Below are 56,155 nucleotides of genomic sequence, written 5' to 3'. Positions count from 1 at the left end.
GCCGCTGCCGCTGCCCAGCAGGAATACCGATACCCCATGCAGCCCCAGCCCCAGCCCCCAGCCCAGCAGCGGGTAGACCGACCAGGGCCGCGTACCGAACGCATAGCGTGACATGGCAAAGAGCGCCGCGTTGACCAGCACGAACGCCACGGCGTGCACGTACCAGCCCAGCTTGGCACTGGCGCGCCGGCGGGCCAGCGCTTCGATCTCTTCGGGGCTCAGGGGTGAGGACATGGCAGTGGCGGGGGGTAGGGTTGGAAGCTGGGTGGCGCTGCAGGGATTCTAGGGGCGGGCTACGCAGGGCAGGCGTGGCGCGCCACCGTGGCCACAGCCTGGGCGTCCAGCGTCAGCCCGATGTGGTTGACGCCAGGCACGAGGGTGACGGGCACGGGCTTGCCGGCCTGGGCAAACACATCGGCAAAGCGGTCGGCGTAAAAAAGCTCATCGTCCTGCCCGGCCACGATGCAGACGGTGCCCCGGGCATTGCGGATGTCAGCCTGGTAGTCATTGTGGGGGCGGAAGTTGGTGGCTACCGTATATGAATAGCGGGGCGTGAGCAGCTCGCGTGCTGCATCGTTGAGGGCATAGCTCAGCACGGGCAGGTGGTTCCATCGGGTGATACCGATCTGGTTGAGCATCGTGATGGCAACCATGCGGGGCAGGCCTACCGACGCCCAGCCGCCGCTGTCAGGCCGCGATGTGGGTGCGTTGTGGTGCAAAAAAGGCGACAGCAGCACATAGCGGCCAAACAGGTCCTGCCGCGCGCTGCCTGCGAAACGCAGCGCAAACCCGCCGCCTGCCGAAAACCCCATCAGCGTTTGCGGGCCAGCGTGCGGCACGGCGCGCAGAAAGTCTTCGATGTCGTCTTCCAGCTGGCCCACATAGGCGGCCTGGCCCCGAGGGCCGGATGCGCCGTGCCCCCGTATGTCCAGGGTCGCCACGGCATGCCCCTCGGTCGCCAGTGCCTGCGCCAGCACATGCATGGACTGTCCGCGCGCGGAAGACCCATGCACCAGCACCACTCGGTGTTTTGGGGCGTCTGCCGTTGCCTGGGGGGGACTGTAGCTGTGCCATGCCAGCGATGTGCCATCGCGCGCTGTGTAACGCTGGGCCGGAGGAACGCGGCTGTAGTCCACGCCCTTGAACGGGTCGTTGACGCTGGTCAGTGGCGGGATGTTTTTGGGGCCGCCCCAGGCAATGGCGGCGGCAAGGCCTGCGAGGCCTGCGGCCAGGAGGATGGCTGTGATGAGCATGGGGTACCGGCGGCGGGGCCGCAGTGTGGCGGACGGCGTCATGGTGGCTAGCAGGCCGAGTGTGGCGGCAGAGAGGAGCAGCATGATGGGAGGGGCGAGTGGATTGTTGAGGCCCGGTCAGTGCGCCGCCTGCAGCGGTGGCGGCGCTTGCAGTGGCTGCAGGTGCTGCGCAAAGAAAGCCACGATCCGTGCATCCACTTCGGGCAGCACCTTGCGGTCAAAACCGGGGGGATCGCCCAGCAGCGCGGTTTGCACATCGTTGAGCAGGTGCAGCGGCGGCATGGGCGAGAGCATGGCGCCGTGGCTGGCGCCCGGCAGGTGGGCCACATGGGTGCAGCGGTCCTGGCAGGCAGAGAGCACAGCGCTGCTGTGAAAGCGCGGAATCTGGTTGACATCCATGCCAGCGGTCACCAGCCCCAGTGCGATGCGCGGGGTGGCGAGGGTAGCCATGTCAAAGTCTGCCGCAAAGGGCACGCTGGCCACGGCCGCCTGCACGCGCGGGTCCTGGTGCGTGTAGGCGGTTTCATCGCCAAAACGGTGGCGTATCACGGCCAGTGCAAACCATTTCTTCAGGCCGTCCAGCAAGTTGCCGTGCAGCCGGGTGATAAACCCGACGCAGGAGGAAAAATCCTCGGCGATGTGGGCCTCGCAGTGCTGGCGGAAGCGTGCGGGCGACCATGCGCCGCCTGCCAAGCTCAGGGCAGTGTGGCCACCGGCGGAACCGCCGAAGACCCCCACTTTGTCCAGGGCCAGCAGCGGGGCCAGGCGGGTGTCCTGGGCCACGGTGTCGATGGCGCGGGAGACCTCTGCGGGGCGGCGCTTCCAGCTCTCGGGGCCGGGGGTGGACGGGTCCCTGGAGCTGTCTCCCGCATGTTCGGGCAATGCCACGACAAAACCTGCGGCCACCATTGCGCGCGCGAGATCGGTGTGTACCCACGGGTTGCCGCCCGACCCGTGCGTGATGACGATCAGGCGGCCGTTGCCCCGCACGGGGGTGCCTTGCCAGGCCAGCTGCAGCTGGAAGGGGCCGCGTTGCACGGGTTCGTCGGCGCTGCTGCTGGGGTAGAACACCGTGACGGGGCCATCCCCCGGCAAGCCCGGCAGTTCCGCCAGGCCGGTGCCCGCCTGGCATGCGGCGGCAGCGCCCAGGGCCAGCAGGGCGAGGGTCAGGCGTCGAAGCATCTTCATGGGATTTCTTTCGTGCGGATGGAGGGTGTTGGCGGGTTCAAGGACGTGGGCCCTGCTGTGCCAGTCGGTCTCGCTCGGCCTGCACCATGCGCTCGTGCAGCCCACCGCCCGCGACCAGGAACACCACCGCCCCATGCACCGCCAGGCCGATGCCCCATCCCAGTGCGGGGTACACCGCCCAGTGCCGGCCACTGGCGGCCGACAGGGTGATCAGCAGCAGGTTGACCAGCAGATAGACCCCGGCGTGCATGTACCAGCCCAGCTTGGCCCCGGCGCGCTTGCGGGCCAGGCGTTCGATGGGGTCTTGGGTGAGGTGTGCGTAGCGCATGGTGATGTCTCCAGGCAAGGTGAGGCAGTTCGATGGAAGTGGAGGGTTCGGGCGGGGCTCAGGTGCCCACGGGGGCTGCGCCGTAGACCACGCTTTGCTGTGCCAAGCGCCACATCCGCAGTGCACGGGCGGCGAACAGCCCATTGAACACGCCATACAGGGCCGAGATCTGCAGGGCAAAGGCGCCATCCCGCGCCAGGGAGGGCTGCATGGCCAACTCGACCCCCACGAAATACTTGGTGAGAAAGATGCCGACGATCAGTGCGAGCGGCATGGCGCTGCCTGGCACGTAGAAGCTGCGCGACGAGGATGCGTAGAGCGTGCCGGTGGGGGCCGTGGGCTGGAACCACAGGGCCAGTGCGGTGATTGCGGCCGCGGCAGCCAGCCAGGCGCCTACGGCCTGTGCGGCCATGGGCGCCGAACTGCCGAATGCCGACAGGACGCCGGCGACCGAAAAGACGGCCATGCCCAGGGGCATGAGCTGGGTCCGGCGCAGGCTGGCGGTGCGGTCGTACAGCTGGCTGGCTCCCAGCCCCACCAAGGCAGCCAGCAGGCCCCAGACCCAGTAGGGGGTGTGGGTGACGACCTGGATCAGCGCCTGAGGCTGGTGAACAATCATATTGAGCAGCATGGTGTGGCTCCTGGGTAGGGATGGATAGGGGGGTGGAGGAAAGAGTCAGATCACGCCCAGTGCAGACCAGAGCGAGTGCCCCAGAAAGCGTCCGGGAAGAAGGGTGAAGCCACCGGCCACCACGCAGGCGCCGATGTAGACCTTTTGCATGGTCTGGCGGTGGCCTTCGATGTTGCGGCGGGCCAGGAAGACAAAGGACAGCACCAGCAGGCCCAGCGTGACCGGAATCAGCAGGTGGATGGGCCCGAAGCTCCCCCAGCGGGGACCATGGCCTCCATTGATGAAAATGGCAGAGACAGCCGCGGCCACCATCAGGGTCACCCAGGCGTACCCGGCGGCGCGGTGCAGGCGGGGGCGTTGGGTAGCGCCCTTGCGGGCCCACAGGGCGATGGGGCCGATGGCGGTGGCTGCCAGCGCAGCGGCGAGGTGGATGGCGATGACGGGGGTGAGTTGCATGGCGGTGCTCCGGGCTCGTTCTTCAATGGAGCGGACTTTGCCGCCACCGCCGGAGTGATTCCAGCGGCTTGCGACGAAATGCGGATCGACTGCCGCGAAATGCAGGAGCGCGGCGCGACCTGTGGGTGCTTCCGGGGGCGGTCGCTGGGGCATGGGTCTCCCTGCTCCCATGGCTTTGACCCCAAGGTTTACTTTTCTTCGCACAGCGTTCAAGGCAGAGCGCGAAATGAGCCTCTACGATCCGGTACGGTTGGACCCCGGCCCAGCCTGCACCCGAGAACACGAATCAGGACCGCCATGAATCCCCAAGAAGTCAACGCGCCCCCGCCATCGGCGATTCCTCCCGCCCCCTCTGGCAAACCGCCACGACGTTCCCGCTGGGTAGGGAGTCTTCTGGCCCTGGTACTGGTGGCGCTGGTGGGGGGTGCCGCGTGGTATCTCATCGAGCGGGCCAATGGCGAATCCAGCGGCGGCCCGGGCAATCCAGGGGGTGGACGCCCCATGGTGACGGTGGGGGACGCCCTGGTGCGCAAGGCGGATTTGCCGGTGGTCGTCGACGCACTGGGTACGGTGATCCCGGCCACCACGGTCACGCTGCGGCCCCAGGTGTCGGGCATGCTGACCCAGGTGCTGTTCACCGAGGGCCAGATGGTCAAGAAGGGGCAGTTGCTGGCGCAGATCGACCCCCGTCCCTTCGAGCAGGCACTGATGCAGGCCCAGGGCACCCGCCAGCGCGACGAGGCGCAGCTGGAGAACGCCCGCCTGACCCTGGAGCGTTACCGCACCCTGTTGTCGCAAGACTCCATCGCGCGCCAGGATGTGGACACCCAGGCCGCGCTGGTCAAGCAGCTGGAGGGCACGGTGGTGACCGACAAGGCCCAGGAGGGCACGGCACGGCTGAACCTGGACTACACGCGCATCACATCGCCAGCCACAGGGCGGATCGGCTTGCGCGCCGTGGATGCAGGCAACTACGTGACCTCGGGCGACACGGCAGGCCTGGCCACCATCACCCAGGTGGCCCCGATCGATGTGCAGTTTTCGGTGCCGCAGGACCGTGTGGCAGACATCCAGGCCGCCCAGGCCACTCATGGCGGCGCGGATGCATTGGCCGTGACGGCACTGGACCGCACCCGCAAGGCCGAGCTCGACAAAGGCCGGTTTTCTACGCTGGACAACCAGGTCGATACCACCACAGGCACCGTCAAGGCCAAGGCGCGGTTCGAGAATGCGGCGGGCGCGCTGTTTCCCAATCAGTTCGTGAACGTGCAGCTGCTGCTGCGCAATGTGCCTGCGCTGGTGGTGCCCGTGACTGCCGTGCGCACGGGGGCCAATGGCGACTATGTCTATGTCATCAACGAAGACCGCACGGTGTCGCTGCGCAAGGTCAAGCGCGGCCAGGCCACGGTGGGGCTGATGGCGATCACCGAGGGCCTGAAGGAGGGCGAGCGTGTGGTGACCGAGGGCGGGGACCGTTTGCAGGATGGCATGGCCGTGCAGCTGCCGGGTGCGCAGGCCGCACGCCCACCCCGCGCGGGGGCCAGCAGCCCGCGCAGCGGCGCTTCGGGTGAAGGTCGCCAGCGCCGTCAGCGCCCTGCGCAAAACCCCTGAGCGCGGATGCCAGCATGAGCCCATCGCGTCCGTTCATTGAAAGGCCCGTGGCCACTGCGCTGCTGATGATTGCCATCGTGCTGGCAGGGTTGCTGGGTTTCCGTTTCCTTCCGCTGTCGGCACTGCCCGAGGTGGACTACCCCACCATCCAGGTTCAGACCTTGTACCCTGGGGCCAGCCCCGAGGTGATGAGCCGCACCGTGAGTGCTCCGCTGGAGCGGCAGTTTGGCCAGATGCCGGGGCTGGAGCGCATGGCTTCCACCAGCGCCTCGGGGGTGTCCATCATCACGCTGCAGTTTGGCCTGGGGCTGGCGCTGGATGTGGCCGAGCAAGAGGTGCAGGCCGCCATCAATGCCGGCAACTCGCTGCTGCCAGCGGACCTGCCCGCGCCGCCGGTGTACGCCAAGGTCAATCCGGCGGATGCACCGGTGCTGACGTTGGCCATCAGCTCTGACACGTTGCCGCTCACCGAGGTGCAGAACCTGGTGAACACGCGCCTGGCGCAGAAGATCAGCCAAGTATCAGGCGTGGGGCTGGTGTCGCTGGCGGGCGGGCAGCGGCCTGCGGTGCGCATCCAGGCCGACACCAAGGCGCTTGCGTCGTATGGTATTGGCCTCGACACCCTGCGCACGGCCATCACGTCGGCCAATGCCAACAGTGCCAAGGGCAGCTTTGATGGCCCGCAGCGCTCCTACACCATCAACGCCAACGACCAGTTGTTGACGGTGGACGACTACAAGAACCTCATCGTGTCGTGGCGCAACGGTGCGCCGGTGCGCATGCTGGAGGTGGCGCGGGTGGTGGACAGCGCCGAGAACAACCGCCTGGGCGCCTGGGCGGGCGAGACTCCGGCGATCATCCTCAACGTGCAGCGCCAGCCGGGCGCCAACGTGATCGCCACGGTGGACAACATCAAGAAGCTGCTGCCCGAGCTGCAGGCGGGCCTGCCCGCGTCGCTCAAGGTGCAGGTGTTGTCTGACCGCACCACGGGCATCCGGGCCTCGGTGCACCATGTGGAGCTGGAACTGGTTCTGGCCGTGCTCATGGTGGTGTTGGTGATCTTCTTCTTTCTGCACAGCCTGCGCGCCACGGTGATTGCCAGCCTGGCCGTGCCCATTTCGCTCATCGGCACCTGTGGCGTGATGTACCTGCTGGGCTACAGCCTCAACAACCTGAGCCTGATGGCGCTGACGATTGCCACAGGCTTCGTGGTGGACGATGCCATCGTGATGATCGAGAACATTGCGCGCTACCTGGAGGAGGGGGAGTCGCCGTTCCAGGCGGCGCTCAAGGGGGCCACGCAGATCGGTTTCACCATCATCTCGCTGACCGTGTCGCTGATCGCGGTGCTCATCCCGCTGCTCTTCATGAGTGATGTGGTGGGCCGGCTCTTTCGCGAGTTTGCGGTCACGCTGGCCATCACCATCCTGATCTCCGGCGTGGTGTCGCTCACGCTCGTGCCCATGATGGCGGCGCGCTGGCTGCGCCCGGAGCCCGTGGGAGGCCCGCAGGGCGTCGCAGGGCGCATCAACCGGGGGTTCGAGCGGGTGATCGGGGGCTACGACCGCTGGCTGCAATGGGTGCTGCGCCACCAGGGCGCAACCATGGTCGTGGCTGTGATGACGCTGGCACTCACGGCACTGCTGTATGTGGTGATTCCCAAGGGCTTGTTCCCCACGCAGGACACCGGGCAACTTCAGGCGCGCATCGAGGCATCGCAAGATGTCTCATATGCCCGCATGACCGAACTGCAGCAAGCGGCCGTGCGCGCCATCCTGCAGGACCCGGATGTGTTGTCGCTCAGCTCGTTTGTGGGTGTCGATGCGGCCAACAACACCATGCTCAACGCCGGGCGCATGCTGATCAACTTGAAGCCGCAGCGGGATGCGCAGGAAGCCATCATGCAGCGGCTGCGTGAGCATGTGCGGTCTGTGGCGGGTGTCACGCTGTACCTGCAGCCCACGCAGGATCTGACCATCGATGCGGAAACCGGGCCCACCGAGTACCGCGTGTCGATTGGCGGAGTGGACGCTGAGCAGGTCAATGGCTGGACCCGCAAACTCGCCCTGCGGCTGCAGAGCGAGCCCAAGGTGCGCAACGCCACGACCGACGCGGGTGCGCAAGGGCTTTCGGCCTTCGTGGACATTGACCGCAACACGGCATCGCGCCTGTCGATCACGGCCAGCTCGGTGGACGACACGCTCTACAGCGCTTTTGGCCAGCGCATCGTGTCCACCATCTTTACCGAGACCAACCAGTACCGGGTGATTCTGGAGGCGCAGCAGGAAGGCATGAACACGCCAGAGGCCCTGGGCACCTTGCAGTTGCGCACGGGCTCTGGCACACCCACGCCCCTGGCGGCCGTGGCCACCATCCGTGAGCAACTGGCACCGCTGCAGGTCACGCGCGTGGCCCAGTACCCGGCGGCGACGCTGGGGTTTGACAAGGCCGAGGGCGTATCTTTGGGCAGCGCGGTGGACGCCATCCGCGCTGCCGCCAAGGAGATCGGCATGCCACAGGGCCTCTCGATGGAGTTTCTGGGGGCTGCCGGGGCTTACGAAAAATCGCTGTCCAGCCAGTTGTGGCTCATCCTGGCGGCCATGGTCTGCGTGTACATCGTGCTCGGGGTGCTGTACGAGAGCTACATCCATCCGGTGACGATCCTCTCAACCCTGCCTTCCGCCGGGGTGGGGGCCCTGCTGGCGCTCATGGTGTCGGGCAATGATCTCGGGGTGATCGGCATCATCGGGATCATCCTGCTGATCGGCATCGTCAAGAAAAACGCGATCATGATGATCGACTTCGCCATCGACGCGGAGCGCCACCAGGGCATGGGGCCGCAGCAAGCCATCCACCAGGCTGCATTGCTGCGCTTTCGCCCCATCCTCATGACCACGCTGGCGGCGCTGTTTGCGGCGCTGCCGCTGATGCTGGGCTGGGGTGAAGGGGCCGAGCTGCGCCGGCCCCTGGGGCTGGCCATTTTTGGGGGGCTGATCCTGAGCCAGATGCTCACGCTGTTCACCACCCCGGTGATCTATCTGGCGTTTGACCGGTTGGGTCGTCGATGGTCAGGCCGGGGCACGGCGGCGGCGCCGGTTCAGGCTGGAGAGGCTCCATGAACCTGTCGCGCCCCTTTGTGGAGCGGCCCGTAGCCACCGTGCTGTTGACCATTGGCCTGGCCTTGGCGGGAATTGCCGCTTTTTTTGTGCTGCCTGTATCGCCTTTGCCGCAGGTGGACTATCCGGCCATTTCGGTCTCGGCAAGCCTCGCGGGGGCGAGTCCCGAAACCATGGCCACCAGCGTGGCCACGCCTCTGGAGCGGCGGTTGGGGGTGATTGCCGGGGTCAACGAAATGACCTCGACCAGCTCCAACGGATCGGCCCGTGTGAGCCTGCAGTTTGATCTGAACCGCAACATCGACGCGGCAGCGCGCGAGGTGCAGGCCGCCATCAACGCGGCGCGGGCCGATCTGCCCGCCACGCTGCGCAGCAACCCCACCTACCGCAAGCGCAACTCGGCGGCGTCCCCGGTCATCATCCTGGCGCTCACCTCCAAGACGCGCACGCCGGGCGAGATCTACGACGCCGTCTCCAATGTGGTGAGCCAGCGCCTTTCGCAGGTCGATGGTGTGGGCGAGGTGGAGATCGGGGGCGGGTCGCTGCCCGCCGTGCGCGTTGAGTTGCTGCCCTTCGCGCTCAATCGCTATGGCATCAGCACCGAAGATGTGCGCGCAGCCATCCAGGCCTCCAACGCCAACCGGCCCAAGGGCGCCATCGAAGGGGATGGCCGCCGGTTGCAGATCTACACGCCATCCCCAGCGCGCAAAGCGGCAGAGTACGAGTCGCTCGTGATTGCCTGGCGCAACAACGCCGCCGTGCGGCTGGGGGATGTGGCGCGCGTGGTGGACGGTGTGGAAAACCGCCGCACGGTGGGTCTGTTCAATGGCGACCCCGCCATCATCGTGCTGGTCACGCGCCAGCCGGGGGCCAACATCATCGAGACCGTGGATGCCGTGCGTGCCCTGTTGCCCGATTTGCAGGCCCAGCTACCGCAGGACATCCAGGTGGCCGTGGCGTCCGACAGCACCAACTCTATTCGTTCGTCCCTGCATGAGATCGAGCTGACACTCATGGTGTCCATTGCCCTCGTGGTGCTGGTGGTGGGCCTCTTCTTGCGCAAGGCGCGCGCCACGGTGATCCCGGCTGTGGCCACAGTGGTGTCGTTGCTGGGCACCTTCGGGGTGATGTACTTCCTGGGGTTCAGCCTGAACAACCTGAGCCTGATGGCACTGACCGTGGCCACAGGTTTTGTGGTGGATGACGCCATCGTGGTGCTGGAGAACACCATGCGGCACATCGAGGCCGGGATGGACCGCATGGAGGCAGCGCTGCAAGGTGCGCGTGAGGTGGGCTTCACCGTGCTGTCCATCAGCCTGTCGCTGGTGGCGGTGTTCATCCCGCTGCTGTTCATGGACGGGCAGGTGGGCCGGCTGTTCCGCGAGTTTGCGGTCACGCTGTCGGCGGCGGTGATGATCTCGCTGGTGATCTCGCTCACGACCACGCCCATGATGTGCGCGTGGCTGCTGCGGGCGCACGACCCGGCCAGCGACAAGCCCCCATCGCGCCTGGCACGCTGGGCCGAGCGGGGCTACCAGGGCGTGCTGCGTGGGTACGAACACAGCCTGGACTGGGCCCTGGCCAGCAAGGGTCTTGTGGTGCTCATCCTGCTGGCGGTGATCGGGCTCAACGTGTACCTGTTCGCCAAGATCCCCAAGGGGTACTTTCCCGAGCAGGACAATGGGCAGCTCAATGCCGGCCTGCGGGCCGACCAGAGCATCTCGTCCGATGCCCTGGCGCGCAAGTTGCGCGAGGCGGTGGAGATCATCCGCAAGGACCCGGCTGTGGATACGGTGGTGGGCTTCTCGGGCGGCAGCCGGGCGGGTGGCGGCTTCATGTTCGTCAACTTGAAGCCGCTCAAGCAGCGTACCGACAGTACGCCTGCCGTCATCGCCCGTCTGCGGCCACAGCTCAACCAGATCACCGGCCTCAGGGTGTTCCTGAATCCCGTGCAGGACCTTCGCATGGGCGGCCGGTCCAGCAACTCCACCTACCAGTACACGCTCAAGAGCGACAACATGGCGGACCTCAAGCAGTGGGCGGGCAAGCTGGCCGATCGGATCAAGGACGAGCCCTTGCTCAAGGACGTGGACACCGACCAGGCCGAGAACGGCGTGGAGACCTATGTGGAGGTGGACCGCGCGAGTGCGTCGCGCCTGGGCGTGAGCGCATCGGCCATCGACAACGCGCTGTACAACGCGTTTGGCCAGCGCTCGGTGGCCACGATCTATGGTGAACTCAACCAGTACGCCGTCATCATGGAATGGGGGCCTGAATATACGCGGGGGCCGCCCGCCCTCAAGGACATTTACGTGGCGGCGAACCCCAGCGGCGCCACGGGTACGGCGGCCAACCCCGGCCAGCGCGGCGCGTCCACGGGCAACGTCATCAGCACCATGCCGTCCACCATGGTGCCGCTCAGCGCAGTGGCGCGCGTGGTGGAGCGGGCGTCTCCCACCTCCATCAGCCATCAGGATGGCGAACTGGCCACCACCATCTCGTTCAACATCGACCCGGGGACCTCGCTTGCGCAGGCGCGCCAGGTCATTGGGCAGGCCGAGGCTGACATTGCCATGCCCACCAACGTGCGCGGCAGTTTTCAGGGCACGGCGCTCAGTGCTCAGCAGTCGCAGGGGCAGCAAGCGTTCCTGATCATCACGGCCATCGTGGTGATCTACATCGTGCTGGGCGTTCTGTATGAAAGCCTCATCCACCCGATCACGGTGCTCACCACGCTTCCGTCCGCGGGCGTGGGGGCGGTGCTGGCGCTGCTGCTGTTCAACATGCAGTTCACCATCATTGCGCTCATCGGGGTGTTTCTTCTGATCGGCATCGTGAAGAAGAACGCCATCATGATCATCGACTTCGCACTGGACGCCGAGCGCGCGCGCGGGCTCACGGCCCTGGAAGCCGTGCGCGAGGCCTGCCTGTTGCGGTTTCGGCCCATCCTCATGACCACCATGGCGGCGGCGCTGGGCGCCTTGCCACTGGCCATCGGTTTTGGCCAGGGCTCTGAACTGCGCCAGCCCCTGGGGGTGGCGATCATCGGTGGCCTGATTGCCAGCCAGTTGCTCACCTTGCTGACAACACCGGTGGTCTATGTGCTGCTCGACAAGCTGCGCAAGCCCGCACCCAATGAACAACAACTGAGCCGTGCCGGAGCCCCCGGTGCCGCTGTCTGATTGCGCACCATGAATTTTCCCTTCATCCCACTTACCTCGGGCGCACATGCCGCCCGGCTGGCCAGCCTGGGGCTTGCGCTGACGCTGCTTTCGGCCTGCTCTGTCACACCGCCCTATCAGCGCCCCGAAATGCCGGTGCCTGCGGCGTTCAAGGAGGCGGGCGCCACCTGGGCGCCTGCCGTGCCAGCCGATGCGCTGGACCGTGGACCCTGGTGGGCGCTGTTCGGCGACGCCGAGCTGAACCGACTGGCAGAGCAGGTGCAGCTTTCCAACCAGAACATCGCTGCGGCAGTGGCCGCCTATGCCCAGGCGCAGGCCGTGGTGCGGCAGCAGCGCGCCGGGCTGCTGCCTTCCGTCAGTCTGTCGGGCGGAGCCACGCGCTCGGGCGGCGAGGGGGCCACCCGATCCGGCACCACCACGCAAGCCTCGTTGGGGGTGGACTGGGCCCCGGACCTGTGGGGGCGGCTCGAAAGCGGCGTCAACAATGCCCAGGCGAGTGCACAGGCCAGCGAGGCCGACCTTGCGTCGGCCCGCCTATCCGCTGTGGGCAGCCTGGCATCGGCCTATTTCCAGCTGCGCGAGGCCGATGCTGAAATCGGGCTGCTGGAGGCCACGGTGGAGGGTTACGAGCGCAGCCTGCAGATCGCAAAAAACCGCTACGCAGCCGGAGTGGTGGCGCAGACCGATGTGCTGCAGGCGCAGACCCAGCTGGCCAACGCCCGGGCCGACCTGGCCACCGTGCGCCAGAACCGGTCGAGGTTCGAGCATGCCCTGGCGGTGCTGACGGGGCGGGCTCCCGCTGACTTTGCACTGCCCCGCGCACCGTGGGTGGCCGAAGTGCCCGAGGTACCGTCAGGCGTCCCTTCGACCTTGCTGCAGCGCCGCCCCGACATCGCGTCGGCGGAGCGGGCTGTGGCCGCCGCCAATGCGCAGATCGGCATCCAGCGCGCGGCGTATTTTCCCAGCCTGAGCCTGGGCGCCACACTCGGCAGCGGTGGCAGCAGCGTGGCGGATCTTTTCAAAGCGTCGGGCACCGTGTGGTCGCTGGGGCTTTCCATTGCACAGACCTTGTTTGATGCCGGTGCCACGGCTGCCCGCGTGGAGGAGGCGCAGGCTGCACGCGAGGCCCGTGTGGCCGTCTACCGGCAGACGGTACTGACGGCCTTCCAGAGCGTGGAAGACCAGCTCACCGTGCTGCGCACCCTGCGAGAACAGGAGCCTTTGCGGCGCGAGGCCGTGTCGGCCGCCGAACGCACGGCGCAGCAACTGCTCAACCGCTACCGCGAAGGGCAGGTGAGCTACACCGAGGTCGTGACAGCGCAAGTGTCTGCACTGTCCGCCCAACGCGCGCTGCTGCAGCTGCAGGTCAACCGCCAGCTGGCGGTGGTGACGCTGGTGCAGGCGCTGGGTGGCGGGTGGCAGTCACCATGGCAACCTCCTGCCTGAAGGCCGCGCCAGGTTGTTGGGCATATACTCCTGTTTTGATAGCTGCTAGCGCTTGATGGATAAGCGGTAGAGCCTAATTTGATTCAAATTTATCTCAAGGAGTGTGCGTGGACGTTGTATTGCTGGTCAAGGCCGCCATCATGGGCGTGGTCGAAGGCCTGACCGAGTTCCTGCCCATTTCCTCCACGGGGCACCTGATCCTGGCGGGCTCCCTGCTGGGGTTTGATGATGCCAAGGCCAAGGTGTTTGACATCGCCATCCAGACCGGTGCGATCTTTGCGGTGATCCTGGTGTACTGGCAGAAGATCCACGCCACGCTGGTGGCCTTGCCCACGCAGCGGCAGGCGCAGCGGCTTGTGCTCAATGTGGTCATCGGTTTTTTGCCTGCCGTGGTGCTGGGCCTGCTGTTTGGCAAGGCCATCAAGGCCCATCTGTTCACCCCTGTGGTGGTGGCCAGCACTTTCATCATTGGTGGCTTCATCATTTTGTGGGCAGAGCGCCGATCGCCTGCCGCCACCCGCATCCAGTCGGTGGATGACATGACGCCGCTGGACGCCCTCAAGGTGGGCCTGGTGCAGTGTCTTGCCATGGTGCCGGGCACGAGCCGCAGCGGCTCCACCATCATCGGAGGCATGCTGCTGGGTTTGTCGCGCAAGGCTGCCACCGACTTTTCGTTCTTTCTGGCCATTCCCACGCTCATTGGCGCCGGGGTGTACAGCCTGTACAAGGAACGCGCGCTGCTTTCGGTGGCCGATCTGCCCATGTTCGTCACCGGGCTGGTCTTTTCCTTCCTGAGTGCCTGGCTGTGTGTGCGCTGGTTGTTGCGCTACATCAGTACCCACAGCTTTGTACCGTTTGCGTACTACCGCATCGTGTTTGGCATCGTTGTTTTGGTGACCGCATGGACTGGATGGGTGCATTGGGCGGATTGATAATTCACGGATGAGCCATCCTGCACCGCTGGTTTCTCTCGTTTCATGCGCCGCGATATTTGCGGGCCTTTGTGCTGGGCCCTTGGCGCATGCTCAGGATGTGCCTGCTCCCGAAGCGCCGCCCAAGCCTCTGTTCAACTATGCGCTGGGCGCCATTGTTGGCTCCAGCCCGGACTATGCGGGCGGTGACGGGCGCAAGAACAGTCTGCGGCCTGCATGGGCTGTTGAATACGGACGCTTCAGGCTGAGTACATCGCGTGGCAGTGCCTTCATGGGGCATGGGCTGGGCCCGCGCGAATCGGGTGCCAGTGCGACATTGGCGCAGGGAGATCAATTCCACCTGAGCGCATCGCTGCGCATCGACAAAGGCCGGGACGGCTCGGATGCCCCGATCCTGGTGGGACTGCCATCTGTCCGGTCCACATTGCGCGCGAGGGTGAGTGCAGGCTATGCATTGACACCACGCTGGTCGGTGGGAGCGGGCCTCTCGCAAGACATTCTGGGGCGCGACGGCGGCGCGCAGCTGTCCACCAGCGTAGGCTATACATGGCCCGTGACGGAGCAAACCAAGGTGGTCTTCGGGATCGGTGCCAGCTTCGCGGATCACACCTACCTCCGGGGCCATTTTGGTGTGCCTGCAGGCGGTGCAGGTGCTTTGCCGGCCTTTGATCCGGGCGCGGGCCTCTACAGCGTGGACGCCGGCATGGAGGTTATGTCTGCCATCAATCGCCACTGGGTGGTGCTGGGGGCGGCGCGTGTATCGCAACTGAAGGGTGATGCACGCCGCAGCCCGCTCACGGTGGAACCCACCGGGTATTCCGTGTCCGTGGGTCTGGCGTACCGCTGCTGCCGCTAGAGCCGTTCTGCGGTGGGTGCCTGCGGCTTGCGTGGGCAACGGTTTGGCCGAAAGTGATAAGCTGGCGTTGACACCCTGTTACCTGTAGCAAGGCAATGCGAAGCGGCCACCGCCAAGGAGGGCGGCGTTGGATTGCCTCCTCTGTTGATGATCATTTCCCCGCCGGGGCTTTCGCCGCATGATGCAAGACGAGCCTGAGTTGTCGCAGCCCCCCAACGCCGCCGCCAAGGATTCCTGGTCCAAGGCGGATTTGCTGGATCTGATCACACGCAGCGCCGGTGCAACCATGGCCGTGGTCGATCGCAGTCTGACCATGATCTATGTCAACGATGAATACGCCCGATGGTTCGGCACGGTGCCCCAGCAGCTGATTGGGAAATCTCTTGTCGATGTGTATGGCGAGAGCGATTGCGCCCGTTTCATGCCCTTTGTCGAGCGTGTTCTGCAGGGCGAGCGGGTGCAGTACCAGCGCCTTTTGCGCACCCCCTATGGCATTGATGAATGGCGCACCATCTGCCTGACCCCTTGGCACAACCGGCATGGGCTTGTGGATGGTTTCCTGACCACGGCGCTCGACGTCCACGAGTTGCAGGTCACCATGAATGCGCTGCGCGCCGCCAACCAGCGGCTGTCCTCCCACATGGAAAACAGCCCGCTTGCGGTGCTGGAGATGGACCACAACCTCAGGCTCCTGCACTGTTCGCAGCGCGCCGTGCAGCTCATGGGCTGGCTGCATGTCGCGGGGCTGGAGGGGCGGTTGCTGACAGAACTTGTGAACCTATCATCCCAGGACGAAGGGCTTCAAAGTGCTTTGCAGCGCTTGCAGTCCGGGCAGGAGTCCCAGAACCGTGCGGATACCTGCTTTGTGCGGGACGACGGGAGCGAGGTGCATTGCGAGTGGTTCAACTCCGCGCTGACCGATGCGCAGGGGCAGGTCACATCGATCATGGCGCTGGTCCAGGATGTCTCGGCAAAGATCCAGATTGCGCGCCATCAGCATTACCTGGCCAACCACGATTCGCTGACGGGACTGTTCAATCGCGCGGCTTTTCAGAACCGCCTGGAACAGTCTTTGACCCAGGCTCGGCGCAATGCCGGGTCTGTTGCATTGCTGTTCATCGACCTGGATGGGTTCAAGGGCGTGAATGACGCCGAAGGCCACCGCGCAGGGGACGAGGTGCTGCGCATTGTTGCCCAACGCATTGCCAGCACCGTGCGTACGGGTGACACCATGGCGCGGCTGGGGGGCGACGAATTCCTGGTCATGCTGGACCGGGATGTCACCCGCGATGTGACGGACACCATCGGCCACCGCATCATCGAAGCCCTGCACCAGCCCATGGCCGTGGAGGGGCGTGATTTGTTTGTCGGTGCGAGCATCGGTGTCGCGGTACATCCCCCGCTGGAGGGTGACATTGATGCCCTGATGAACCGGGCCGACCAGGCGATGTATTCCGCCAAGCGCGCGGGCAAGGGCCGGCTCCACTACGCTGAAATTACTGGTTCTTGAGCTCAAGGGCTCCTGGCCCCTGTCGCCCGGTTCCTGCCGCCCTGTTTCTACTTCGTGGGCAGCCGGATACTCTGCTGAAAGTGGAAAAAATTCTCGGGATCGTACTGGGCCTTGATCTGTTGCAGCTGCGGGTACGCGGGGCCCCAGTAGGCCTGGGCAAAGTCCTGCAGTCCTGCGTCGGGGTAGTTCTGGTACACGTGCCCGTTCAGGAAGGGCTTGACCAGGTTCATGAATCCATCGAGCCAAGCCTCCATCTGGGCCCGCTCGGTGGCATTGGTCCAGAACACGTCCACCACCAGATCCGCATCCACATGGCGGTGGACGAACGCGCTGTCTGCCACGGGATAGCGGTTGATTGCGCCACCATAGGGCTCCAGATAAGCCAGTGACCATGGGTTTGGCGAGGTCTTGAAGTAATCGATGATGCGTTGCCAGTCCGACGTTGACAGCGGTGTGCTGATGTAGCCGCAGGCCTTGGTTTCCGCCACGCCGTCCGGCAGGTTGTCTGGCAAGGTGTAGGGGTGGTCTTCCAGCCAGATATTCATGTCGGGGTAGGTGCCCGTCTTGTCCACCAGCAGCTGTGCGCTTGGTATCGCCATCAGCCGCGCAATGGCCTTCATGCCCTCATCGCGTGTGCCGCAGAACATGCCTTGCACCATGTAAACCGGTGTGCTGTTCTGGTAGCCAAGATTCATCATGTAGCCCAGGGCATCGGGTGCGCCGGTTTTCATGTAATGGGCTTGCATCGTCGTGAGAACCTCAGCCGCATGCGTGGCATCCCAGCTGATGGCCCAGGCCCACACCTGGTCAAGCCGGTGCATGCGGTAGGTAACCTGCAGCAGGACGCCGAAATTGCCCCCCGTGCCACCCCGCATGGCCCAGTAGAGGCCCGGGTTCTCTTGGGCACTGGCGGTGACGATGGTGCCATTGGCAAGCGCCACCCGGAACGACTCCACCACATCGCTCTGGATGCCGAAGGCCCGCGATGTGTAGCCGTAGCCGCCACCCTGCACGAAGCCTCCCACGCACACGCTGCCACACGCTCCCGTGGGCACATGCCAACCGGTATGGTTCATGGCACCGTTGAAATGGTCGAAGTCGGTGCCTGGCAGCACGTGCACGCGGGCGCGGGGTGGGTCCAGCACCACGCCACTCATATCGCTCAGGTCCACCACCATGCCACTGTTGACAGAGTAGCCCGCCGTGCTGTGCCCACCGCAGCGCACGGCCACCCATACCTGGTAGGTGCGGGCCACGGCAAGGCATTCGAGCACGTCGTGCTCGCACGCGCAGTACACGATGATTTCGGGATAGGCCTGAAACGCGGGGTTGGATTCTTGCCGCGCAGCGTTGTAGTCGGGGCTGGACGGCAACACGATGCGGCCCACCAGCTTGGCCTCCAGTGCCGCCACGGCATCCCAGGTCAGGGTTGCACCGGGCGCATTCTTTGTGGCCTGGCTGGCTGCCAGCGACTGGAAATGCGCAATGCGGGTGTCTTTGGCAATGCGGGCGGGGCTTTTGCGATGGGCCATGGTGAACAATCCTTGGTGAGAACGCGAAGTCCCGTGTTTAACGGAAGCCAAGCCGTTTGACCAGTTCGGAATGGCCCTTGTTGCTCAGACACTGAGCATCCGTTGTGTGCTCAAGCCGAAGACAGCGCCAGGTCGCCCGTATTGCGCCGAAGGCAGAATTTGCCGCCTTGCTTGCCGCTGTACATCGCTGCATCCGCCAGCTTCAGCAGGCCCTGGGCGTCGTTGCTGTCGTCCGGGGCGATCGCGTAGCCGATGGTCAAGCCCACTTCCACCTGTACATCCCCCAGCGTGAAGGGCGTGCGAAAGGCGTCCAGCAGTTTGTGGCCCAGTTCCTGGGCTTGCTGTGCACTGCCCAGGTGGCCCGTCATCACCACGAATTCATCGCCTCCCAGGCGCGCCACCACGTCGCTCTGGCGGACATGGCCCTGCAGGCGCCGGGTCACCGCGACCAGCAGCTCATCGCCCACGTCATGGCCATGCTGGTCGTTCACGGGTTTGAAACCATCGAGGTCCATCACATACACGGCCAGAAGTTTGTCGGGCCCGCACCGAGGCAGGGCCGAGGCCAGTGCGATGTTCAGGCCGCGCCGGTTGGGCAGGCCGGTCAAGGGGTCGGTGTGTGCCAGGGATCGCATGGCGTCGCGTTCGCGGTTGGCGTCCACGGCTGCCATGCGCAGGGCCTTGGTGCGCAGACCCAGCACACGCATGAAGAGCAGCATGTCGAGGGTTGCCCCAAACTGGAAGGAATGCAAGGTCCAGAAGTTGACTGGCACCCACCCCCTGATCACGCCGATGACGGTGGCGGTGGCCAGGAAATACAGCAACCAGGCCAGCAGCAGGGTCGTGCCGACGGGGTCTCCCCTGCGGGCGCGGCGCACAGAGCCTGGAATCCCCATGAGCGCCGGCACCAGCCCCAGAATGCTGACGATCCCGGTGACCGCACGGGTGCTCAGCACGTCCAGCGCATACAGAACGGCGAGTGCCACGCACACCACGGCGCCGCCGCGCATGCAGCGCCGCAGCCAGCTCTCTGGGCGCTCGCCCGCCAAGGCCTGGCTGATGAAGAGGAAGGAGCCGCAGGTGGCGGCCAGTGCTGCAAGGCTGGCGGCATGCACCTCCATCCAGGGCATGTCGCGCCACAGATACTGCGCGCCCAGGCCGAACAGGTGCAGTGAAAACAGAAGGCTGCCGGTGATGAGCAGCGCATACTGGATAAACAGCACGTCCCGCAGATTGAGCCATTGCGCCAGGCTGTAGATGATCAGGCACAGCGCCAGGCCGGTCAGGATGCCTTGCAGCATTTGCTCGTTAAGGGCCTTGCTGTGCCATTCGGTGGGTTTGCTCAGGGTGATGGGAAGCACCATGGCGCCCCGGGTTTCAACGCGCAGCAGCACGTCGTAGGCGTGCCCCGGCAGCATGTTCAGCGCCAGTGCGTGAGAGCGGCTGCGCAGGGGCCGCTGGGTGTAGGGCTGCAGGCTGCCCAGTGTGGCCTGCTGGGTCACATGGCCGTCGATGGTGAGGTATATCTCAATGCGCTGGAGTACCGGGTAGTCGATGTCCAGCACCCAGATTCCGCTGGAGCTGGGCGACACCATCACGGGGATGTGCAACCACACGGGCTCGGTGCGCACGCCCAACGTGCCGCTGGTGCCCGGCGGTGGTTCGAAGCGCGAGAGCGACGCCAGGATGTCCTCCACCAGCAGGGTGCCCGAGGGATCGGCCAGCACCGACACAGCGGGCCATGCCTCCATGGAAGGCCTGTCGTCGCGCAGTTCCAGTGGGGTTGCCGCTGTTGCACCTGTTGGGCCTGCAAGCGTCAACGCCATGACCAACAGCAGCCATGGCAGGCACCAGCCCAGACCACGAAACAAGCCCGGAGCCCGGCGCTGCAACAAGGGCAGAACCCGCCAGGGGCGTTGGGTGTGCGCCTGCATCATGACGACAGTGCCAGGTCGCCCTGGTTGCGAAGAATGGAATGCTTGCCGCTCTGTTTACCAGCGTACATGGCCGCGTCTGCGAGGCGGATCAGCTGCTGCGGATCATCACTGTCCACCGGCGCGATGGCATATCCGATGGTCAGTCCCACCTTCAGCGCGAGGTGACTCAGCACGAATGGCTGCTCAAAGGCTTGCAGCAAGGACCGGCCCAGCTCCTCCGCCTGTTCGGGCCTTGCCAGATCGCGGGCCATGACGATGAACTCGTCCCCCCCGAGCCGGGCGACCAGATCGGTTTGGTGGCGTACGCTGGCCTGCAGGCGGTGACCCACGGCGACCAGCAAGTCGTCGCCCACATCGTGCCCATAGGCATCGTTGACCGGTTTGAACCCATCCAGGTCCATCAAGTACACGGCGACCAGCTGATCGGGACCGCACGTGGCGAGTGCCGACTGCAAGGCCAGTTGCATGCCTCTGCGGTTGGGCAAGCCCGTGAGTGAGTCGGTGTAGGCCAGGGAGCGCATGGCGTCGCGTTCCCGCAGTGCATCGGATGCGGCGGCACGCAAGGCGGCCGAGCGCTGCCCCAGTACCCGCAGGAACAGCAGCATGTCGGCGGCTGCTCCGAGCTGAAAGGAGTGCAGCGTCCAGAAATTGACCGGCAGCAGGCCCTGGACCAGGCACACCATGACCACGGCCGCAACAAAGTAAGCGACCCATGCAGCCAGCAGCGTGGAACTGACGGAGTCTCCCTTGCGCAGGCGCGCCACTGCAATGGGCAGGCTGATGAATGAAGGCAAGGGCCCTAGAACGCTGATGATGGCGGTAGTGGTGCGGGTACCGATCAAGTCCAACAGGAAAGCTGCGAGCAGGACCAGGCTGACCACGCCGCCGATCTTCATGACCTGAAGGAAGCGGCTGCGTGGCTGGTGGCCCATCAGCGCATGGCCCATGAAGAAGAACGATCCCGCGATCGCCAGCAGCCCTGATGCGCCCGCCGCGTGGACTTCGATCCAGAGGTTGTCACTCCACAGAAACTGCGTGCCTATGCCAAAGAACTGCAGTGAAAAACCAGCGCTGCCGACCACCAGCACGCCGTAGTAGAAGAACAGCTTTTCGCGCTGGCTGAGCCATTGTGCAAGGCTGTACACCACCAGGCACACCGCCAGTCCGGCGAGGATGCCCTGAAACATCTGTTCCCGCAGCGAGCGGTGCACCAGATAGGGCGCCTTGCTCAGTGTGATGGGCAGCAGCATGGCGCCCGAGGTCTGCACCCGGATCAGCAGCTCATACGGCGCATCCGCTGCCAAGTCGAGCGTCATCGCCGGTGTGCGGCCACGCAGAGGGCGCTTGCTATAAGGTCGCAAGTTGCCCAGGGCCGCGTGTTGCACGACCCGGCCCTGGGTGGTCAGGTAGATATCGACCTCGTTGAGCACGGCGAAGTCGATGTTGACGATCCATTCATTGCCCGAGTCCACTGGCGACACCAGCGGCACCCGCAGCCAGATGGCTTCCTTGCGCACGCCCAGGCTGCCGCCGCGGCTGGGAGGCTCCGCAAAGTCCGGCAAACGCCCCAGCACGTCCTGCACGCCCCATCGCAACGATGGGTCTGCCAGCAACGTGGCCACCGACCAGGCGTTAAGCGGGCGGGCGTCGTCCGGCAGCACGAGGGGGCGTTGGTCAGCCGCCTGTGCTGCGGGCGTTGCCAGCATCAGCATCACCACCATCAGTGTCAGAAGCCAGAGCACGAGGCGCCACCACAAGCGGGACGGGGGGACGTGTCTGCGCGGCGCAGCCACTTGCCAACGCGGGCGCGCGGCGCAGCCCATGTGCAGCGGGGGCCAGGAGGGCAAGGGACTGCGGTGCACCATCATCACGCCAGCGCCGGTGTCGGGGTGATGCGCCGCACCGAGTGCTTGCCGCCTTGTTTGCCCGCGTACATCGCCGCGTCTGCGTGCCGCAGCAGGCCCTGGGGGTCGTCACTGTCGAGGGGAGCCAGTGCGTACCCGATGGTCAGCCCCACCTGGATGCAAAGGTGGTTCAGCGTGAAAGGTTGCTCGAAGGCCCGCAATAGCGAGCGGCCCAGCTCTTCGGCCTGCTCGGGCGTGGTCAGATCGCGGGCCATGATGATGAATTCATCGCCCCCCAGCCGGGCCACCAGGTCGGTCTGGTGCCGCACGTTGGCCTGGAGGCGCATGCCCACGGCCACAAGCAAATCGTCGCCCACATCGTGGCCGTGCGCGTCGTTCACGGGCTTGAACCCATCCAGATCCATGAGGTACACCGCCACCAGCCGCTGCGGCGAACACTGGGCCAGCGCGGCATGCAGGGCATGCTGCAGGCCGCGCCGGTTGCTCAGACCCGTGAGGGGATCGGTGTGGGCCAGCGAGTGCATCAGGTCGCGTTCGCGCATGGCCTCCTGGGCCTGTGTCTTGGCGGCCTGGGCGCGCAGGCCCAGCACGCGAAAGAACAGCAGCATGTCAATCGTGGCGCCGAACTGGAACGAGTGCAGCGTCCAGAAGTTCGCGGGCACCCAGCCCTGGACCAGGCACACCATCACGCCGGCGGCCACTCCAAAGGCGATCCAGGCTGCCAGCAGGGTGGTGCCAATGGGGTCTTTTTGGCGCACCCGCGCAATGGCCGCAGGCAGGCTGATGAGGGAAGGCAGGGGCCCCGCCAGGCTCATGAACGCGATGGCAATGGGCACGCTCAACCCGCCGAGCATGAGGGCTGCGCAGACTGCGGCCGTGATCACCGCGCCCGCGCGCATGGTTCGCGCGTACCGGCTGCTTTGCGTGTTGTCGGCCAGGGTGTGGCCCAGGAAGAGAAACGAGCCCGCCAGGGCGGTCAGCCCCGCTGCAGGACCTGAATAGCGGTCCATCCACGGATTGCCCGGCCACAGATACTGCGGACCGATGCCGAAGAACTGCAACGAAAAGCCCGCGCTGCCCAGCACCACCAGCGCATAAAAGCCGAACATGCGGTCGCGCTGCGTGACCCACTGGATCAGGCTGTAGGCCAACAGGCAGAACGCCAGCCCGTTGAGCAGACCCTGCAGCATCTGCTCGCCCAGCGCGTGGCGCATGTGATGGGGCATTTCGCTGACTGTGATGGGCAGGATCAGCGGCCCGGCAGCCTGCGCCCGTATCAACAGGTCGTAACGCTGTCCGGCCCGCAGGTCGAACGCCATCGCGGGCGTGCGGCTGGACGGCTGCGCCTGCTCAGAGGGGCCTGTGCGGACCTGCTGTAGAACCTGGCCACCGCTGGTCAGGTACATCTCGGTTCGCAGCGAGCTGTAGCCGATATTGACCACCCACGGGGTGCGCGGCGCCTCGGGCGCAATGATGGGGATGTGCAGCCACATTGCCGCCTTGTGCAGGCCCAGCGAGCCGCCACGTTGGGTGGGCGCCTCGAATTCGTCCAGACGGCCCAGCATGTCTTGCACCGAGAGCTGGTACGTGGGGTCTGCCTTGAGCGTGATGGCCTCCCAGGCATTCACTTGTGGCCTTTCCTGCGTCAGCACCAGGGGCTCGCCCGCCCGCGCGCCCAGGGGCAGGGCCATGGAAACGAGCAGCCACAGCAGCGTGGTTGCCACGGCGCAATGCGCGCGCCAAAGCCGGGTCAGCATCAGGAGGGTGCAGAGCTGCGGGTGCATCGGCTTGGAAACAACGGCTACGTGGGTTGCTGGGCCTGGTCAGCCTGCGCGGCCTGTGCTTGGCGGGCCAGCCCCGGGCTCCAACTGCCGTGTGTCGTCAACCGGTCTTCAATCCGGTTGATCCAGCGGGGGGCGTGGGGGTCATCGCTCCACCCGTGTACCACCTCGTCCACTTGGTTGAGCAGCTCGGTGGGTAGCTGAAGGGGCCGGGTCTGGCTCATCAGCACGCGGCTCATGAAGTGGTAGCCGAGGATGCGGGTGAGCGCACGCACGATGGAAAAGCGCGGCAACACCATTCGCGCCACCACGTCGATGGCCCGCGCCACCAGCAGCACCCCCCAGAACAGCAGCGCCGACGGCCAGGGCACGGGCTGGGTCAGGCCCAGGTCGCTGGCCGTGTCGCGCCCACACAGGTAGCGGGTCATGAGTTCTGGGAAAGGTTTCACAATGCTCCAGGGCAGCGAGTTCTCCATGGTCTGCATCAAGGCCCGGCCCAAGGCAGGACGGGGATCGGGCGTGACGGGCTCTGCGCGGCCCCGGGCCTGCATACGCGCCATCAGGGCCTTGCCTTCGTCCATGGTATCCACCATCAGCGAGCGCTCAATGCCGAGGATGTGGCCCACCACGTTCCAGGCATGCAGATACGCCTCTTCGTCGGCCGTACGCAAACCAATGCCCAGGCGGCGCAGGCTGCGCAGAAACACATAGCCAAACGTGAGCAAGGTGTAGGCCAGCTCTTCCTGGTTGCAGGGCAGGCCGTCACCTTTCAGGTTCCAGCCGCGCGCATACAGTGTCTGAAACATGGCCTGGCGCCCGCCTTTTGTCAGCAAAGCCTGCGGCGCTATATGCCCGGGACCGCCTGCAAGCAACTGCGCAACCGCGCTTTGGGGGCTACCGTGCAGGATCAGGTTGCGAATGGTGGCGTGGATCAGCCGCACCTTGAGCACCTGCGCCACGCCCGCGCCACGCTGGCTGAGGCCACCGTGCATCATTACCGGGAAAATCATCGCGGCAGTGGATCGGATGCGGTACTCGGCGTTCTGCTCCAGCTGGCCCGAGGTGTGCAGCACGCTCGACAGGTCGGGAATCACATAACACTCGGGCAGGCTGGCGCAGAACAGCAGGATGCATGACAGTGCTCCGTGCTCCATGAACAGCTTCTCGGCGCGCTCGATCTTGTGGGCATCGGCCCAGGGCGGCAGCACCTGGGCGGTCTGCACATAGTGGTTCAACGCCTTCGACATGGCCGCATCCACCCCTTCGCCCTCAGCGGCCCAGCCCACCAGGCTCGCGTTGTCTACCCACTGGCTGAACAGGCGGTTCACGGTGTCGATGCGTGCCCATTGCGGTGCGTCCATCGCTACGTCCCCTTCGGGCCAGTCGCCCAGGATGTCGGCGATGGTCTGGTCGGCCAGCGGGTCGGCGTGGTGCTGCATGGCTGCCAATTCAGAATCAGGCAGTGGCGGGTGTGGGAGTGTGTTGCCGTGGTTCATGCTGCGGCCTCCGCCATCGCGCGCCAGCGTTGAAAGCCGGCCAGGGCGCACAGCAAAGGGATGCCCATGGCAAACGGGGCAATCGAGCGGATTTCCACCGGATTGCCCAGGAGCATCTGAAACACCATGCCCGATGCATAGATGGCCAGTGGCACCAACGCATGGCGGCGTAGAAATGGGCTGGTGGGGCGAAGCGCCAGTTTGCGGACAGACATGCGGAAACTGAAGATGATCACAAAGGCCACGAACACCCAGCCAAAGAAGCCTTGCACCGTTTCACCAAACCAGGCGCCATCGGTCTTGGCCATGATCCAGGCTTTGAGGGTGTAGACGAAGTAGGGGTCAGCGCCCAGGTCGAACGCGGTGACGATCATCGCTGCCAGAAACGACAGCATGGCGGCATTGCCAAGTCCTGGTGCCCCGTCCACCGGCGACTGCCAGACGATGAGATTGCTGATCACATAGCCCGAATAGGTCAGTGCGAACCACATCATGGGAATGACGATGGGCACACCCACCAGCCGCGGGCCCAGCACATCGGTGTAGGTGTAGTGGCCAAAAAACCAGCCGTGTGTGCTGCCCATCTGTTCGGCAAACCAGCCAAAGCTGACGGCGATCAGGATGAGGTGCAGTGCGGGCCGCGCACCCAGCAGGTGCGTGGCGCTGGCCCAACAACACGCAAACATGAGGATGGACGCCGTGACGATGGCGATGGTGGTGTCGTTGTGGGTGCGTACGGCGGTTGCCACCAGAAAGGCGGCCAGCAGGGCAAAGCTCAGCGCCGGAAGGCGCGCAGCCAATGGAGTCTGTGCAGGCATGTTGGGTGTATCACGCTGTAACAAACCCCCAGTGTAGGGGATGGACCCGGAATTGGCGCTGCGTGTGTGTCCGGAGCATCAGCGCACTTTTCGACGCTTTTCGCGGTTGTTTTGGTGTTATGCCGCAGGCTTAAGAACCTGTTCAAGGGTTCAGCGCCGCCAGATTGAGCAGCGCCGCCTCAATGGCCGCCGCCGTGGCCACGGGTTGCTCCATGGGAAACAGGTGGCTGCCGTCCAGCATCATGGTGCGTCCCTCGGTGATGCGCAGCGTCATGGCCATGCCCACCTGCCGCATCTCGTCCGAATCGCGCCCACCGATGAAGGCGGCGGGGCACTGCAGCGGGTGGGCGCTGAGCAGCCGCCCGAGGTTGTGGGGCAGCGTGTTGTAGATGGCGGTTTCCACCGCGCGGTCAAACCCCAGCACACGCTTGCCGTCGTGGTCTATCAGGCCGTGGGTGATGTAGTCGCCCAGCACTTCGGGGTCCCAGTGCGCAAAAGCCTTCTTCTTGCGGAAGTGTTCCAGCGCCTCTTCGTTGCTGGCCCAGCTGAAGCGCCGTTGCCGGCTCACCTTGCCCGGCGAGATGGAGCCCACGACCTGGGTGCGCTTGGCCACATCGACCGCGTTGGCCTTCCAGCCGCCCAGCAGGGGCGAGTCAATCAACAGCACACCGCGCACAAGGTGGGGGTGGCGGGCTGCGGCCATCACGCTCAGAAAGCCGCCCAGCGAATGCCCCACCAGGAATACGGGCTGGCCCAGGCGCTCCACCTGGGGTGTGGCGAAGTCCGCCAGCTGCTGCACCAGGTGCGGCCAGTTGTTGGACACCGGGTATTTGGGGTCGTGTCCGTAGCGTTCCACCGCGCTGACCTCGAACCCCCGGGCCTTGAGGTGCTTGAAAAGCACGCGGTACGTGCTGGCCGGGAAGCTGTTGGCGTGCGAGAAAACAATGGGGAGCATGGGGGGACCGGCGGGGGACCAGGTTGCAGGTAAGGCGGCAGAGCGAACCCCGCCGTCAGAGGAATCAGATCAGCTTGTCAGTGTGGTTGGTGATCTTCTTGAGCGGCTTGCTGCGGGCCGGGTTCACCATGATGGGTACGGTGGTTGCGCCCCCACCCCAGGCCGGGTCTTCGATGCTGTCGAACACCTGGCGCAGCTTCTGGCCCCAGCTGTCGTGCAACATGCGGAAGTAGGGGTTGTTCTCGTCGATGCAGACCACTTTCGAGGTCGAGAAACTGTCGGCCTCGTACACCACCAGGTCCAGCGGCAGGCCCACCGACAGGTTGGACTTGAGCGTGCTGTCCATGGACACCAGTGCGCACTTGGCCGCTTCGTCCAGCGGGGTTTCGGGTGTGAGCACCCGGTCGAGCACGGGCTTGCCGTATTTGGATTCGCCCACCTGGAAGTAAGGCGTCTCGGAGGTCGCTTCGATGAAGTTGCCAGCCGAATACACCTGGAACAGGCGCATGCCCTCGCCCTTGATCTGGCCGCCGAACACCATGGACACATTGAAGTCCACGCCCGAGCGTTTGAGTGCCGCGCCGTCGCGTTCGTGCACATGGCGCACCGCAGCACCGAGCACGCGGGCTGCGTCGAACATGCTCTTGGCGTTCCAGATCGAGATCGTCTCGCCCGAATCACCGTCCTTGAGCTGCTCGGTCTGCAGGATCTCGCGCACCGACTGTGAAATGGACAGGTTGCCGGCCGACAGCAGCACCATGAAGCGGTCGCCCGCCTTCTCGTAGACCATCATCTTGCGGAAAGAGCTGATCTGGTCCAGGCCGGCATTGGTGCGCGAATCGGACAGGAAAACCAGCCCGGCGTTGAGTTTGATGGCGACGCAATACGTCATGAGCGGAGTGGGGTCGTTGGAAGAGGGGAACCCGCGAGTTTAGTCCGGCGTGGGAACACCCCCGCAGGAGGTAGTGCGGGACGGCCATCCAGTGTTCAATGGAGGATAATCAAAATTAATAGCAATAAATGATTTGCAGATAAGCGCTAGAGGCCATTTTTATCAAGAATAGTTGATCCCAGCCGTTCGCGGCTGTCCTAGGCCGCAGCGGCGGGCAAGGCGACGTCCATCGCCGGGGTCAAAGGGCTATTCCTCCCGGGCCAGGCGGCGGATGTCCGCCGCTTCTATCATCCGTCGCTTCACCTGGAGGGGCCTTGCCGTGTTGAACCCACTGATCTTGTCTGCAACCCGCCGCGCCTGCGCGCTGGCCCTGGTTGTATTGCTGGCGGCCTGCGGCGGGGGCGGCGCAGAAGACCCCGGCGATGGGGGCAACCCTCCGGCACCACCCCCCGCACCGGTGCGTTCCGGCCAGCTCGAATCCGCCGCCCTGCTTGGCACGGTGCCGGCCGCTGGCATCGCCGCAGCCCTGGCCGCGAAGGAGTCGCTGGCCCAGGACGTGGTGCCGCGCTACGGCGTCACCTCCTACCGGATCGAATACCTCACTGCCGATGCCGACGGCAAGGAGGTGCGCGCCTCGGGGCTGGTCAGCGTTCCACAAAAGCCTGCCGGCGCCAAGAGCCCGGTGCTCAGTTACCAGCACGGCACCATCTTCCGGGACGCCGAGGCGCCCAGCAACAACGCGGTGGCGTCCGAGGTGTCGGTGGTGCTCGCGTCACTGGGCTATATCGTGCTGGCGCCCGACTACGTGGGTTTTGGGGCCTCCAAGGGCACACCCCACCCCTATCTGCTGGCGGCGCCCTCGGCCGCCGCCACAGCGGATTTTCTGACCGCCGCCCGCACCTGGCGCGGCCAGGCCAACGTGGCGGACAACGGCCAGCTCTTTCTGACTGGCTACTCGGAAGGCGGCTACGTCACCATGGCCACGCACCGCGCGCTGCAGGCGGGCGGATCGCCCCATCTGCAGCAGCTGCGCATGGTGGTGGCGGGCGCGGGGCCCTACAACGTGCAGACCACCATGGATGGCCTGGTGGACCTGGTACGGCAAGAACAGCCGGTGATCGGCGCACTCATCAACCCTGGTTTCTTGCACCATCTGGGCAGCAGCGTGCAGCGTGAGGTGCGCCGCCTGCTGCTGCGTGCGCTGATCCCGGGCGATGCCGACGTGGCCTATGACACGCGCTTCATCGACTACTTTCTGGCCGACGACGTGTTGGCCCTCGCCAGTGCCAGCAACGTCTACGACTGGAAACCCAACGTGCCTGTACGCCTGTACCACGGCCGCGATGACCGCACCGTGCCCTACGCCAGCTCGGTCAGCACCGTGCGCGCCATGCAGGACCGCGGTGCGGGCGACCTGGTCAGCCTGACCGAGTGCCGCGCACAACCGGTGGCAGGGCACCTGCAATGTGTGCCGCCGTTCATCACCTTCATGCTGGGGCAGCTGGCGCCGGTGGCGCAGGACCTTTGAGCCGGACAGGTCGGCTGCGGCGCGGGACGGTGGTCGTCCTTCGCCCGCCAGCGGTGGGGTTTGTGTTGCTGCGTCAGCCCGCCATCTTCTTGAGCTGGTAGAGCGCATCCAGCGCCTCGCGCGGGCTCAGCGCATCGGGGTTGATGCCTGCCAGCGCAGCTTCCAGCGGGCTGGCGCCCGCGCTCTCAGGCACCGCGGGCGCGGCGAACAGGTCCACCTGCAATTCATCTTCACCCGCCCGCTCTTCCAGCGCCGCCAGCGCATGCCTTGCGTGGTGCAGCACGGGCGAGGGCATGCCCGCCAGCTTGGCCACCTGGATACCGTAGCTGCGGCTGGCCGGGCCGGGCTGGATCTCGTGCAGGAACACGATGTCTGTGCCGCTCTCGGTAGCGCTCACATGCATGTTGATGGCGTGGCGCGCCTTGGCGGGCAGGTCCGTCAGCTCGAAATAGTGCGTGGCAAACAGCGTGAAGGCGCGGGTCTTGTCGTGCAGGTGCGTGGCAATGCCGCTGGCCAGGGCCAGGCCGTCAAACGTGCTGGTGCCCCGGCCGATCTCGTCCATCAGCACCAGGCTGTGGGGCGTAGCGGCGTGCAATATTTGCGCAGCCTCGGTCATCTCCAGCATGAAAGTGGACTGCGCGTTGGCCAGGTCGTCGGCCGCGCCGATGCGGGTGTGGATGGCGTCAATGGGCCCCAGGCGGCAGCTGGCGGCGGGCACATGGCTGCCCATGCTGGCCAGCAGCACGATGAGCGCCACCTGCCGCATGTAGGTCGATTTACCGCCCATGTTGGGGCCGGTGATGACCTGCATGCGCGTGTTGGCGTTGAGCCGCGTATGGTTGGCGATGAAGCTGCCGCTGGATGTCTCGGCCAGGCGGGCTTCGACCACCGGGTGACGGCCGCCGTCGATCTCGATGCAGGGTTCGGGCACAAACTGCGGCGCGCACCAGTTCAGCGTGAGCGAGCGCTCGGCCAGTGTGCACAGCACATCCAGCGTGGCCAGCGCCTGGGCCAGGCGGGTGAGGGCGGGCACATGGGGCTGGAGCTGGTCGAGGATCTGTTCGTACAGCCACTTCTCGCGGGCCAGGGCACGCTCGTTGGCCGACAGGGCCTTGTCCTCGAAGGTTTTCAGCTCGGGTGTGATGAAGCGCTCGGCGTTCTTCAGCGTCTGACGGCGGCGGTAGTCGTCGGGCACGCGGTCGAGGTGGCTGCCGGTCACTTCAATATAGAAGCCGTGCACCTTGTTGAACTGCACGCGCAGGTTGGGGATGCCGGTGCGCGCTTTCTCGCGGGTTTCCAGGTCCAGCAGAAAGGCATCGCAGTTGGTCTGGATGGCGCGCAACTCGTCCAGCTCGGTGTCGAAGCCGTTGGCGATCACGCCGCCGTCGCGCACCAGGGCGGCGGGCTCCTCGGCGATGGCGGCCTGCAGCAGGCCGGTGCAGCCCTCGGGCGGCTGCAGATGACCAAAAATTTGAATCAAATAGGGCTCCAGCGCTTGTCCATTAAGCGCTAGTAGCTCTGCTTTTTGTAGCGTTTTGCCCAGTCCCACCAATTCGCGCGGGCGCACCTGGCGCAGGGCGATGCGGGCGGTGATGCGCTCCACATCGCTCACGCCTTTGAGTTCGCCGCGCAGCAAGGCCCAGGGGCCACTGCCGCCACCGGCGCCGCCCGCACCGCGCAGGGCGGTGGTGGCCGACAGGCGCTGGCGCGCCTCGGCGCGGTCGCGGCGCGGCTCCAGCAGCCAGGTCTTGAGCAGGCGGCTGCCCATGCCAGTCATGCAGGTGTCGAGCAGCGAAAACAGCGTGGGCGCATCGTCGCCGCGCAGGGTCTTGACGAGTTCCAGGTTGCGCCGAGTAGTGGCGGGCAGGTCGATGAGGTCGTCGTTGCGCTGCACCTGCACGCTGTGCACGTGGGTGAGCGTGCGGCCCTGCGTGTGTTCGGCATAGGTCAGCAGCCCGGCGGCGGCGGCGTGGGCCTCGCCCAGGTCTTGCGCACCCCAGGCCTGCAGGCTTGCGGCGCCCAGATTTTCAAGCAGCTTGCGCTCGCCCAAGGCACTGTCGAACTGCCAGTCGGGCCGGGGGCTCATGGGGCAGGTGAAGGCGCCACCCTGGCGCAGCACCTGCAGTTGTTGCTCGAAGCGTTCGGTCACCCCCGCGCTGTAGATCAGCTCGCTGGGCGCCACGCGGGCCAGCCAGGCGCCGAGTTCGTCGTGCGCGCATTCGGCCAGGAACACGCGGCCCTGTGTCACGCTCAGCCAGGCCAGGCCGCAGCGCGCGCGCGGGGCCTGGTGCACGGCCATCAGCAGCGATTCGGACTTGTCGGACAGCAGCTCGGTATCGGTCAGCGTGCCGGGCGTGACCACGCGCACCACCTTGCGCTCCACCGGCCCCTTGGCCGCGCCGACCTCGCCCACTTGCTCGGCAATGGCCACCGACTCGCCCATCTTGATCAGGCGCGCCAGGTAGTTCTCCAGCGCATGGAACGGCACCCCCGCCATCAGCACGGGCTGACCGCCCGACTGGCCGCGCTGGGTGAGCGTGATGTCGAGCAGGCGCGACGCCTTTTCTGCGTCCTGCCAGAAGACCTCATAGAAGTCACCCATGCGGTAGAACAGGAGCGTCTCGGGATACCCGGCCTTGAGGGCCAGGTACTGCTGCATCATGGGGGTATGCGAAGAAGCGTCAATTTTTTCCATGTAAATCAATAGCTTGGCGCTTCTATCTGTATTTTTTGGGGTAAATTTGGGGCAATTTGTGCCATGTTTTGCATGCCCTCCCAGATGCGCTCCAACTCTCTGGGGGACTCTGTATCTATCCATCGACCATAAACGGTAACGAGCATGGAGTAGTCACTGTGCCCCATCTGGTTGGCGATAAAGGCTAGGTTGCCTCGTGCCGTGAGGTTCCAGCAGGCAAAGGTGTGCCGGGTCTGGTAGGGCGGGCGTGGCCGAATCTCCGCACGCCGAATCAGGGTGGCCCATTTGGTGTTCCAGGCGCTCGGCACAAAGTAGTCGTTGACGACCGTCTTACGTGCTTGCGTCTTCGGCGATAGCAGCACCCGCACGCGGTCGACGCGCGATTCGTGGCGGTTCAGCCAAACGGTCAAGTCGGCAGGCTCGCGTTGATTCGCGTCCGCGATTAGCGTCTCTAGAGCTGCGCGCGCTGGCGGCTGCAGCAGCACGGTTCGCTCCTTCTTCGTCTTGGGCACCTTGAACGTCGAAGACTGCGTGATCGAGCGACGCACGGTAATCTTGCTGAAGTCCGGCGCGACATCCTCGACGGCCAGCGCGAGCAACTCGCCCGGGCGCAAACCGGTGTACACGGCCACCGTCACGGCGGCCTCGTCCATTGGATGTAGGCAGCCCTTCTCGATTAGCGTAAGGTATTCCTCGTAGGTCAGCGGGTCTGGGTCTTTGCTGCTCTTGGTAAAGCGCACACAGTGCTTGCCGAGTTCGCCGCAGTAATGGTTGTTCTCGCACCAATACAGAAAACCGGCGAAGGTGGCCAGGTAGTGGTTCACCGTGGAGACGGCGCGTGTGACGATCAGATCCGCACGCAACTTCTGAATGTCTTCGGGCAGTAATGAGTCGACCAGGCGATTGCGGCCCAGCGTCGCCACGCAGATGTCGAGTGCGACTTCGTAGCGCGATTGCGTCTCTGGTGTGATGTCTACGGCCTTGAGTGGCTTGTAGCGCTCGCACAGATCGCCCACACGCTTGCTGGCCGTCGTGCTCTCGGCCGCACGCGAATGCGGGAAGAACTCAGTCTCGTTATAGTTGCCGGACTTCAGCGCGAAGAGCGCTGCGCTGCGCAAGCCGGCGGCGTGCTTGATGTTGTTGCGGGTCGGCTCGATGCCGAGCGTGTGCCGATGGCGGGCGCCCTTGTACATAAAGGCGACACGGATCGACTTGCCGTGTACCTCCACACCGGGAAAACCTGTATTGGTTGCTGCTGCGCCCGCCATGTCTTTGATCCTCGCTACTCAGTGCCCCGCTTCGTCGCCAAGCGCCCATTGCCCGGTCTTCAGCATGAACAGCTCGAACAAACCGGGCGGCATCGCCCGGTCACCTGCTTCCCATTGCTGCCATCCGCGGAGCGACGCCCGTACCGTTTGCGCAGCCTCTGTCTGCGTGAGGCCTGCGGCAAGCCGGGCTTCGCGTATGGCTGCTGGCGTGGAGCTTTGCGGCTTCGAGGCGATCATGGGTGCCGATGACAAGAACCCGTGCCGCCATGTGCGGCCGGTGAAAATTGTGTTGAGATCAGTATACGCTCATTGAGCGTATACTGATCTCTCGGCACTCGCCAAAAGCGTTGCGTCTTCGAGGGGCTAGAAGGCGGCGGCGTGAGGTTCACTCTCGACCCATCGCTCGAACTCGTTCACGTTCACGAAAATTCGGCCGTCAGGCGCCTTGCGCCAGACGCGCCCTTCGATCCAGACGCCGCCTTTGATCTTGTGTCGCACGGCGTTTTCGCTGTAGCCGGTGATCTCAGCGAAGCGCTTGATAAGTATCCATTGGCTGACATTGCGCATGTCGATGACCTCCGCTCAAGGCAGACCGTCGAAGCAGGGGAGAGTGGCGGCCTTGTTTAGGTCAAATTGTCCGAAGCGGTGTGCAAACGCAAAACCCGCGTGGGCGTACATAGGCGCAGACGGGCGTGGGAAGGCTGCCGAAATTGTCGTCTCTGCTCGTATGACAATCTTGCTCGTTGACCCCCGTAATGCCGTAGCCAATTGTCGCGGTACCGCCACGATGAATTGCTTTCCGCCTAGAGTGCGCCTAACTATGGCTGGGTAAGCTGGCTAGCGATATGGGCTACGCGCTTGGGCCGTCGATGCAGGCCTTAATCGAGTGGGCTGAGATGAGGCGCAGACATGCTGGGGTAACACCTACTGAGAAACAGGTCTTGACGGCGCGCCCGCTCGCAGCCCCGCCATGACGAAGTCTATGAGCCAAGCAAGTCGCGGTTGCCACTCGCCATTGAAATCGATCTGCCAAATACCCGCAGTTGCCAGGAAGAAGTCGTCCGTGGTGACGCCGGCGCGGATGGTTCCAGCTTTCTCATTGGCATCGAGCAGCAATTGGGCCGCAGCGATCACAGGGGCATAGCCCGACTTTTCATGACAGTCCCGCATGAACGACACCTCGCGGATTGCATTGGCCAAGCCAGCTTTGGTCATGGCGTATTCGGCAAGTCGATTCATCCACTCCCGCAATGCTTGGTCGGGAGGGCGAGTCTCAAGTAGATGCTCTGCAAACTCTGCGACTTGCAACATCTCGAAGCCATATACCTCCATGACCAAGGCCTCTCGCGTCGGGAAGTGCCGATAGAAGGTTCCCTGTCCGACGCCAGCCTTCTTGGCAATTGCGCTCAGCGGCACGTCTGCCGAGCGGACCAACTCCGCAAGTGCGACCGTCAGGATGCGTTCGCGATTTTGTAGCGCGTCGGCGCGTGCAGGGCGATCCGTCTTTTGTTGCTGTCCCACTTGTCCTCCTCCCGTGAAGGGCTAATTTGGCTATCGGACAATTGTCCGGTAATATTCGTTTTAACGGATATTTGTCCGTTTAGCATTTTACCCCTTACACCCATCTGGAAAAACACATGAAGACCTCTGGCAATACCATCCTGATCACAGGCGGCACTTCTGGCATTGGACTTGGCTTGGCCCTACGCTTCCACAAGGCCGGCAACAAGGTGATCGTCGCCGGCCGACGCAAGGAACTGCTCGACCAGATCACGACCGACCACCCGGGAATTGAAGCAGTCGTGCTCGATGTCGCTGATGGCGCATCCATCACCCGCGCAAGCGAAGCAATCGCCGCCCGCTACCCAGAACTCAACGTCCTGATCAACAACGCCGGCATCATGCACTGGGAAGATGTGCGCGACCCCGGCTCCCTCCAAATTGCCGAGGACACGATAGCGACCAACCTGCTCGGTTCGATTCGGATGGTGTACGCCTTCTTGCCGCAACTGTCGAAGAAGGCCGACGCAGCCATCCTGAGCGTCTCCTCGGCGTTGGCCTTTGTCCCCTTTCCCGCCACGCCGACGTACAGCGCAACCAAGGCCGCCGTCCACTCGTTCACCGAGGCTTTGCGTGTCCAGCTTGCCGACACGTCGGTCCAGGTGATAGAGATCGTGCCACCGGGCGTTCGGACAACTCTTTTGGGCCAGCAGGAGTCCGAACAGGCCATGCCGTTGGAGGACTTCCTCTCGGAGGCCATGGCCCTCCTGCAAGCCACTCCGCAGGCGCAAGAAATTGTCGTGGAGCACGCCAAGCCCATACGCGATGCGGTGGCCAACGGCGCGTACAGCAATCTGCTGACCATGTTCTCGACCATGAAGGGCCCGCGCAGCTGACCGATCGTATCGGACTTCCCGCAAGGCCCGAGCGCCGAGCCCCTTGCACGGCGCGGTCGTTGCTCAGCCTGGCTGCACGCAGCTCAGGTGCCCTCAAGACGAATCAGGAGTAATTATGAAAATCGGAATCATCGGAGCAGGAAATATCGGCGCAACGCTAGCCCGGATATTGGTAGACGCCGGCCATAACGTGAAGCTGGCTAATTCGAAGGGGCCAGAAACCCTCAAGCACATCGTCGACGGTACGGCAATCGCTGCCGTCACGCGAGACGAAGCGGTCAAGGATGTCGAGGTCATCATCCTCTCCGTGCCGTTTGCTCGAAATCCGGAACTTGCGCCGGTGCTTGCCAATGTGCCGGCGGGCGTTATCGTCGTCGACACGTCCAACTACTATCCGGTGCGGGACGGCAGGATCGAAGAGGTAGACGAAGGAAAGCTGGAAACCGTCTGGAGCAGCGAGCAGATCGGAAGGCCTCTGGTGAAAGCCTGGAACGCGCTCCTGTCCTTCACTCTGTCCGACGGCGGATCGAAAGGTGGCTCCGCTTCCAGACTGGCCATACCGATCGGTGGCGATGATATCGCTGCGAAATCCGTGGTATCGGGTCTTGTCAGCGAAACCGGCTTCGATGCCGTCGATGCTGGACCGCTATCGGATTCCTGGCGCTTCCAACCGGGAGCGCCCGCCTATTGCACCGAACTCGATGCAGCAGGCGTGACGAACGCGCTTTTGTCTGCTGACAAGTCTCGCTCTCCTCGCAATCTTGCGCTCATCACGCAGGCATTCATCGAAGGGAGCTTGCCGTACGAACGTGAAGCGATGGTCGCCTTCAATCGCAAGGTATCAAGCTGAAAATAGGCCATCGGGTTTAGAGCCCGATTGTGGCCAGCAGCCCAGCACTTAACCCGCTTGCTGCGTCCTCAAGGGCGTGCATTGATCTAGACGCAGCAGGCCTCAGTGTCAGGTCGAAGAGAGCGGCGCCAACGCCGCTGCCGCGAACGGCTTGGTAGCCGACAGCGGTGGCCTATTAACGTTTCTCAAATTCAAGAAAGAGAGCCTCTATGCATAAAGGCAGTTGTCTCTGTGGCACAGTGAGATACGAAGTTCGCGGCAAACTTGGCGCGGCGATCTATTGCCACTGCTCTCTCTGTCGCAAAGCGACCGCTACCGCATTTGCGACCAATGCACCTGTTGCAGCCATTGACTTCGTCGTTATCAAGGGCGAGTCGGCGCTGAAGGCATTCGATTCTTCGCCAGGCGTTCATCGCATCTTCTGCTCCAACTGCGGTTCGCCGATCATCAGTCGCCGCGATGCGATGCCGGATGTAGTGCGCTTGCGGCTGGGGACGCTCGATACGCCGCTGCCGACACCGCCCACGGCGCACTATTTCGTCGCCTCGAAGGCTGAGTGGGACGAGATACACGACGGCTTGCCACAGTTCGCGGAACGCTAGGGAGGGTCTGCACGAATCCCTTGAACTATCAATGCTCAATCCGGATCTCCAAACCGGGAATTGGCTAGTCGCGTACCGGACAGGCTGAACCGTTTCGAGGACTGTGGGGATAAGCTACGGGGATCTCCTCAGGCACACCAAAAGCCAGCTTTTGAGTTCGCGCGTTATCCAATCCATTGGGGCTTGAACCCTTCTGATGGGTCTTTTGGCGATTGCGTCAGTTGTGATCGAGCTTCTGGGCTCTTCATTTGTGCTCCTGAATAGGCTCGCGCTCAGTTGCCCGCGTAACGCCTGAAACTATCGCCTTGATCGATGCCGTGACAATATTTGAATCCGTACCTACACTGTTGGTGCCGATGCAATCTTGACCAGCTGGGGGTGCGGATAAAAACTTGGACTGGTTTTATGCCGTGAGTCCAAGGCTCTCTCGGTATTCGATGGGACTGAGTGAGCCAAGGGATATCTTGATCCGCTTCTCGTTGTACCAGCGGATGTAGTCGTCGACTGCCTCAATGAACTGCGCAAGGGTGACGCTCTTCCAGTCCCGAGGATAGAACAGTTCGTTCTTCAGCCGACCGAAGAACCCCTCGCAGGCTGCGTTGTCAGGGGAGCATGCCTTGCGAGACATCGAGCGAGTGAGGTTCGCGTCGCTCATTCTTGATAGCCAGCCTGGCCAGAGGTAGTGGCCCCCGCGGTCGGAGTGGACCACCGGTCAGTCGCCGGTTTCTGTCACCCTCTCGGTGGCAGCATCCAGCATTGTGTTGACAAGCTCGGCGTCTGTACTGGTTCCGATGGTCCAGCTCACCACCATGCCATCGAGGCAATCGATGAGGGGCGACAGGTAGGGCTTGAGGCTCGAAAGTGTCTAGCTCAGCCGGGCGATTCACTATTCGCACTTGCTATCAAGCCACGCAGGAACACCATGATCATGCGTCCGGACGGATGCAGGCGATCAGTGGTCCTTTGCAGTGCCAGCCCATGTGAAAGCGCCATGAAAGCAGCGGCCAGTTCATCCGGTGCTGCCGGAGGAGCACGCCCCAGCTTTTCGAACAACCGACCGATCACGCCGCCGATCTCGGACCGGTGTTTGTCCCACACCTTCTGGTACTCCGCAGCGAACGTCGGGCTGCGATTGGCATGCAACTGCAGTTCGATGGAAAGCATGCACCAGTCGGCATCTTGATTGAGCGTGGAAGCCCAGGCGTCCAATTCGGCCAACATCTGATCGGGCTGTTGCGAGTCCTTGCCCATGACCGTGGAAAGCTGCATTGCTTCCGCTTCCATGTGCCGTCGCAGCAACTCCAGCAGGACGTCTTCCTTGCTCGAGAAATTTGAATAAAAAGCGCCTTGGGAGTAGCCCGCCTTGTCCGCAATGTCGCGGATCGACGCGCCCCCATACCCGTTCGACACGAACAATTGCTGCGCAGTGTCGATCAGGCGCTCGCGCGTCTGCGCCCGACTTTCCTCGCGGGTCAGGCGCCTTCTTGCTGTCGTGGGGCTCATGCCATAAACATATCACATGAACTTTGGATATCGACTGCAGGGGCGTGCTTCTGGACACAAGTTGCGCTCCATTTCAGATATCACTTGATATTTCAAAGTGTCAAATGTACATTCAAAGCTCACTTGATCTTTGAATTTCAATCGATATGGAAAAAACCTACACTCCAAGGTCAGCGTTTGTTACTGGCGCCACCGGCCTTCTCGGCAACAACCTTGTGCGCGAGCTGGTTGCACGTGGTGTCTGCGTCAAAGCCCTCGTCCGCTCGAAGGCCAAAGGCCTGCAACAGTTTGCGGGGGTGAAAGGCGTTGAGCTGGTGCTGGGCGACATGGCGGATGTAACCGCGTTCTCCCGGGCACTGTACGGATGCGATGTGGTGTTTCACACCGCCGCTTTCTTTCGAGACAACTTCAAGGGAGGCAGTCACTGGGATGAACTCAAACGCATCAATGTGGACGGCACGCAGCAGCTCATCGAGCAGGCCTATGCCGCGGGTATCCGGAGCTTCGTTCAGACCTCATCCATCGCGGTACTGAATGGCGAACCGGGGATGCCCATCGACGAGACCTGTCTGCGTGACCTGGCAGATGCCGAGGACGACTACTACCGCAGCAAGATACTGGCCGATCAAGTCGTGTCTGCCTTTCTTTCTGCGCACCCGGACATGCACGCGAGCTTTGTCTTGCCAGGGTGGATGTGGGGGCCCGCCGATATCGGCCCCACCTCGTCAGGGCAATTTGTCAACGATGTGGTGCTTGGAAAATTGCCTGGATTGCTGCCGGGGAGTTTTTCCGTTGTCGATGCCCGCGATGTAGCGGGCGCTCAGATTGCGGCTGCGGAGCGAGGGCAACGTGGCGAACGCTATTTGGCTGCTGGACGCCACATGACGATGCAGGAATTGGTGCCTTTGATGGGGAAGATCGCAGGCATCAAGACGCCGACACGCAACTTGCCCTTCCCGCTCCTGTATCTCCTTGCGACGGTGCAGGAACTCTACGCGAGGATCAGCGGAAAACCCATCTTGCTCAGCCTGGCGACGGTGAGGCTGATGCGCAAGGAGGCTGGGCGCAGTCATTTCAACCACACGAAGAGCGAGCAGAACCTTCAACTGAAATTTCGCCCGATCGAGCAAACCGTTGCCGATACGGTCGCTTGGTATCGCAGCAATGGCTGGCTGCCCAGTGTGTCGCCCCAATAGCGCCCCGTAGATCACTTCATTGCCCGAGTGACGGACGTGAGCCGCCAAACCCATCAAAGGAAAAACCGTGACTAACAAATTGATCTTGAAACTTTTGACGGCCCTTGGCGCCGTCCTTCTTGCTGTGGCAGCGCCGAGCGAATCCGCAGCGCAGGGCATCTCCCCGGTCAGGACAGCGGACAGCATGGCCGATTTCTGCAGGAAAGGACAGGCCGAGTACCCAGGAGGAATCGCTCGCATGCATCCCTCGTTCAAGTTCAACATCTGTTGGTGGCTTGAGGATGCCGGCATCAAAGCAAGCACATTCGATGAAGTCGTCGGAGCGCTGCCGGAGCATGCGGGACCGTTGCAGTCGGCCTGGCAAGCCACTTTCAGCAAGCCCGCCCAGGTGCACCTGGAGCAAGCGCACGTGGCCGAGGTGCGGGGCGACCGTGAGACCGCATCGGCCGAATACAAGAAGGCCGCTTTCTATCTGCGGATGAACCGACTGCCCAAGCAGGTCCCCATTGCGGACATACAGGCGACCGAAAAAGCCCATGCGGTTCTGGGAAAACCACTCCAACGGATCAAATTCAGGGCAGGTGAAAAAGAATTCGTTGGCTATTTTCGAGCACCGCCCGCACGGAACAGCAGCAATGAGAAGCCACCGGTACTGGTCATTCTCGGTGGTCTCGACAACCTGAAGACGGAGATGATCCGGCACAGCGACTACTTCGTGGGTCGTGGGTTCGCAACCCTCGTTGTGGAAAATCCAGACACCGGGGAAAACCAGTTGGGATTCCGTCCAGAGTCCTCTGCGATGCTCGACACCGTTGCGGACTACATCCAGACCCGCAGCGACCTGGACGCGAGCCGGGTGGCGATTTACGGTTGGAGCATGGGGGGTTATTTGGGAACGCTTGGTGGATTGAGGAACGACTTTTACAAAGCGATTGTCAACATAGGCGGCCCCAGCGATTCGAGCTTCGGACAAGCGCATTGCAAGACAGCGCCTGCATGGATCGTCGCGCCCTACACCGTATTTGCCAATATGAATCCGCAGACGACGCCTCGCCAGGCAATGTGCGAGTACTACGAAGCATTCCAACTCTCACGCCAACTGAAGATGCCAACCGCAGTTCAGTTGCGCAAACCGATTCTCATGGTGAACGGTGCCCGCGAAGATCTCGTCTCCAAAGACGAACCTGCATCGCTGACCGCTCTTGGCTTCAATGTGACGCAACTGGTCTTTGGGGAAGATGGCCATACGGCGGAGTCGAACATGCAGGAGCACTTCGAGTTCACCGCGAACTGGCTCATGCGGCAGTTGAAAATCGCCAACGGACCTGACCTCTGACAACGAATCGGCTCACCTTACCCCCTTGTAACAAATTTTCCACATGCGTAACGTTGATCGTGCGGCAGGGGGCGTCTAACGACCGGTGTTGGCGGTTGCTGCCGTTCAGACGCTGGACCGTGAATGACTTAGATCAGTCTGAAGCCCTCCACGCTGGAAGTCTGTCCTGCAGCGGTTGCGGCCTGTGATGTCAGCCCCTTGAGTTCACGGTCTGGGCGACACAGCGGTCATTCATGCGCAGACACGGCGGCGCACCTTGAGATGGCCACGGGCGTTCAACATCAGGCTTCCGATCATGTAGTAGTTGCATTGAGTTGGGGGAGGCCCTGCCGCACACCGACGAACTGCTGACCATAGAGGCGAGCCCGGAGCACGCCAGCAAAGGCTGAACAAGGCGTTTATTTCTGGGCCTCAGCAGGGCGCGCGCGCGGGGCTGCACTTGCCTCTCGCAGTAGGTCCTTTTCTGTGAATGTGCCATTCTCCATTCGGCTTGGCTCTTGGAGAAAGTTGTTGAGTTCGAGAAACGCACGACCGAAATCGTTGAGCTCGAGAATCAGGCGATAGCTAACCACTTCGCCGCACCGCTCAATGCCAACGAGTCCCTGCGGCAGCGGCCTCTTTCCAAACCACTCTGAGAAGCTCTCCCCGTAGTGCACAGCCCCGGTCTCGAAGTCTGTAGCCACATAGCACTCAGCTGCCCAGGCACCCTCTAGCGACTCCTCGTAGGCTTCCATGTCACTTTCGTACTTTGCCCAGGGGATGTAGTGCTCAAGCAGGTCATCAATGGTTCGACCTGCTGCATAGGTGAGAGGCCACTTTTGGACTTCGCCTCCGCCACTCATCGTGACTTGGTACCGGGAGAGTGACTTGTTGACCCAGTCGTCGAATTCCATGACGACCTGCTTGCCCTCATCGAGCAGTGTAAGCGTCCGGCCAATACATCTTGACCGAAAGCAGTCGCACGCGGCTAGACTTCTGCCATCGGCCAAGCGGCGGTTCAGCATGAGGCACAGCGATGAAAGCCATGTCGAGGCAAACGGTGGGCGTCATCGTTTTTGTTTTGAGGGGATCAGAAAGGGACCGAGAGCTACTGTTCCTGCGTCGTTCAGGTGGCGCCTACGCCGGGCAATGGTGGCCAGTTGGTGGAACCTGCAAATTCGGCGAGGTTCCGCTTCAGACAGCGTTGAGAGAGGTTCTGGAAGAAACGGGACTATCACCGACGGCGATCTATAGTTTTGGCGAGGATATCCCGCACATCGATGGATATTCACGCATTGAGGCCTTCGTCGCCTTTGTGGCCCCCCCGATTTCCATCGTGCTCAACCACGAGCATTCCGAGTTCAAATGGCTATCTGCAGATGAGGCTTCAACGATGGTAGCGGATCCGGCACCTATCCAAAGGCTTAGTGACCGGTTCATGCGAACGGAGCCAGAAGCATCAGCGCTTTTCCTTCGGGCATAGCACGTTTCAAAAAATTGCGAGTCAAACGTGTGCGTCCACGGTCCCAAATGACCCCAAGATCATAGACTGCTTGCAGTCATCGCTCGCCAAGCCGTTGACGCACTCATTGGGAGTGAGCGACCAGTCGGCCGACCTTGCAGGCGATCGGGGGCTATGGGCGGGCCGCCAACGATGTGGCAGTGGGTCCTCTTTGCGGCTGTTAAGCTGCGTCGGAAGCAGGTGCAGAGCAGCGCGCAGGTGGGTCCAAGGCTCACCGCAGCGGCGCACACATCCACGCTGCACACTCGCTGGCGGTGGTGGCCGATTAGGTGTATGGGTGTGACTGCTGGCGGTGGCCCCCGGGCGACGATCAGATGGCGTCGGGTTGCCAGCGATGCGGCAGCAAGTCCTCGATCTGGCTGGCCTTGTGCATCGGCAGCCGTGTGAGGACATCTTTGAGGTAGACGTATGGATCGTGCCCGTTCATGCGCGCTGACTGGATCAGGCTCATGACAGCTGCAGCCCGCTGGCCGGCGCGCAGACTGCCGGCAAACAGCCAGTTGTTGCGACCAATGGCGATCGGGCGGATCTGGTTCTCGATCCAGTTGTTGTCCACCGGTAACTGTCCATCATCGACGAATCGGGTCAACGCCTCCCAGCGCCGCAGGCTGTAGTCCAGTGCCTTGGCGGTGGCCGATCCATCCGGCACTTTCTGGCGCTGCAGCCTCATCCATTCGTGCAAGACGTCGAGCACCGGCTGGGTCTGCCTGCGCCGAATGTCTTGGCGCTGCGTGGCATCAATATCCCTCACCTCACGCTCGATGTCATAGACCCGGGCGAACTGCTGCAGCGCGAACCCGGCGATCTGACTCTTGTTAGCCGCGTGCAGATCAAAGAACTTGCGGCGCGCATGCGCCAGGCAGCCCACCTCCGTCACCCCGCTCGCAATCAGTGCCTTGTAGCCGCTGAAGTCGTCACAGGTCAGGCTGCCTCTCCACTTCCCAAGAAATGCCCGAGCGTGCTCGCCGGCACGCGACTCACAGAAGTCGTAGACCACGGCTTTCATGCTCTCGAACGCCCCAGGCGCGTAGGCCCACAGGTAGGCGCGGTGCGTTTTGCCATCACCCGGCTTGAGCATCGCCACCGGCGTCTCATCCGCGTGAAGCACGCGGTGTTGCAGGATCTCAGCCTTGAGGGCATCCACCAGAGGCTGTAGCCGCACCCCGCATGTGCCCACCCACTGCGCTAAGGTCGAGCGCGGGATGGCTAGGCCGGCACGCCCGAAGATCGTTTCCTGGCGGTACAACGGCAGGTGATCGGCGTACTTGCCCACCAGCACCTGGGCCAGCAGGCCGGCGGTGGGGATGCCTTTGTCGATGACGTGAGCATCCACCGGCGCCTGGGTGATGGTTTCGCACTGGGTGCAGGCCCACTTGCCGCGGATGTGGCGCTCTACGCTGAAGACCCCTGGTACGTAGTCCAGCTTCTCGGCCACGTCCTCGCCGATGCGTTTTAGCGGGCAACCACACCCCGGCGTACGGCAGGTGGTGAACTCGGGTTCGTGATGGATATCGCGGCGTGGCAGATGCGCCGGCAGGGGGAGCCGCTTGGGCTGCTTCTTCTCCTGCAGGTTCGGGGTACCTGGCTCCTGCTGCAGGGCGTCGATCTCGGTGGCAAAAGACGCCAGGTCGGCCTCGATCTCGTCTTCGAGCAGGCTTTTCTGCTCGGGGTTGAAGCGCTCAGACTGTGCGGCGAACTTCATGCGCTTGAGCAGCGAGTTCTCGTGGGTGAGCTTCTCCAGCAAGGCGCCCTGGTGACGAAGCTGGGTCATCAGGCGTGCAGCCATCTCGCGCAGTTGATCGGCGCTCAGATGCTCCAGAGATTGCAACGCCACCACCATGGCCGTCACTGTGCCAGCACCAACACGCGTGCACCATTGACGCATGCACCAATTGGCAAGTACCGATCACTGCCGGAGAGTCAGACCACGGTGATGACACCGCCGTCGGCCAGGCGTTGCCAAGGTAGGCCCATGACCAGCGCATCGAGCTGCTGGCGCTGCAGCGTCAGGTTGGAACTACCGGCCAAGGGCCAGATGAACTTGCCCTGGTGCAGTCGGCGTGCGGCCAGCCAGATACCGATGCCGTCGTGCACCAGGATCTTGATGCGGTTGGCGCGTTTGTTGGCGAACAGGTAGGCATGGTGGGGATAGGCAGCGCCGAAGACGGCAATGACTCGGGAGAGAGCCGTATCCGTGCCGGCGCGCATGTCCAGCGGGGTGGTGGCCAGCCAGGCTGCGTCGATCCGGATCACCGAAGCCAATCCCGCAACCAGTCCGCGCAGGACGACGACGCCTCGACGGGCCAGCTTACCGTGATCACGCCAGTGCTGCGTCGGATCTCGATGCGGATATCCGCCGAGGAGCTCCCCGCTACGCCAACAGGCGCGGCGTCCTCTACCTCAGGCGAGGGAAGGTTCACCGGGATGAACGGATTGATGGGTTTGGGTGCCGCCGCCGGGTGCTCGCGTAGCCAGCGATGAACGATGTTGGCGTTGATGCCGTGGGCCAGGGCCACAGCCGCAATCGATGCGCCATCCGCTCGGCATTGCGCCACGACGTGCGCCTTGAGTTCTGGACCGTAGAAGCGCCGCTTGGGGTTTGGGGCGATCGCCTCGCTCGCCATGGTGTGCATGATCTCCATCGTGCACACGATGCCTGCTCGAACAGGCTATCTCAAGATGGGTTTGCCGGACGCATACCGAGCAGTTGCATCCACGGCAGGTCCAGCCGCAGCCGGTTCAAGCGCTGGATATAAGGCTCTGGCTGCACCATTTCGGCGAACTCTCGTGGAAAGACGTCTTTCTCCAGCAGCTGCGACTTGGGAACAGGAAGCTTCCACCCCTTGCCGGTGCTGCTCAGCTTTTCTTTTGTGACCTGCTGCCAGTACATCTGTTCCGTCTCCGGATTGAAGAACAGGACCAGGACGGGCATCGTATGGCCCAACCAATAGTGGACGTGCTTCGGTTCTGGACGAAACACGAATCCGCCGTTGTCTGGAAGCGGCTCCTCAAAGAAGCTCTTACCAGACTTGATTTGAAGCGCCAGCAGTTTGCCTGTCGGGTAAGGGTCTACCTCGTCGAAAATCTCAACGTGTGCATCTATCCCGAAGTCTTGTGTGAACTGTTCGCGGAAGAGCCACCCGTAGTTGGTGAAGATGGTCGAAGCGTAATTCACGCCCATGCGCTCTGTCTTATGAGTGCTCATTTTCCAACTCTCGATGCTCTGTGATTATTGGGGAAGCCTACTGCGCCGTTCAGGCGGCAGGTTGCTTTCCTTGGGTTCAGTCCAAACGAACCACAAGGGCTCGACCTGGGACGATCATTTCCTTACCGACGCTGACGCCGTCCACTGGGCGCACGAGCCAACTGCCGCGTCCGCCATAGTTTGTAGGCTCCACAGCCTTCACTTTGTTGCCTGACTTGCGGAACATTTAGATGCGGTTGCGACGGATGCTCATGCTGGTTGATGTCCTTGGCCTTTTGTGCAGTGCACAGCCACGCTTGGATGCGTGCGCTTCACTTGAAAAGCTTTGGATTTACTCGGCGCATCCTGTCTTCTTGTTGATTGCACAAATCCATCACGGTTGTTTGGGCATGCACGGAGAAGTCACGATTGAATTCCCCGTTGGGGCGCAGCAGATCAGTTGCAATGTACCCCGCCGGAAATGATCCCTCGCACACAATAGCTATGTCCTGGCCGGGCTTCGGCTTGAGCTTGGACTTCACGTCTACGGCCCTCCAGTTTGCAGCCGAAACAGACTTCACCGGATTGCTCGCGGCCTTAGGATCGTTGATCTCTACAAGTGCGTGCTTCGTGCTGTAACCTTGCGCCGCAAGAGCGGAGACCATGGTCAATACGGCAAGGGTGAAAGTCGTGCAAAATTTCGACTCGTATTTCATAGTTTTCCGCGATTAATCGTGATCGTTGAGATGGTCAATCGCTGCGGCGACATCGGCACTCATACCGCTTGGAACAAAGCGAGCATGTATCCGACGAACGAATCCCTCCTCCGCTTCTTTTGATACGAGCACCAATTTCAACTCCAAGCCATGCGCAGATACGATCAGCTTTCCATTCGCTGCGCGCTCTGCTTTAAAGCCAGAAAACTCGCATTCGCTTTCAACTGCTTCAATAAGCGCAGCGACATTCGGCGCGTCGCAGGGATCAGCCGCGTCTAACCACTCATCGAAATCAAACGTTGTGTCCATACTTTCCTCCTTGTGATGCTTACCGGGCAACTCGGTGTGCTGTGCCCGCACTGCGAAACCCGGCTCGCCGTGCTTCGCGGTTCAGTCGCTTTCCTGTGTTCCTTCAAGCTTTCGTTTAAGTCACAACTTTAGACACGCTTTGCAATACGGTGCCGTCTTGCGTGAGCAAGTGGACTTCACTTCAGTGCAGCCATCCTTCGGATTACCAAGTTTAAGTTTATGAGTTAGCTGGATATGCAAAAAATCAAACTCGCTGCTTGCAGAAATCATGGGGTTCATCGGTGACGTCGGTTTTTTTCATCATGTTTTTCTTCATGGTTCAGCGCTAGGCCTATTCAGGTCGTTGACCACTCTGCGCGTTACACAGTCCCTTCCCAGCGCTTCATGTCTGCTTTTTGCTTTCTCGCACCAGATGCAAGACCAAGAATCACCGCCAACAAGCCAGCGCGTATCGTCGCCCTTGAAATACATCGTGTGGGCAACGTCGATAGGACAGAGCCTCAGCCGACGTTAACGCTACAGCTTGGCCTTTGCCAAGACCGCGCCTGTGACTCGATCTACCACCCAAGCCTCTTGCATTTTCACGTGTAGGAGGCGCACGGTGTCAATGCGATTGTCGTTCGAGTGCTTTACTGGGAGCACCTGGTGGGCACTCAGGTATCGGGGCGAGAGCGTGCCGATCACAAGGACGTCCAACTTGTTCTCCAGCTGCTCTGCCTTCTCGGGGGGGATCGGAACGACCCGATGATGCGGGGAGCACGGATTGCATCCAAGGCAATAGTTTCGTACTGACCGAGCTTGCGGCCCGGATAGATCGACTGCCAGCTCTCGGCGTTCCCGACCCTCCGACTCGTGATAGCTACGGCTTCTTGCGGTGCCAGCATTGGATGCTCCCTGACCATGTACTCCACTTGGTCTCGTTCGCGTCAGATCATCCATCCCTGAACGCGAGCAATGAACTTACGGCCAGATCGTCGTAGAGAGGCTGCGACCCCAGCAACTTCATTCGCGCATGGTATTGGCCGTCCGACTCAAACTTGCCTTTTTTGATGTCCATGCCTTGAAGTGCGTCCGCGATGCGCTGGGCTTCGTGTCCAAACTGCCCCGTTGTAGCATCGAGGCCGGCCATCCCCAGGGCCACAGCACGTTGCGTTGCCTGCGGTGGATCAACTGTTACGGGTGAGGCCTCTGGAGCGGGTGCCAAGGCAACTGGAGCTTGAGCTTGGATCTCGGGCATGCGATCGCTGCAGGCGGACAAAGCCAGGGTCAGGAAGAGTGTGGGGAGTAATTTCGATCGAAACGCGAATGTCATGGGCATGATAAAGAGTTACAACCAAGATGTGCTTACAGGCCGTCGACCTGACATGTCCATGAGCATTATTCCTTCAATCGGATGGAGCCACTACTGGTGATCGACGAGGAGCGGGTACCCCTAAGTCGATTGTCCCGCCCGGAGGGACTTGACCACCCACCGAAATAAACTGGCGTCTGACAGACGAGACTGTTACCAGATCGCCCAATTCGTTGAAGTGGTTTTTCGTACTCGCTGGCCTGGTTGCGTCAAAAGGCACATCGGTTGAGTCTCCAAACTTACAGTAAGGCAGATTCTTGTTGACCTTAGTGTCCCTAACACCCTTTATGAACATGGCCTTTCGCTGGTCATCCCATTCAATTCCGGCAGGAATATTTCGCCACTCAGGTGGGGCAATCTTGGGTAAGCCTTGCGCGAAGTCACGCTTGTTATTGTCCCAACTTTCCTGGCCACCAACTACCACACCGGAGAATACCGCTCCACTTTTAACCCACCCGACATCACTCTCCTTCATTGCAATCGCTAACAATCTATCGGACTGCTCTTTGGAGCAACTTTGTGTCCAATACAGGTAGTCATGAATGATTGCTGCTCGCGTGTATTTGTCAGCGGGCGATAAGCCAAAGGACCACAACGCCGGCGGAACACTTGCTAGGTCAGTAACGAAACCAGCTGGTACCGTGACAAAAACACCAGTATTTCCAATCTCCCAGCTCATATCATCTGTGAGCAAGAAGACCTTAAAGTTTGCAAATCCCTTGATTGTTGGATTGGGAATTACTGCATGTGGCGGGGGTTGTATTACTACATGTGGCGGGGGTTGTGGGGGTGCTGGGGGTGGTGGAGTACAAGCAACACACAGAAAGACTATTCCCGGTAGAAACACATACTTCCGTGAATCAGAAATAAGCGATGACCAGTTTCTGTTCATGTTGATTAATGGCATACAGCTTTCCTTTCTAGTGTCCAGTGATCGTTACCGGCCACCGGAGCATTTCACTAAGAGCCAGTGCAACAACACCAAGTCTAGTGTTAGGGAATTTACGCCCATCGCCACGCATCCGTCTTGACGTTGCGTCTACAGCGCAGCCAATGCCGCAATACAGGCCCAGAAAAAAGCCGAAGCCCACAAAGCAGGACATTTGCAGTTTTCCTTGAATGCTCACTGCGTGCGTAAAGTCCATGCGTTAGCGATGTTTCGAAGAGCACCCAACACCCGAACTTCGATCTCATTACCTCCTACTGCCGCTGATACCCGCTTTGCCAGCCATTGAGCGCTCGGCGCCGCCGCCCTGATGACCGGCAGAAAATCCCGCCTAACTGCAGCAATTGCTTGGGGGCGCTTGCTCTTGACAGCGAATACCGCGTTTTGGAGAGCCGCTGCAGTTCGCTTTGTGGCCCTAAGAACCTCTTTGGCATGAGGTTTCGCCTCCTCATGATCCAACTCCGGCGCGTTCTTGAATGTCGCGATCATGCCGTTGAGGCTCTGGGATGCCAAGACAAGAGCGGCGATCTCATCCATGGCTGAAAGGGTCTCGGCATCGAAGTGAGAGCGCCCGATGAGGGCAATCGAATCGAAAGAAGCAGACATGTTTTCCACACGGCCCCATAGTCACTTGAGATGCTTGAAGAATCGCTCTTCGAATTGCCGTGCCTTGTTTGAGTCATGCTGCGCCAGATACGCTTTGATTCTCCACACCAAGCGAGGCGGCTCACTCCCCACCCATCCCAAAGTGATCTCATCTTCAACTACTGTGGCAAAGGGCATCCACGCATCAGCAAGACGCTTCACATCGGCTTCACTCGGTTCCATGTTTGTTCCTAGCGTTCTCTGGCGGAGTATTGGTCCGAGTGATATTTGATCGGAGTGACAATAAACACGTACATCCGTTCAAAATACTCGCTGATGTCAATCTTGGCGCCCAGGCGCTGTGCCTCGCCAAGACCCGCATCAAGATGCCTAGCAATCTCATTGATGTCGGGGTGACGTGCATCAGCAAAGATCCGGTACTTGTGCGGCTTATTTCTGTCGGTTTCGATGTCTACCTCTACACCCGTTCCGACGACTTGTACGGCGTATGAAATAACGGTTCTTTTCATTTCTTCCTCTACTGGCTGGCAGCTTCGACACCTGCATCAATCCACTTAACCACCTCCGACAGGCATTCGCAACTTGGACAGTCGCGCACAGTCAGCGTGCCGTACTGCTCCGTCTATGTCGCAGAAGCCGCGACTGTCTCACCACAGTCCGGACAGATCATTTCGCCTTGGGCGGGCGATTCTTTGACTGACATGGTTTCCTCGATTGTTCAGGCAGCAACGTCTTCACCACGGAGATAGGCTTCGTACATCTTGTGCACATCCATTTCGCCATAACGTAGTCCGGCATAGGCCCAGTCTCCCTCAATCAGCTCCTCAAGAACCTCTAGGCAGATAGTGGTTGTGTCGTAACACATGCGTTCAAACTCATCGAAGTCATTTGGAGGTGCAATCAGAAAGAATTCCCGCCTCCTGTTGATCCGGTGATCTGCGAGCCGGTTGTGGGCGATCCGCTCGGCGGTGCGCATGTCGCTTACCCACCAAATCACACTGATATTCATGGGCGTGGCAGTGGCCGTCGTGTGGAGCTGCATCACCCTTTTAAACGGGTTCTTGCTGAGCCCAACTTTTATCTCGTTGTGCAGCCTGTCATGCCGAAAAATGTAGATGAATCCATCCTGTGCAGTTGAAGCGGTCACGACTCTTTCCTCGGGTCTATCGGGCTTCCGTCACTCAACAACGACTTCTTGGCCGGGATGCCGACGCTCGGCCTCAGCCACGGCGGCCTCCTGCGAGGGATAGGTACTCTTGCCAGCGGAGAAACCGAGCGACGAAGAGACTTGGATAACCCACTGACCTGGAGCCAGCTCTTTGACAATGATCTTCATGTTTCTTTCTTCCTAAATTGCGTAAGCGGCTTTATTGTTACCCTCTAGATGTTTAGTGTCAAACATCTTTTTTGGAAGTCTCACCGTAGAGATTCAGAATCTCTGCGTGCATCTCACGAAACGACTTCAGACTGCGCGAGAGCGACTGTATGCTGATACCTGTCGATTTCGCAGCTTCTGCTGGAGGAACGCTGTGGAGAAGAACGAGGCGCGCAGCACTGATCGCTGGCTCCTTTGACCGCAGCCTGCGTGCGAGAAACTCAAACTGGTGTTTGTTCATGGCCCCAGATGATAAACATCCAGCCGTTGAGCTACAAAGCACTCGCGAACATGTCGCACAGGGTCCCCTCATCGAAGTCGACGTATCGCTGCGAACAGTCGATGTCGGTGTGCCCCAGAAGCTGCGCGACGGTTTCCATGTCGCCCGTGTTGACCAGAACCTTGCCAGCGAACGTACGGCGGCCAGAATGGCTTGAGTCGCCCTTGATGCCTGCACGCTTGTACAACTTGGTCACATGGGCTTGAAGGCTGTCACAGGCCCTGTAGTCGCGTCGCTCTCCTGTCTCCAATACCCGCCGCTTCGTGTTCTGCGACATTCCATCCCCCCGGCTGCTGTAGACCAGTGGCTGGTGAGGCAGGAGTCCACGGTATTGGCCAGGCACGGAGGCTCTCGCAATGCCCTTCTCGATGCGGTATTGCAGGTAGGCCTCCAGGGCCTGAATGGCGGGCTTGACACCAGGAATGCGCATCGCTGGCGACACCCCTTTGTGATCCCTTCGCGCATACTGACTTCGGCTCTCAGCTTGCCCGAGGCGTGCATCACATCGGCCACCGTCAGGCGTGAAATCTCGGTGATACCCATGCCGCAGTGGTGGCCTAGCATCAGCACGAAAACGTCCCGCTCAGGGTAACGCGATGTGGCTTGGGTGATTTTGATGAGTCGGGTGAACTGCCCTTGGTGCAGGGTCTTGGCGCGAGTGATTTCTGGCATGCAGTCGCCCAGGCTGCTCGCGGCGAACGACTGCAACCAGCCTGAAGCCGTAACGCCGGAAGTCTGTTCTGCAGCGATTACCACCGGTGGTGTGCGCTCCGTCAATTCACGGTGACGACCGCAGTGCAGTCGTTGAAAGCCCTCGACACATATCGAGCGCGATGACCGGTCGCCGGCAATGGCATATAGAGTCGACGGTGACAGTGGTCATGACGGGCTCAGAGCGTTGTTGTTGAGACATCTTGAGCGTGAGCCCATGTCTCTGCACGCTGGCAACAAAGGGAGGTTAACGCGGCACGCATGCCGGTCAGGTACTGGAAATCGGCGGCGCAATCAACTTGCATCAGCGCGGTCAATCCCGTACGCTGCCTCGACGTCCACACGCAACGCCCGAGCCCATGCGGGCCGCCGGGCCGGCCTTCCGGACGTGCAAAGGAGTCCAGCCATGCCAAGCCGATCGAACGGCCTCGCGGCCGAAATGAAAGCCGTGCGAACGTTGGCGCTCGTGGGCGCCGCGGCCGCCGGCAAGACCTCGCTGGCCGAGGCCTTGCTGTACAAGGCGGGCGCCATCGGCGCGTGTGGCAGCATCGAGCGCGGCAGCACCGTCAGCGACCACGACCCGCTCGAGCGCCGCATGCAGCACTCGCTCAACACATCGGTGATGCACCTCACGCATGGCGGCACGCGTATCCACTTGATCGACACGCCCGGAGGCCCCGACTTCCTCGGCCAGAGCCTGCCGGCGCTGGAGGCGGTCGAAACGGTGGCAGTGGTCATCAATGCCGCCACCGGCATCGAGCCGATGGCGGTGCGCATGATGGAATACGCCGCCTCGCGCCGCCTCGCCCGCATGATCATCGTCAACAAGATCGACGCGCAGGGCGTCTCGCTGGCGGGCCTGCTGGCCGACATCCAGGCGACCTTCGGCCGCGAATGCCTGCCGCTGAACCTGCCCGACGGGGTCGGCAGGCAGGTGATCGACTGCTTCTTCAATCGTTTCGGGCGCTCCGACTTCGGCCCCGTCGAAGCGGCGCACCGCGCGCTGGTGGAACAGGTGGTCGAGGTCGACGCGGCCTTCGTCGATCGCTACCTCGAGGAAGGCGACGTGGATCCGGCCGAGCTGCACGCGCCGCTTGAGCAGGCGCTGCGCGAAGGCCACCTGGTCCCGGTGTGTTTCGCCTCGTCGCGCAGCGGCGCCGGTGTGGCCGAGTTGCTGGACGTGATCGTCAAGCTCCTGCCCGATGCGAACGAAGCCAACCCGCCGAGCTTCATCGTTGGCGAGGGCGCAGAGGCCATGCCCATGAAGGCCAAGCCTGACCCGACGCTGCACGTGCTGGCGCATGTGTTCAAGATCACGATCGACCCTTTCGTCGGCAAGATGGGCATCTTCCGCGTGCACCAGGGCACGGTCACGCGTGACAGCCAGCTCTACATCGGCGACGGCCGCAAGCCCTTCAAGGTGGGGCACCTGTTCATGCTCCAGGGCAAGGACCATGTCGAGGTGTCGCACGCGGCGCCGGGCGACATCGTGGCGGTGGCCAAGGTTGAGGAGATCCATTTCGATGCCGTGTTGCACGATGCGGCGCAAGACAGCCATGTGCATCTTGCACCGCTGCCGTTCCCGGTGCCGGTGTACGGCCTGGCCGTGGAGCCCAAGCGGCATGGCGACGAGCAGCGCGCCTGGGAAATCCTCGGCAAGCTCGCGGCCGAGGACCCGTGCCTGCGCATCGAGCATGTGGCCGCGACCAACGAGACGGTGCTCTACGGGCTGGGCGAGCTGCACCTGCGCATCGTGCTCGAACGCCTGCGCGAGGTTTACCGCTTCGAGGTCCAGACGCGGCCACCGCGCATCGCCTACCGCGAGACCGTGACCGCGCCGGCCGAGGGCCACTACCGCCACAAGAAGCAGAGCGGCGGTGCCGGCCAGTTCGCCGAAGTCTTCCTGCGCATTGAGCCGCTCGCGCGCGGCGCGGGCTTCGAGTTCGCCGACGAAGTCAGGGGCGGCACGATCCCGGGCCAGTTCATCCCTGCCGTCGAGAAAGGCGTGCGCGAGGTTTTGGCGTGCGGCGCGATCGCCGGCTACCCAGTGGTCGATGTGCGCGTCGTGGTGTACGACGGCAAGCACCACAGCGTGGACAGCAAGGACATCGCCTTCGCGACCGCCGGCCGCAAGGCCTTCATGGCGGCGATTCGCGAGGCCCGGCCGGCTGTGCTCGAGCCGATTGTCCAGATCGAGATCTCCGTGCCCGAGCATTCCGTGGGCGACGTCACGAGCGACCTGTCGTTGCGGCGCGGCCTGGTCACCGGCACATCGGGGCTGGGAGCCGGCACTGTGGCCATCGGCGGTCGGGTGCCAGAGGCCGAGCTGGCCGACTACCAGTCGCGGCTCAATGCAATGACCAGCGGCCAGGGGCGCTACACCATCGCGTTGTCGCACTACGAGGCCGTGCCGCCGGCCGTCCAACAGACGCTGATGGGGCAGTACCGGGTCCGCGAAGACGACTAGGAAAAGCGCAGCGCCAATGCTCAGCTTGTACGCGCGCGGCCGAGCAATCGACTTGGGCATACCGTGAGGTCAAAATGCTCCCTCGCCCGGCGATTGCGATCACCCTAATTCTTGTGGTAAATGTCCGATACACAGCGATTGGAGACTTTGGCAGTCAGCTTCCTATTTGCAGTTTTGTCGCTAAAAGCCGTCCTTGCAAGACACCGATGCATTGATCTTCCGATCCGTCCAGCTCCACAGCGAGCGGTGCAACCGCCACAGACCGATGACATGCATACCTGGACGCACCATGTTCGGAGAGCGGTGTGTCTATCCATGATGGCCAACGCTCATGCGCACCGACAGGGACTGATTCCTGTGCCGACGCGGCACTAGGCAAACATCACACCGCTCCCCTCAACTCTTTGGTTTACGACCGCTTGAAACCGGGCGAACCGTAGGTGTGCTGCCACCATGCTCAGTCCACCATTCGGTGAGGGCCTGCATAGTAGGGCCAAGCGCCCGCGCTTTTGACGTGATCTCGTATTCGACGCGCGGCGGCACCTCTGCAAACACAGTCCGCGATACCAATCCATCCGCCTCCAACTCGCGCAACTGCGCCGTCAGCATGTGCTGCGTGATTCCGGGTATTGCCTTGCGCAACTCGCCAAAGCGGTAGAGCCGCTGGTTGAGCAACCACATGATTTCCAGCTTCCATTTGCCTGAAAGCAGGGCGAATGCACGGCGCATTTCCTCGTGCATGTTGAGCGCAGTGTTCCCATTAGTCTGATTTTTCATACTAAGCACCATTTTTTCATCCTACTTGTCAATATTTATCTTAAACGACATCCTTGCTGCATGTTGAACTAAACTGCTGACTAGCAGAACACCATGGCCACTGTCTACCTCTACTGGATCAGCACCGCGCTGCTGTCTCTGCTCTATTTCGCTTCAGCCGCGATGTACATCGCCAAAGGCGACTTTGTACGCAAGGCGCAGGCGGAGCTGGGCTATACAGCCCCGCTCTTAGTGCCTTTCATGATTGTTATCAAGCTGTTCGGGCCTATCGCAGTGCTGTGGCACTTCAACGTGGCGCTCAGCGATCTGGCCTACGTTGGCATCCTCTATCACCTGGTCTTGTCAGGCCTCGCGCATCTGGGCGTCCGCAAGCCCAAGGGCGCCATTCCAGCGGCTGTGGGACTCATCTTGTTGGTGCCGATGCAATCTTGACCAGCTAAACCGCAAAGTGCCAATCCAATATTGACCAGGGTGTTCCACTGACCTGCTGAGAATTTCAGCAGGGGATTCAAGGTGATCACCATGGACATGATTGGCAAGGTCAGGCGCATGAGGCTGCGCGACCAACTCTCCCTCAGCGAGATCGCAAAGCGCACGGGCCTGTCGCGCAACACGGTCAAGAAGTGGCTCAAGGCGCCCGGCGATGTTGCCCCGAAGTACGAGCGGGTGAAGCTCGATGGCAAGCTAACTGCGTTCGAGCCGATCCTGCATCAAGCGCTCACAACCGACAGCCATCGCCCCAAGCATGGACGGCGCAGCGGCCGTGCCTTGTT

Annotated in this window: 53 protein-coding genes and 1 pseudogene (1 of these 54 cut by a window edge); 17 read left to right on the top strand and 37 right to left on the bottom strand. The window is 62.5% G+C overall.

Going from position 1 to position 56,155, the window contains the following annotated elements; all coding sequences use genetic code 11:
- The 6 genes in view from ARADN35_RS0105095 to ARADN35_RS0105070 are tightly spaced (at most 59 nt apart) and all read right to left on the bottom strand, a layout consistent with a single transcriptional unit that may run on beyond the window.
- Positions 1–234, bottom strand: partial view of a 2TM domain-containing protein gene (locus ARADN35_RS0105095; RefSeq protein WP_010459723.1) — the 5' portion only. The gene continues 90 nt to the left of window position 1, outside the view; 234 of the gene's 324 nt are visible here — the first part of the coding sequence; its start codon is at positions 232–234; its stop codon lies off the left edge, out of view.
- Positions 235–293: 59 nt separating this feature from the next.
- Positions 294–1,337 (bottom strand): alpha/beta hydrolase, encoded by a 1,044-nt coding sequence (locus tag ARADN35_RS0105090; protein WP_010459720.1) that lies wholly within the window; start codon positions 1,335–1,337, stop codon positions 294–296.
- A gap of 33 nt (positions 1,338–1,370) precedes the next feature.
- Entirely contained in the window at positions 1,371–2,441 is a 1,071-nt protein-coding gene (locus ARADN35_RS0105085) for an alpha/beta hydrolase family protein (RefSeq protein ID WP_010459718.1), read from the bottom strand.
- A 37-nt stretch (positions 2,442–2,478) separates the two neighbouring features.
- Positions 2,479–2,769, bottom strand: coding sequence for a 2TM domain-containing protein (locus ARADN35_RS0105080; protein ID WP_010459716.1), 291 nt, complete (start codon positions 2,767–2,769; stop codon positions 2,479–2,481).
- Positions 2,770–2,827: 58 nt separating this feature from the next.
- Entirely contained in the window at positions 2,828–3,400 is a 573-nt protein-coding gene (locus ARADN35_RS0105075) for a DUF6622 family protein (protein ID WP_010459714.1), read from the bottom strand.
- 45 nt (positions 3,401–3,445) lie between these two features.
- Positions 3,446–3,856, bottom strand: a complete 411-nt coding sequence (locus ARADN35_RS0105070; protein WP_010459712.1) for a DUF2306 domain-containing protein — start codon at positions 3,854–3,856, stop codon at positions 3,446–3,448.
- Positions 3,857–4,153: 297 nt separating this feature from the next.
- On the opposite strand from ARADN35_RS0105070, the gene ARADN35_RS0105065 reads away from it, so the two are divergent.
- The 7 genes from ARADN35_RS0105065 (at position 4,154) to ARADN35_RS0105035 (ending at position 16,509) form a co-directional block, all read left to right on the top strand.
- The gene (locus tag ARADN35_RS0105065) at positions 4,154–5,467 is read left to right on the top strand and encodes an efflux RND transporter periplasmic adaptor subunit (protein WP_035196757.1); all 1,314 of its coding nucleotides are present in this window, start codon (positions 4,154–4,156) and stop codon (positions 5,465–5,467) included.
- Between the two features lie 14 nt (positions 5,468–5,481).
- Positions 5,482–8,586: an efflux RND transporter permease subunit gene (locus ARADN35_RS0105060; protein ID WP_029413350.1), complete on the top strand. Its 3,105-nt coding sequence runs from the start codon at positions 5,482–5,484 to the stop codon at positions 8,584–8,586.
- On the top strand, positions 8,583–11,765 hold the full coding sequence (locus tag ARADN35_RS0105055) for an efflux RND transporter permease subunit (RefSeq protein WP_010459706.1): 3,183 nt from the start codon (positions 8,583–8,585) through the stop codon (positions 11,763–11,765). The genes ARADN35_RS0105060 and ARADN35_RS0105055 overlap by 4 nt, the downstream gene beginning before the upstream one ends.
- A 9-nt stretch (positions 11,766–11,774) precedes the next feature.
- Positions 11,775–13,211, top strand: a complete 1,437-nt coding sequence (locus ARADN35_RS0105050; RefSeq protein WP_100199395.1) for an efflux transporter outer membrane subunit — start codon at positions 11,775–11,777, stop codon at positions 13,209–13,211.
- A gap of 107 nt (positions 13,212–13,318) precedes the next feature.
- Positions 13,319–14,143 (top strand): undecaprenyl-diphosphate phosphatase, encoded by an 825-nt coding sequence (locus ARADN35_RS0105045; protein WP_010459702.1) that lies wholly within the window; start codon positions 13,319–13,321, stop codon positions 14,141–14,143.
- A 100-nt stretch (positions 14,144–14,243) separates the two neighbouring features.
- On the top strand, positions 14,244–14,999 hold the full coding sequence (locus ARADN35_RS0105040; RefSeq protein ID WP_010459700.1) for a MipA/OmpV family protein: 756 nt from the start codon (positions 14,244–14,246) through the stop codon (positions 14,997–14,999).
- Positions 15,000–15,177: 178 nt separating this feature from the next.
- Positions 15,178–16,509 (top strand): diguanylate cyclase domain-containing protein, encoded by a 1,332-nt coding sequence (locus ARADN35_RS0105035; protein WP_010459698.1) that lies wholly within the window; start codon positions 15,178–15,180, stop codon positions 16,507–16,509.
- Positions 16,510–16,556: 47 nt separating this feature from the next.
- Here ARADN35_RS0105035 and ARADN35_RS0105030 read toward each other — a convergent pair whose 3' ends face one another.
- From ARADN35_RS0105030 to ARADN35_RS0104995, 8 genes are all read right to left on the bottom strand, one after another.
- The gene (locus ARADN35_RS0105030) at positions 16,557–18,041 is read right to left on the bottom strand and encodes an FAD-binding oxidoreductase (RefSeq protein WP_010459696.1); all 1,485 of its coding nucleotides are present in this window, start codon (positions 18,039–18,041) and stop codon (positions 16,557–16,559) included.
- Positions 18,042–18,151: 110 nt separating this feature from the next.
- Positions 18,152–19,978 carry a diguanylate cyclase domain-containing protein gene (locus ARADN35_RS0105025; RefSeq protein ID WP_010459694.1) on the bottom strand — a complete coding sequence of 609 codons (1,827 nt, stop codon included), beginning with the start codon at positions 19,976–19,978 and terminating at the stop codon, positions 18,152–18,154.
- Entirely contained in the window at positions 19,975–21,699 is a 1,725-nt protein-coding gene (locus ARADN35_RS0105020) for a diguanylate cyclase domain-containing protein (protein ID WP_244265850.1), read from the bottom strand. The genes ARADN35_RS0105025 and ARADN35_RS0105020 overlap by 4 nt, the downstream gene beginning before the upstream one ends.
- A gap of 146 nt (positions 21,700–21,845) precedes the next feature.
- Complete coding sequence (locus ARADN35_RS28665; protein WP_010459690.1) at positions 21,846–23,600, bottom strand: diguanylate cyclase domain-containing protein; 1,755 nt, start codon at positions 23,598–23,600, stop codon at positions 21,846–21,848.
- A gap of 44 nt (positions 23,601–23,644) precedes the next feature.
- The gene (locus tag ARADN35_RS0105010; protein WP_010459688.1) at positions 23,645–25,120 is read right to left on the bottom strand and encodes an oxygenase MpaB family protein; all 1,476 of its coding nucleotides are present in this window, start codon (positions 25,118–25,120) and stop codon (positions 23,645–23,647) included.
- Entirely contained in the window at positions 25,117–25,938 is an 822-nt protein-coding gene (locus ARADN35_RS0105005) for a carotenoid biosynthesis protein (RefSeq protein WP_029413342.1), read from the bottom strand. The genes ARADN35_RS0105010 and ARADN35_RS0105005 overlap by 4 nt, the downstream gene beginning before the upstream one ends.
- A gap of 142 nt (positions 25,939–26,080) precedes the next feature.
- Positions 26,081–26,893, bottom strand: coding sequence for an alpha/beta fold hydrolase (locus ARADN35_RS0105000; protein ID WP_010459684.1), 813 nt, complete (start codon positions 26,891–26,893; stop codon positions 26,081–26,083).
- Between the two features lie 64 nt (positions 26,894–26,957).
- Positions 26,958–27,785, bottom strand: coding sequence for a proteasome-type protease (locus ARADN35_RS0104995; protein WP_010459683.1), 828 nt, complete (start codon positions 27,783–27,785; stop codon positions 26,958–26,960).
- A gap of 319 nt (positions 27,786–28,104) precedes the next feature.
- On the opposite strand from ARADN35_RS0104995, the gene ARADN35_RS0104990 reads away from it, so the two are divergent.
- The gene (locus tag ARADN35_RS0104990) at positions 28,105–29,313 is read left to right on the top strand and encodes an alpha/beta hydrolase family protein (RefSeq protein ID WP_244265845.1); all 1,209 of its coding nucleotides are present in this window, start codon (positions 28,105–28,107) and stop codon (positions 29,311–29,313) included.
- A gap of 73 nt (positions 29,314–29,386) precedes the next feature.
- Here the strand turns inward: ARADN35_RS0104990 and mutS are convergent, their stop codons facing one another.
- From mutS to ARADN35_RS0104965, 5 genes are all read right to left on the bottom strand, one after another.
- A complete protein-coding gene (mutS, locus tag ARADN35_RS0104985; protein WP_010459679.1) occupies positions 29,387–32,008 on the bottom strand; it encodes a DNA mismatch repair protein MutS in 2,622 nt (873 codons plus the stop codon).
- Between the two features lie 5 nt (positions 32,009–32,013).
- Positions 32,014–33,276 carry a site-specific integrase gene (locus ARADN35_RS0104980; RefSeq protein ID WP_029413339.1) on the bottom strand — a complete coding sequence of 421 codons (1,263 nt, stop codon included), beginning with the start codon at positions 33,274–33,276 and terminating at the stop codon, positions 32,014–32,016.
- An 18-nt stretch (positions 33,277–33,294) separates the two neighbouring features.
- Positions 33,295–33,513, bottom strand: coding sequence for a helix-turn-helix domain-containing protein (locus tag ARADN35_RS0104975; RefSeq protein WP_029413336.1), 219 nt, complete (start codon positions 33,511–33,513; stop codon positions 33,295–33,297).
- Between the two features lie 126 nt (positions 33,514–33,639).
- Entirely contained in the window at positions 33,640–33,843 is a 204-nt protein-coding gene (locus tag ARADN35_RS0104970) for a hypothetical protein (RefSeq protein ID WP_010459675.1), read from the bottom strand.
- Between the two features lie 357 nt (positions 33,844–34,200).
- Entirely contained in the window at positions 34,201–34,797 is a 597-nt protein-coding gene (locus ARADN35_RS0104965; RefSeq protein ID WP_010459673.1) for a TetR/AcrR family transcriptional regulator, read from the bottom strand.
- Positions 34,798–34,913: 116 nt separating this feature from the next.
- Here ARADN35_RS0104965 and ARADN35_RS0104960 point away from each other — a divergent pair, with 116 nt between their 5' ends.
- From ARADN35_RS0104960 to ARADN35_RS27205, 3 genes are all read left to right on the top strand, one after another.
- Positions 34,914–35,672, top strand: a complete 759-nt coding sequence (locus tag ARADN35_RS0104960) for an SDR family oxidoreductase (RefSeq protein ID WP_010459671.1) — start codon at positions 34,914–34,916, stop codon at positions 35,670–35,672.
- A 115-nt stretch (positions 35,673–35,787) separates the two neighbouring features.
- Positions 35,788–36,522, top strand: a complete 735-nt coding sequence (locus ARADN35_RS0104955; protein WP_010459669.1) for an NADPH-dependent F420 reductase — start codon at positions 35,788–35,790, stop codon at positions 36,520–36,522.
- A 209-nt stretch (positions 36,523–36,731) separates the two neighbouring features.
- Positions 36,732–37,124: a GFA family protein gene (locus ARADN35_RS27205; protein ID WP_010459666.1), complete on the top strand. Its 393-nt coding sequence runs from the start codon at positions 36,732–36,734 to the stop codon at positions 37,122–37,124.
- Between the two features lie 403 nt (positions 37,125–37,527).
- On the opposite strand, the pseudogene ARADN35_RS25920 reads toward ARADN35_RS27205, so the two are convergent.
- Positions 37,528–37,974, bottom strand: a pseudogene (locus tag ARADN35_RS25920) (IS3 family transposase); the annotation flags it as partial.
- A 20-nt stretch (positions 37,975–37,994) separates the two neighbouring features.
- The gene (locus tag ARADN35_RS0104945; RefSeq protein ID WP_010459662.1) at positions 37,995–38,627 is read right to left on the bottom strand and encodes a TetR/AcrR family transcriptional regulator; all 633 of its coding nucleotides are present in this window, start codon (positions 38,625–38,627) and stop codon (positions 37,995–37,997) included.
- 146 nt (positions 38,628–38,773) lie between these two features.
- On the opposite strand from ARADN35_RS0104945, the gene ARADN35_RS0104940 reads away from it, so the two are divergent.
- Together ARADN35_RS0104940 and ARADN35_RS0104935 are read left to right on the top strand one after the other, a co-directional pair.
- Positions 38,774–39,823, top strand: a complete 1,050-nt coding sequence (locus tag ARADN35_RS0104940; protein WP_010459661.1) for an SDR family oxidoreductase — start codon at positions 38,774–38,776, stop codon at positions 39,821–39,823.
- A 67-nt stretch (positions 39,824–39,890) separates the two neighbouring features.
- Positions 39,891–41,159 carry an alpha/beta hydrolase family protein gene (locus tag ARADN35_RS0104935; protein WP_029413333.1) on the top strand — a complete coding sequence of 423 codons (1,269 nt, stop codon included), beginning with the start codon at positions 39,891–39,893 and terminating at the stop codon, positions 41,157–41,159.
- Between the two features lie 398 nt (positions 41,160–41,557).
- Here ARADN35_RS0104935 and ARADN35_RS0104930 read toward each other — a convergent pair whose 3' ends face one another.
- Positions 41,558–42,052 (bottom strand): hypothetical protein, encoded by a 495-nt coding sequence (locus ARADN35_RS0104930; protein WP_010459657.1) that lies wholly within the window; start codon positions 42,050–42,052, stop codon positions 41,558–41,560.
- Positions 42,053–42,174: 122 nt separating this feature from the next.
- Between ARADN35_RS0104930 and ARADN35_RS27200 the strand changes: the two genes are divergently transcribed.
- Positions 42,175–42,621 (top strand): NUDIX domain-containing protein, encoded by a 447-nt coding sequence (locus tag ARADN35_RS27200; protein ID WP_010459655.1) that lies wholly within the window; start codon positions 42,175–42,177, stop codon positions 42,619–42,621.
- Between the two features lie 349 nt (positions 42,622–42,970).
- Here the strand turns inward: ARADN35_RS27200 and tnpC are convergent, their stop codons facing one another.
- From tnpC to ARADN35_RS28470, 14 genes are all read right to left on the bottom strand, one after another.
- Entirely contained in the window at positions 42,971–44,500 is a 1,530-nt protein-coding gene (tnpC, locus tag ARADN35_RS0104925) for an IS66 family transposase (protein WP_010459654.1), read from the bottom strand.
- Positions 44,501–44,580: 80 nt separating this feature from the next.
- Positions 44,581–44,913 carry an IS66 family insertion sequence element accessory protein TnpB gene (tnpB, locus tag ARADN35_RS0104920; protein ID WP_010459652.1) on the bottom strand — a complete coding sequence of 111 codons (333 nt, stop codon included), beginning with the start codon at positions 44,911–44,913 and terminating at the stop codon, positions 44,581–44,583.
- Positions 44,910–45,302, bottom strand: a complete 393-nt coding sequence (gene tnpA, locus ARADN35_RS0104915) for an IS66-like element accessory protein TnpA (protein ID WP_010459650.1) — start codon at positions 45,300–45,302, stop codon at positions 44,910–44,912. Before tnpA ends, tnpB begins: the two co-directional genes overlap by 4 nt.
- A 32-nt stretch (positions 45,303–45,334) precedes the next feature.
- A complete protein-coding gene (locus tag ARADN35_RS25915; protein WP_010459648.1) occupies positions 45,335–45,841 on the bottom strand; it encodes a DUF4365 domain-containing protein in 507 nt (168 codons plus the stop codon).
- A gap of 335 nt (positions 45,842–46,176) precedes the next feature.
- Complete coding sequence (locus tag ARADN35_RS0104905) at positions 46,177–46,560, bottom strand: hypothetical protein (RefSeq protein WP_010459646.1); 384 nt, start codon at positions 46,558–46,560, stop codon at positions 46,177–46,179.
- Between the two features lie 12 nt (positions 46,561–46,572).
- On the bottom strand, positions 46,573–46,869 hold the full coding sequence (locus ARADN35_RS27810) for a hypothetical protein (protein ID WP_010459644.1): 297 nt from the start codon (positions 46,867–46,869) through the stop codon (positions 46,573–46,575).
- 931 nt (positions 46,870–47,800) lie between these two features.
- Positions 47,801–48,106 (bottom strand): hypothetical protein, encoded by a 306-nt coding sequence (locus ARADN35_RS25910; protein WP_139019167.1) that lies wholly within the window; start codon positions 48,104–48,106, stop codon positions 47,801–47,803.
- A 148-nt stretch (positions 48,107–48,254) separates the two neighbouring features.
- Positions 48,255–49,127, bottom strand: a complete 873-nt coding sequence (locus ARADN35_RS27195) for a DUF1353 domain-containing protein (protein WP_081474569.1) — start codon at positions 49,125–49,127, stop codon at positions 48,255–48,257.
- A gap of 216 nt (positions 49,128–49,343) precedes the next feature.
- Entirely contained in the window at positions 49,344–49,772 is a 429-nt protein-coding gene (locus tag ARADN35_RS0104895; RefSeq protein ID WP_010459638.1) for a hypothetical protein, read from the bottom strand.
- A 21-nt stretch (positions 49,773–49,793) separates the two neighbouring features.
- Positions 49,794–49,994 carry a hypothetical protein gene (locus ARADN35_RS27805; protein WP_139019166.1) on the bottom strand — a complete coding sequence of 67 codons (201 nt, stop codon included), beginning with the start codon at positions 49,992–49,994 and terminating at the stop codon, positions 49,794–49,796.
- Between the two features lie 8 nt (positions 49,995–50,002).
- Positions 50,003–50,281: a hypothetical protein gene (locus tag ARADN35_RS0104890; protein ID WP_010459636.1), complete on the bottom strand. Its 279-nt coding sequence runs from the start codon at positions 50,279–50,281 to the stop codon at positions 50,003–50,005.
- Between the two features lie 209 nt (positions 50,282–50,490).
- Entirely contained in the window at positions 50,491–50,919 is a 429-nt protein-coding gene (locus tag ARADN35_RS26895; protein ID WP_010459635.1) for a GIY-YIG nuclease family protein, read from the bottom strand.
- 30 nt (positions 50,920–50,949) lie between these two features.
- A complete protein-coding gene (locus ARADN35_RS28180) occupies positions 50,950–51,108 on the bottom strand; it encodes a hypothetical protein (protein WP_010459634.1) in 159 nt (52 codons plus the stop codon).
- A 311-nt stretch (positions 51,109–51,419) separates the two neighbouring features.
- On the bottom strand, positions 51,420–51,857 hold the full coding sequence (locus ARADN35_RS28470) for a tyrosine-type recombinase/integrase (RefSeq protein ID WP_010459633.1): 438 nt from the start codon (positions 51,855–51,857) through the stop codon (positions 51,420–51,422).
- A gap of 687 nt (positions 51,858–52,544) precedes the next feature.
- On the opposite strand from ARADN35_RS28470, the gene fusA reads away from it, so the two are divergent.
- Entirely contained in the window at positions 52,545–54,605 is a 2,061-nt protein-coding gene (gene fusA / locus ARADN35_RS0104870; RefSeq protein WP_010459631.1) for an elongation factor G, read from the top strand.
- Positions 54,606–55,001: 396 nt separating this feature from the next.
- Here fusA and ARADN35_RS0104865 read toward each other — a convergent pair whose 3' ends face one another.
- Positions 55,002–55,382, bottom strand: a complete 381-nt coding sequence (locus ARADN35_RS0104865; protein WP_208856814.1) for a winged helix-turn-helix transcriptional regulator — start codon at positions 55,380–55,382, stop codon at positions 55,002–55,004.
- A 93-nt stretch (positions 55,383–55,475) separates the two neighbouring features.
- Between ARADN35_RS0104865 and ARADN35_RS0104860 the strand changes: the two genes are divergently transcribed.
- Together ARADN35_RS0104860 and ARADN35_RS0104855 are read left to right on the top strand one after the other, a co-directional pair.
- The gene (locus tag ARADN35_RS0104860; protein WP_010459627.1) at positions 55,476–55,814 is read left to right on the top strand and encodes a DoxX family protein; all 339 of its coding nucleotides are present in this window, start codon (positions 55,476–55,478) and stop codon (positions 55,812–55,814) included.
- Positions 55,815–55,904: 90 nt separating this feature from the next.
- Positions 55,905–56,155 (top strand): helix-turn-helix domain-containing protein (locus ARADN35_RS0104855; RefSeq protein ID WP_139019164.1); only part of this gene is annotated, 251 nt, incomplete at its 3' end.

Origin of the sequence: Acidovorax radicis N35 (genome assembly GCF_000204195.1) — a bacterium.
GTDB lineage: Bacteria > Pseudomonadota > Gammaproteobacteria > Burkholderiales > Burkholderiaceae_C > Acidovorax > Acidovorax radicis.
This window is presented reverse-complemented; position numbering and strand designations above follow the sequence as displayed.

Bases quoted from the DNA above. Each gene is read 5' to 3' on its own strand.
- ARADN35_RS0105090 (WP_010459720.1), bottom strand. From the start codon at position 1,337: ATGCTGCTCCTCTCTGCCGCCACACTCGGCCTGCTAGCCACCATGACG.
- ARADN35_RS0105085 (WP_010459718.1), bottom strand. From the start codon at position 2,441: ATGAAGATGCTTCGACGCCTGACCCTCGCCCTGCTGGCCCTGGGCGCT.
- ARADN35_RS0105080 (WP_010459716.1), bottom strand. From the start codon at position 2,769: ATGCGCTACGCACACCTCACCCAAGACCCCATCGAACGCCTGGCCCGC.
- ARADN35_RS0105075 (WP_010459714.1), bottom strand. From the start codon at position 3,400: ATGCTGCTCAATATGATTGTTCACCAGCCTCAGGCGCTGATCCAGGTC.
- ARADN35_RS0105070 (WP_010459712.1), bottom strand. From the start codon at position 3,856: ATGCAACTCACCCCCGTCATCGCCATCCACCTCGCCGCTGCGCTGGCA.
- ARADN35_RS0105065 (WP_035196757.1), top strand. From the start codon at position 4,154: ATGAATCCCCAAGAAGTCAACGCGCCCCCGCCATCGGCGATTCCTCCC.
- ARADN35_RS0105060 (WP_029413350.1), top strand. From the start codon at position 5,482: ATGAGCCCATCGCGTCCGTTCATTGAAAGGCCCGTGGCCACTGCGCTG.
- ARADN35_RS0105055 (WP_010459706.1), top strand. From the start codon at position 8,583: ATGAACCTGTCGCGCCCCTTTGTGGAGCGGCCCGTAGCCACCGTGCTG.
- ARADN35_RS0105050 (WP_100199395.1), top strand. From the start codon at position 11,775: ATGAATTTTCCCTTCATCCCACTTACCTCGGGCGCACATGCCGCCCGG.
- ARADN35_RS0105035 (WP_010459698.1), top strand. From the start codon at position 15,178: ATGATGCAAGACGAGCCTGAGTTGTCGCAGCCCCCCAACGCCGCCGCC.
- ARADN35_RS0105030 (WP_010459696.1), bottom strand. From the start codon at position 18,041: ATGGCCCATCGCAAAAGCCCCGCCCGCATTGCCAAAGACACCCGCATT.
- ARADN35_RS0105025 (WP_010459694.1), bottom strand. From the start codon at position 19,978: ATGATGCAGGCGCACACCCAACGCCCCTGGCGGGTTCTGCCCTTGTTG.
- ARADN35_RS0105020 (WP_244265850.1), bottom strand. From the start codon at position 21,699: ATGGTGGTGATGCTGATGCTGGCAACGCCCGCAGCACAGGCGGCTGAC.
- ARADN35_RS28665 (WP_010459690.1), bottom strand. From the start codon at position 23,600: ATGCTGACCCGGCTTTGGCGCGCGCATTGCGCCGTGGCAACCACGCTG.
- ARADN35_RS0105010 (WP_010459688.1), bottom strand. From the start codon at position 25,120: ATGAACCACGGCAACACACTCCCACACCCGCCACTGCCTGATTCTGAA.
- ARADN35_RS0105005 (WP_029413342.1), bottom strand. From the start codon at position 25,938: ATGCCTGCACAGACTCCATTGGCTGCGCGCCTTCCGGCGCTGAGCTTT.
- ARADN35_RS0105000 (WP_010459684.1), bottom strand. From the start codon at position 26,893: ATGCTCCCCATTGTTTTCTCGCACGCCAACAGCTTCCCGGCCAGCACG.
- ARADN35_RS0104995 (WP_010459683.1), bottom strand. From the start codon at position 27,785: ATGACGTATTGCGTCGCCATCAAACTCAACGCCGGGCTGGTTTTCCTG.
- mutS (WP_010459679.1), bottom strand. From the start codon at position 32,008: ATGGAAAAAATTGACGCTTCTTCGCATACCCCCATGATGCAGCAGTAC.
- ARADN35_RS0104980 (WP_029413339.1), bottom strand. From the start codon at position 33,276: ATGGCGGGCGCAGCAGCAACCAATACAGGTTTTCCCGGTGTGGAGGTA.
- ARADN35_RS0104975 (WP_029413336.1), bottom strand. From the start codon at position 33,513: ATGATCGCCTCGAAGCCGCAAAGCTCCACGCCAGCAGCCATACGCGAA.
- ARADN35_RS0104970 (WP_010459675.1), bottom strand. From the start codon at position 33,843: ATGCGCAATGTCAGCCAATGGATACTTATCAAGCGCTTCGCTGAGATC.
- ARADN35_RS0104960 (WP_010459671.1), top strand. From the start codon at position 34,914: ATGAAGACCTCTGGCAATACCATCCTGATCACAGGCGGCACTTCTGGC.
- ARADN35_RS0104955 (WP_010459669.1), top strand. From the start codon at position 35,788: ATGAAAATCGGAATCATCGGAGCAGGAAATATCGGCGCAACGCTAGCC.
- ARADN35_RS27205 (WP_010459666.1), top strand. From the start codon at position 36,732: ATGCATAAAGGCAGTTGTCTCTGTGGCACAGTGAGATACGAAGTTCGC.
- ARADN35_RS0104945 (WP_010459662.1), bottom strand. From the start codon at position 38,627: ATGAGCCCCACGACAGCAAGAAGGCGCCTGACCCGCGAGGAAAGTCGG.
- ARADN35_RS0104940 (WP_010459661.1), top strand. From the start codon at position 38,774: ATGGAAAAAACCTACACTCCAAGGTCAGCGTTTGTTACTGGCGCCACC.
- ARADN35_RS0104930 (WP_010459657.1), bottom strand. From the start codon at position 42,052: ATGGAATTCGACGACTGGGTCAACAAGTCACTCTCCCGGTACCAAGTC.
- ARADN35_RS27200 (WP_010459655.1), top strand. From the start codon at position 42,175: ATGAAAGCCATGTCGAGGCAAACGGTGGGCGTCATCGTTTTTGTTTTG.
- tnpC (WP_010459654.1), bottom strand. From the start codon at position 44,500: ATGGTGGTGGCGTTGCAATCTCTGGAGCATCTGAGCGCCGATCAACTG.
- tnpA (WP_010459650.1), bottom strand. From the start codon at position 45,302: ATGGAGATCATGCACACCATGGCGAGCGAGGCGATCGCCCCAAACCCC.
- ARADN35_RS25915 (WP_010459648.1), bottom strand. From the start codon at position 45,841: ATGGGCGTGAATTACGCTTCGACCATCTTCACCAACTACGGGTGGCTC.
- ARADN35_RS0104905 (WP_010459646.1), bottom strand. From the start codon at position 46,560: ATGAAATACGAGTCGAAATTTTGCACGACTTTCACCCTTGCCGTATTG.
- ARADN35_RS27810 (WP_010459644.1), bottom strand. From the start codon at position 46,869: ATGGACACAACGTTTGATTTCGATGAGTGGTTAGACGCGGCTGATCCC.
- ARADN35_RS25910 (WP_139019167.1), bottom strand. From the start codon at position 48,106: ATGCCCGAGATCCAAGCTCAAGCTCCAGTTGCCTTGGCACCCGCTCCA.
- ARADN35_RS27195 (WP_081474569.1), bottom strand. From the start codon at position 49,127: ATGCCATTAATCAACATGAACAGAAACTGGTCATCGCTTATTTCTGAT.
- ARADN35_RS0104895 (WP_010459638.1), bottom strand. From the start codon at position 49,772: ATGTCTGCTTCTTTCGATTCGATTGCCCTCATCGGGCGCTCTCACTTC.
- ARADN35_RS27805 (WP_139019166.1), bottom strand. From the start codon at position 49,994: ATGGAACCGAGTGAAGCCGATGTGAAGCGTCTTGCTGATGCGTGGATG.
- ARADN35_RS0104890 (WP_010459636.1), bottom strand. From the start codon at position 50,281: ATGAAAAGAACCGTTATTTCATACGCCGTACAAGTCGTCGGAACGGGT.
- ARADN35_RS28180 (WP_010459634.1), bottom strand. From the start codon at position 51,108: ATGAAGATCATTGTCAAAGAGCTGGCTCCAGGTCAGTGGGTTATCCAA.
- ARADN35_RS28470 (WP_010459633.1), bottom strand. From the start codon at position 51,857: ATGCGCATTCCTGGTGTCAAGCCCGCCATTCAGGCCCTGGAGGCCTAC.
- fusA (WP_010459631.1), top strand. From the start codon at position 52,545: ATGCCAAGCCGATCGAACGGCCTCGCGGCCGAAATGAAAGCCGTGCGA.
- ARADN35_RS0104865 (WP_208856814.1), bottom strand. From the start codon at position 55,382: ATGAAAAATCAGACTAATGGGAACACTGCGCTCAACATGCACGAGGAA.
- ARADN35_RS0104860 (WP_010459627.1), top strand. From the start codon at position 55,476: ATGGCCACTGTCTACCTCTACTGGATCAGCACCGCGCTGCTGTCTCTG.